Annotated in this window: 52 protein-coding genes and 1 tRNA gene (1 of these 53 only partly in view); 33 read left to right on the forward strand and 20 right to left on the reverse strand. The window is 61.2% G+C overall.

The genetic code is table 11. The features are described 5' to 3' along the window. Positions 1–145 precede the first annotated feature (145 nt). The 3 genes from AC1D13_RS05485 to argA form a co-directional block, all read right to left on the reverse strand. Entirely contained in the window at positions 146–778 is a 633-nt protein-coding gene (locus AC1D13_RS05485) for a LysE family translocator (RefSeq protein WP_477667326.1), read from the reverse strand. After that, on the reverse strand, positions 775–1,023 hold the full coding sequence (locus AC1D13_RS05490; RefSeq protein ID WP_457282737.1) for a DUF1272 domain-containing protein: 249 nt from the start codon (positions 1,021–1,023) through the stop codon (positions 775–777). The genes AC1D13_RS05485 and AC1D13_RS05490 overlap by 4 nt, the downstream gene beginning before the upstream one ends. A 71-nt stretch (positions 1,024–1,094) precedes the next feature. Beyond that, positions 1,095–2,444 carry an amino-acid N-acetyltransferase gene (gene argA, locus AC1D13_RS05495; protein WP_457282738.1) on the reverse strand — a complete coding sequence of 450 codons (1,350 nt, stop codon included), beginning with the start codon at positions 2,442–2,444 and terminating at the stop codon, positions 1,095–1,097. Positions 2,445–2,682: 238 nt separating this feature from the next. Between argA and AC1D13_RS05500 the strand changes: the two genes are divergently transcribed. Continuing rightward, a complete protein-coding gene (locus AC1D13_RS05500; RefSeq protein WP_477689118.1) occupies positions 2,683–3,903 on the forward strand; it encodes a sensor domain-containing diguanylate cyclase in 1,221 nt (406 codons plus the stop codon). 119 nt (positions 3,904–4,022) lie between these two features. Continuing rightward, entirely contained in the window at positions 4,023–8,003 is a 3,981-nt protein-coding gene (hrpA, locus tag AC1D13_RS05505) for an ATP-dependent RNA helicase HrpA (RefSeq protein WP_477689119.1), read from the forward strand. A 170-nt stretch (positions 8,004–8,173) separates the two neighbouring features. Here hrpA and AC1D13_RS05510 read toward each other — a convergent pair whose 3' ends face one another. The 6 genes from AC1D13_RS05510 to lptF form a co-directional block, all read right to left on the reverse strand. Continuing rightward, entirely contained in the window at positions 8,174–8,332 is a 159-nt protein-coding gene (locus AC1D13_RS05510) for a DUF3309 family protein (RefSeq protein WP_457282741.1), read from the reverse strand. Between the two features lie 125 nt (positions 8,333–8,457). Next, a complete protein-coding gene (locus tag AC1D13_RS05515; protein WP_457282742.1) occupies positions 8,458–9,633 on the reverse strand; it encodes a pyridoxal phosphate-dependent aminotransferase in 1,176 nt (391 codons plus the stop codon). 111 nt (positions 9,634–9,744) lie between these two features. Then, positions 9,745–10,689: a CysB family HTH-type transcriptional regulator gene (locus AC1D13_RS05520; protein ID WP_457282743.1), complete on the reverse strand. Its 945-nt coding sequence runs from the start codon at positions 10,687–10,689 to the stop codon at positions 9,745–9,747. 90 nt (positions 10,690–10,779) lie between these two features. Further along, on the reverse strand, positions 10,780–11,157 hold the full coding sequence (locus tag AC1D13_RS05525) for a sirohydrochlorin chelatase (RefSeq protein ID WP_457282744.1): 378 nt from the start codon (positions 11,155–11,157) through the stop codon (positions 10,780–10,782). Between the two features lie 15 nt (positions 11,158–11,172). Continuing rightward, positions 11,173–12,315, reverse strand: coding sequence for an LPS export ABC transporter permease LptG (lptG, locus tag AC1D13_RS05530; RefSeq protein WP_457282745.1), 1,143 nt, complete (start codon positions 12,313–12,315; stop codon positions 11,173–11,175). After that, complete coding sequence (lptF, locus tag AC1D13_RS05535; RefSeq protein WP_457282746.1) at positions 12,312–13,436, reverse strand: LPS export ABC transporter permease LptF; 1,125 nt, start codon at positions 13,434–13,436, stop codon at positions 12,312–12,314. Before lptF ends, lptG begins: the two co-directional genes overlap by 4 nt. Before the next feature lie 70 nt (positions 13,437–13,506). Here lptF and AC1D13_RS05540 point away from each other — a divergent pair, with 70 nt between their 5' ends. The 4 genes from AC1D13_RS05540 (at position 13,507) to AC1D13_RS05555 (ending at position 17,194) form a co-directional block, all read left to right on the forward strand. After that, on the forward strand, positions 13,507–15,066 hold the full coding sequence (locus tag AC1D13_RS05540) for a leucyl aminopeptidase (RefSeq protein WP_477667333.1): 1,560 nt from the start codon (positions 13,507–13,509) through the stop codon (positions 15,064–15,066). Beyond that, positions 15,063–15,500, forward strand: a complete 438-nt coding sequence (locus tag AC1D13_RS05545) for a DNA polymerase III subunit chi (RefSeq protein WP_457282748.1) — start codon at positions 15,063–15,065, stop codon at positions 15,498–15,500. The genes AC1D13_RS05540 and AC1D13_RS05545 overlap by 4 nt, the downstream gene beginning before the upstream one ends. Continuing rightward, a complete protein-coding gene (locus AC1D13_RS05550) occupies positions 15,497–15,841 on the forward strand; it encodes a hypothetical protein (protein ID WP_457282749.1) in 345 nt (114 codons plus the stop codon). The genes AC1D13_RS05545 and AC1D13_RS05550 overlap by 4 nt, the downstream gene beginning before the upstream one ends. A gap of 222 nt (positions 15,842–16,063) precedes the next feature. Then, a complete protein-coding gene (locus AC1D13_RS05555) occupies positions 16,064–17,194 on the forward strand; it encodes a branched-chain amino acid ABC transporter substrate-binding protein (protein ID WP_457282750.1) in 1,131 nt (376 codons plus the stop codon). A gap of 171 nt (positions 17,195–17,365) precedes the next feature. Here the strand turns inward: AC1D13_RS05555 and AC1D13_RS05560 are convergent. From AC1D13_RS05560 to AC1D13_RS05575, 4 genes are all read right to left on the reverse strand, one after another. Beyond that, positions 17,366–17,455 (reverse strand) — tRNA-Ser (locus AC1D13_RS05560). A 69-nt stretch (positions 17,456–17,524) separates the two neighbouring features. After that, entirely contained in the window at positions 17,525–17,899 is a 375-nt protein-coding gene (locus AC1D13_RS05565) for a DUF2237 family protein (RefSeq protein ID WP_457282751.1), read from the reverse strand. Positions 17,900–17,924: 25 nt separating this feature from the next. Then, positions 17,925–18,842 (reverse strand): SPFH domain-containing protein, encoded by a 918-nt coding sequence (locus tag AC1D13_RS05570; protein ID WP_348045061.1) that lies wholly within the window; start codon positions 18,840–18,842, stop codon positions 17,925–17,927. 10 nt (positions 18,843–18,852) lie between these two features. Further along, on the reverse strand, positions 18,853–19,278 hold the full coding sequence (locus tag AC1D13_RS05575; RefSeq protein WP_477667334.1) for an NfeD family protein: 426 nt from the start codon (positions 19,276–19,278) through the stop codon (positions 18,853–18,855). A gap of 199 nt (positions 19,279–19,477) precedes the next feature. On the opposite strand from AC1D13_RS05575, the gene AC1D13_RS05580 reads away from it, so the two are divergent. Together AC1D13_RS05580 and AC1D13_RS05585 are read left to right on the forward strand one after the other, a co-directional pair. Further along, positions 19,478–21,766: an Orn/Lys/Arg family decarboxylase gene (locus tag AC1D13_RS05580; protein ID WP_457282753.1), complete on the forward strand. Its 2,289-nt coding sequence runs from the start codon at positions 19,478–19,480 to the stop codon at positions 21,764–21,766. A 60-nt stretch (positions 21,767–21,826) separates the two neighbouring features. Next, positions 21,827–22,252, forward strand: a complete 426-nt coding sequence (locus tag AC1D13_RS05585; protein ID WP_457282754.1) for a DUF3592 domain-containing protein — start codon at positions 21,827–21,829, stop codon at positions 22,250–22,252. A gap of 148 nt (positions 22,253–22,400) precedes the next feature. On the opposite strand, the gene AC1D13_RS05590 is transcribed toward AC1D13_RS05585, so the two are convergent. Then, positions 22,401–23,330, reverse strand: coding sequence for a DNA ligase (locus tag AC1D13_RS05590; protein WP_477667336.1), 930 nt, complete (start codon positions 23,328–23,330; stop codon positions 22,401–22,403). Between the two features lie 150 nt (positions 23,331–23,480). Here AC1D13_RS05590 and AC1D13_RS05595 point away from each other — a divergent pair, with 150 nt between their 5' ends. Further along, entirely contained in the window at positions 23,481–23,840 is a 360-nt protein-coding gene (locus AC1D13_RS05595; RefSeq protein ID WP_477667337.1) for a GFA family protein, read from the forward strand. A gap of 173 nt (positions 23,841–24,013) precedes the next feature. Next, entirely contained in the window at positions 24,014–24,754 is a 741-nt protein-coding gene (locus tag AC1D13_RS05600) for a GNAT family N-acetyltransferase (RefSeq protein ID WP_477667338.1), read from the forward strand. A 344-nt stretch (positions 24,755–25,098) separates the two neighbouring features. Here AC1D13_RS05600 and fabI read toward each other — a convergent pair whose 3' ends face one another. After that, positions 25,099–25,908: an enoyl-ACP reductase FabI gene (gene fabI, locus AC1D13_RS05605; RefSeq protein ID WP_457282758.1), complete on the reverse strand. Its 810-nt coding sequence runs from the start codon at positions 25,906–25,908 to the stop codon at positions 25,099–25,101. A 107-nt stretch (positions 25,909–26,015) separates the two neighbouring features. Here fabI and AC1D13_RS05610 point away from each other — a divergent pair, with 107 nt between their 5' ends. The 12 genes from AC1D13_RS05610 (at position 26,016) to AC1D13_RS05665 (ending at position 42,938) form a co-directional block, all read left to right on the forward strand. Beyond that, positions 26,016–27,818 (forward strand): extracellular solute-binding protein, encoded by a 1,803-nt coding sequence (locus AC1D13_RS05610; protein ID WP_477667339.1) that lies wholly within the window; start codon positions 26,016–26,018, stop codon positions 27,816–27,818. Between the two features lie 140 nt (positions 27,819–27,958). Further along, positions 27,959–28,993, forward strand: coding sequence for a microcin C ABC transporter permease YejB (locus AC1D13_RS05615; protein WP_457282760.1), 1,035 nt, complete (start codon positions 27,959–27,961; stop codon positions 28,991–28,993). Next, positions 28,959–30,113 (forward strand): ABC transporter permease, encoded by a 1,155-nt coding sequence (locus AC1D13_RS05620; RefSeq protein WP_477667340.1) that lies wholly within the window; start codon positions 28,959–28,961, stop codon positions 30,111–30,113. The genes AC1D13_RS05615 and AC1D13_RS05620 overlap by 35 nt, the downstream gene beginning before the upstream one ends. Next, positions 30,113–31,756: an ABC transporter ATP-binding protein gene (locus AC1D13_RS05625; RefSeq protein ID WP_457282762.1), complete on the forward strand. Its 1,644-nt coding sequence runs from the start codon at positions 30,113–30,115 to the stop codon at positions 31,754–31,756. Before AC1D13_RS05620 ends, AC1D13_RS05625 begins: the two co-directional genes overlap by 1 nt. Before the next feature lie 458 nt (positions 31,757–32,214). Further along, a complete protein-coding gene (gene rimP / locus AC1D13_RS05630; RefSeq protein ID WP_457282763.1) occupies positions 32,215–32,817 on the forward strand; it encodes a ribosome maturation factor RimP in 603 nt (200 codons plus the stop codon). Positions 32,818–32,849: 32 nt separating this feature from the next. Beyond that, positions 32,850–34,376, forward strand: a complete 1,527-nt coding sequence (gene nusA / locus AC1D13_RS05635; RefSeq protein WP_457282764.1) for a transcription termination factor NusA — start codon at positions 32,850–32,852, stop codon at positions 34,374–34,376. Positions 34,377–34,403: 27 nt separating this feature from the next. After that, positions 34,404–37,301: a translation initiation factor IF-2 gene (gene infB, locus AC1D13_RS05640; RefSeq protein WP_477649399.1), complete on the forward strand. Its 2,898-nt coding sequence runs from the start codon at positions 34,404–34,406 to the stop codon at positions 37,299–37,301. A 60-nt stretch (positions 37,302–37,361) separates the two neighbouring features. Continuing rightward, on the forward strand, positions 37,362–37,730 hold the full coding sequence (rbfA, locus tag AC1D13_RS05645) for a 30S ribosome-binding factor RbfA (protein ID WP_457282766.1): 369 nt from the start codon (positions 37,362–37,364) through the stop codon (positions 37,728–37,730). Between the two features lie 90 nt (positions 37,731–37,820). Continuing rightward, a complete protein-coding gene (truB, locus tag AC1D13_RS05650) occupies positions 37,821–38,867 on the forward strand; it encodes a tRNA pseudouridine(55) synthase TruB (protein WP_457282767.1) in 1,047 nt (348 codons plus the stop codon). A 35-nt stretch (positions 38,868–38,902) separates the two neighbouring features. Continuing rightward, positions 38,903–40,729, forward strand: coding sequence for a translational GTPase TypA (gene typA, locus AC1D13_RS05655; protein ID WP_457282768.1), 1,827 nt, complete (start codon positions 38,903–38,905; stop codon positions 40,727–40,729). 221 nt (positions 40,730–40,950) lie between these two features. Then, complete coding sequence (locus AC1D13_RS05660; protein ID WP_477689120.1) at positions 40,951–41,826, forward strand: DMT family transporter; 876 nt, start codon at positions 40,951–40,953, stop codon at positions 41,824–41,826. Beyond that, complete coding sequence (locus AC1D13_RS05665; protein WP_477689121.1) at positions 41,823–42,938, forward strand: enoyl-CoA hydratase/isomerase family protein; 1,116 nt, start codon at positions 41,823–41,825, stop codon at positions 42,936–42,938. Before AC1D13_RS05660 ends, AC1D13_RS05665 begins: the two co-directional genes overlap by 4 nt. Before the next feature lie 9 nt (positions 42,939–42,947). On the opposite strand, the gene AC1D13_RS05670 is transcribed toward AC1D13_RS05665, so the two are convergent. Next, positions 42,948–43,322, reverse strand: a complete 375-nt coding sequence (locus AC1D13_RS05670; RefSeq protein ID WP_457282771.1) for a COG4315 family predicted lipoprotein — start codon at positions 43,320–43,322, stop codon at positions 42,948–42,950. 131 nt (positions 43,323–43,453) lie between these two features. Beyond that, positions 43,454–43,987, reverse strand: coding sequence for an SsrA-binding protein SmpB (smpB, locus tag AC1D13_RS05675; RefSeq protein ID WP_457282772.1), 534 nt, complete (start codon positions 43,985–43,987; stop codon positions 43,454–43,456). Positions 43,988–44,066: 79 nt separating this feature from the next. Between smpB and AC1D13_RS05680 the strand changes: the two genes are divergently transcribed. Further along, positions 44,067–44,513: a type II toxin-antitoxin system RatA family toxin gene (locus AC1D13_RS05680; protein WP_457282773.1), complete on the forward strand. Its 447-nt coding sequence runs from the start codon at positions 44,067–44,069 to the stop codon at positions 44,511–44,513. Continuing rightward, positions 44,500–44,859 carry an RnfH family protein gene (locus tag AC1D13_RS05685; protein WP_457282774.1) on the forward strand — a complete coding sequence of 120 codons (360 nt, stop codon included), beginning with the start codon at positions 44,500–44,502 and terminating at the stop codon, positions 44,857–44,859. Before AC1D13_RS05680 ends, AC1D13_RS05685 begins: the two co-directional genes overlap by 14 nt. A gap of 45 nt (positions 44,860–44,904) precedes the next feature. Here AC1D13_RS05685 and AC1D13_RS05690 read toward each other — a convergent pair whose 3' ends face one another. Then, complete coding sequence (locus AC1D13_RS05690) at positions 44,905–45,444, reverse strand: DUF4124 domain-containing protein (RefSeq protein ID WP_457282775.1); 540 nt, start codon at positions 45,442–45,444, stop codon at positions 44,905–44,907. A gap of 166 nt (positions 45,445–45,610) precedes the next feature. On the opposite strand from AC1D13_RS05690, the gene guaB reads away from it, so the two are divergent. The 6 genes from guaB to tadA all read left to right on the forward strand — a co-directional run bounded on the left by guaB (position 45,611) and on the right by tadA (position 51,835). After that, positions 45,611–47,080: an IMP dehydrogenase gene (guaB, locus tag AC1D13_RS05695; protein WP_477667345.1), complete on the forward strand. Its 1,470-nt coding sequence runs from the start codon at positions 45,611–45,613 to the stop codon at positions 47,078–47,080. Between the two features lie 121 nt (positions 47,081–47,201). Further along, entirely contained in the window at positions 47,202–48,821 is a 1,620-nt protein-coding gene (gene guaA, locus AC1D13_RS05700; protein ID WP_457282777.1) for a glutamine-hydrolyzing GMP synthase, read from the forward strand. Between the two features lie 13 nt (positions 48,822–48,834). Next, positions 48,835–49,419 carry a 2'-5' RNA ligase family protein gene (locus AC1D13_RS05705; protein WP_477667346.1) on the forward strand — a complete coding sequence of 195 codons (585 nt, stop codon included), beginning with the start codon at positions 48,835–48,837 and terminating at the stop codon, positions 49,417–49,419. Between the two features lie 80 nt (positions 49,420–49,499). Then, positions 49,500–50,138 carry an FMN-binding negative transcriptional regulator gene (locus tag AC1D13_RS05710; RefSeq protein WP_477667347.1) on the forward strand — a complete coding sequence of 213 codons (639 nt, stop codon included), beginning with the start codon at positions 49,500–49,502 and terminating at the stop codon, positions 50,136–50,138. 1 nt (position 50,139) lies between these two features. Then, positions 50,140–50,367 carry a hypothetical protein gene (locus tag AC1D13_RS05715; RefSeq protein WP_457282780.1) on the forward strand — a complete coding sequence of 76 codons (228 nt, stop codon included), beginning with the start codon at positions 50,140–50,142 and terminating at the stop codon, positions 50,365–50,367. Between the two features lie 64 nt (positions 50,368–50,431). After that, positions 50,432–51,835 carry a tRNA adenosine(34) deaminase TadA gene (gene tadA / locus AC1D13_RS05720; protein WP_477689122.1) on the forward strand — a complete coding sequence of 468 codons (1,404 nt, stop codon included), beginning with the start codon at positions 50,432–50,434 and terminating at the stop codon, positions 51,833–51,835. Here tadA and AC1D13_RS05725 read toward each other — a convergent pair. Then, on the reverse strand, positions 51,819–52,427 hold the full coding sequence (locus tag AC1D13_RS05725) for a trimeric intracellular cation channel family protein (protein ID WP_457282782.1): 609 nt from the start codon (positions 52,425–52,427) through the stop codon (positions 51,819–51,821). The two genes, tadA and AC1D13_RS05725, sit on opposite strands and share 17 nt — an antisense overlap. Positions 52,428–52,504: 77 nt before the next feature. On the opposite strand from AC1D13_RS05725, the gene AC1D13_RS05730 reads away from it, so the two are divergent. Beyond that, on the forward strand, positions 52,505–53,449 hold the full coding sequence (locus AC1D13_RS05730; protein WP_477689123.1) for an LD-carboxypeptidase: 945 nt from the start codon (positions 52,505–52,507) through the stop codon (positions 53,447–53,449). A 158-nt stretch (positions 53,450–53,607) separates the two neighbouring features. Here AC1D13_RS05730 and AC1D13_RS05735 read toward each other — a convergent pair whose 3' ends face one another. Further along, positions 53,608–53,913: a hypothetical protein gene (locus AC1D13_RS05735; protein WP_477660535.1), complete on the reverse strand. Its 306-nt coding sequence runs from the start codon at positions 53,911–53,913 to the stop codon at positions 53,608–53,610. Between the two features lie 318 nt (positions 53,914–54,231). On the opposite strand from AC1D13_RS05735, the gene AC1D13_RS05740 reads away from it, so the two are divergent. Together AC1D13_RS05740 and AC1D13_RS05745 are read left to right on the forward strand one after the other, a co-directional pair. Continuing rightward, positions 54,232–55,671 (forward strand): aldehyde dehydrogenase family protein, encoded by a 1,440-nt coding sequence (locus AC1D13_RS05740; RefSeq protein ID WP_457282785.1) that lies wholly within the window; start codon positions 54,232–54,234, stop codon positions 55,669–55,671. Between the two features lie 142 nt (positions 55,672–55,813). Next, positions 55,814–56,284 carry the 5' portion of an FHA domain-containing protein gene (locus tag AC1D13_RS05745; protein ID WP_457282786.1) on the forward strand. Its footprint extends 462 nt past the window's final position, so only the first 471 of its 933 coding nucleotides appear in the window; the start codon lies at positions 55,814–55,816; the stop codon falls past the right edge of the window.

Genomic DNA, 56,284 nt, shown 5'->3' on the forward strand with positions numbered 1-56,284 from the left:
ACGACGACCCTGCGAAGCGCCGACTATGGGCGGCGCTTCCAGAATCCTGGCCGGGGATAAGTGAAGTCTTTGCAAAGACTCCGGCAGTGTACAGGTCTTGCCTGAAAAGTCCGTGCGCCAGCGCACATAGCGGGGCCGTGCGACCCTAGCTGTTTGCCCGGCGGTAGAACGCCAGCGAGCCCGCCAGCGCCAGCAGCGCGCCGCCGCAAGCGCGGTCTATCCAGCGTGTGGCCGAGGCCTTGAGCAGGCGTATTGCGCGTGCGCCTATGAAGGCATAGCCGAACATGACGGAAAAATCGATGCCGGCGAATACCAGCGAAATGGCGAGGTATTGCGGTGCCTGGGCCGCAGCCGGGTCAATGAACTGCGGGAGCAGGGCTGAGCAAAAGAGGTAACCCTTGGGGTTGGTCACGGCCACCAGGAAGGACTTCATGAAAATTGCGCGGCTGCCGTGTTGCGTGCCGGCAGTGCCTTCGGCGGGGATTTCAAATCCGCCGCGTGAGCGCAGCAGGCGAATGCCCAACCAGGCCAGGTAGACCGCGCCTGCCCACTTGAGCACCGAGAACCAGAACTCGGAGGCCGCCAGCAGCGCACCCAGACCGAGAGCTACGGCGCCTACCAGCACAAAGTCGGACACCACGGCCCCCAGCATGCCGGGCACGGAGCGGCGCACGCCGTAGCGCGAACCATTGGCCAGCGCCAGCAGGACGGTGGGGCCGGGCGTGGCAATAGCCACCAGTGCCACGATGGAAAAAAGCAGCAGGGTGGCGGTGTTCATGGTGCGGCTCCGCAACCCTGAGGTTTAAAAACACGCTCTTTCGAAGGCGGGTACTTGGCCAGCATGTCGGCCGGGCGGCGCGGCCGCGTGGTGAATTCACCGCCGCAGTTGGGGCAGACCCCTTTGAGCTTGGTGGTGACGCAGTCAACACAGAACGTGCATTCAAAGGTGCAGATGCGGGCGTCGGGCGACTCGGCGGGCAGGTCGCGGTTGCAGCATTCGCAGTTGGGGCGGAGCTGGAGCATGCTGGGGTTTCCTGTGTAGATGGGACGGGAGTCACCGGATGCTAAAGAAAAACCGTTCAAGGGGAAAGCCCCTATGACAACTTCTTGACCAGCACCTGGCTCTTGCGGTCCCAGTTGTATTTGCGCTTGCGGCCTTCGGGCAACCAGTCCGGGTCTACCTGCACGAAGCCGCGCTTGATGAACCAGTGCATGGTGCGGGTGGTCAGCACAAAGATGCTTTGCAGGCCGGCGGCGCGGGCGCGTTGCTCTATACGCTTGAGGATTTTCTCGCCGTCACCCTGGCCCTGGCTTTGCGGCGACACGGTGAGCGCCGCCATTTCAGCCGTTTTGGCTTCGGGGTAGGGGTAAAGCGCCGCACAGGCAAAGATTACGCCGTCGTGTTCGATGATGCTGTAGTTGGCGGCGTCACGCTCGATTTCGGTGCGGCTGCGCTTGACGAGCGTGCCGTCATTTTCAAAAGGCTCGATCAGCTGCAGGATGCCGCCCACGTCGTCTTCCGTGGCTTCGCGAAGTTCTTCGAGTTTTTCGTCGATCACCATGGTGCCGATGCCGTCGTGCACATAGATTTCCAGGAGCAGCGCGCCGTCTACCGCGAAGGGCAGGATGTGGCTGCGTTCCACGCCGGCCTTGCAGGCCTTGACGCAGTGCTGCAGGTAAAACGCGGTGTCGGTGGGACGTTCGCCGTTGGGCAGGGTGGCCAGCAGTTTTTCGGCGGCGGCCAGCGGCAGCTCGGTGTCGATGGGGTTGTCTTCGCTTTCCGGCTGGTCGTGGTGGATGCGTATGCCGGGAATTTCGCTCAGGAAAATCAGCTTGTCGGCCTGCATGGCGATGGCCACCGAGGTGGCGACTTCTTCCATGGTCAGATTGAAGGCTTCGCCGGTGGGTGAGAAGCCGAAAGGCGAGAGCAGCACCATGGCGCCGAAATCCAGCACACGGCCGATGGCGGCGGTGTCCACCTTGCGCACCAGGCCCGAGTGTTTGAAGTCCACACCGTCGAGGATGCCGACCGGCCGCGCGGTGATGAAATTGCCCGAAATCACCCGTACCGTGGAGCCGGCCATGGGGGTGTTGGGCAGGCCCTGGCTGAAGGCCGCCTCAATCTCATAGCGCAGCTGGCCGGCGGCTTCCTGGGCACAGTCGAGCGCGACTTCGTCCGTGATACGCATGCCGTGCGAATATTTTGCGGCGTGCCCCTTGGCCTTGAGCTGCTCGTTGACCTGCGGGCGAAAGCCGTGCACCAGCACGATCTTCACGCCCATGCTCTGGATCAGTGCCAGGTCCTGGGCAATGTGCTGGAGCTTGCCCGCCGCAATCGCTTCGCCTGCAATGCCTACGACGAACGTTTTACCGCGGTGGGTGTGTATGTAGGGTGCGACTGAACGGAACCAGGGCACAAAGGTGAAATTGAAGACGGCAGACATGGGCGCGCTTTCGGGATCGGTTGTGGCGGGTCAAGGGCAGCCGGGGACGGCGCGGAAGGTGGCAAGCGGTCTCCCTGGGCGCTGTTTCCCCGGTAAACGGAAAAAGTTCAGTGAGTGTAAGGGAGACACAGCCGGCCTGAGGGATGCAAATGCCGGCTTTGGCGAGGGTGTGCTTTTTGCCGGCGTACTGCATTTGAGGGTTTGCTTAATGAGGGGCGGCGGGGTATGGTTCGGGTTCATGGACAAATACGCGATCGGGTTTTGGGGCTGCTATTTCGGGTCAGCCAGCCTGATGCTGGCCGGTTCAGCATTTGCCTATATCCGGTCCCTGCGGCGCATTGCCGTCAATGCGGCTGTCTCGGCAATCGCCTCGACGTTTTTTGTGGTGGCCTTCCTGGGCGGATTGCCGATCGAGAACGCCGATCTTCTGGACCGTTTCCTGGCCCATGTGGCCAGCGTGGTCTCTGCGCTACTGGCTTACCTGCTGTTTTCCATTCTTGGCATCCTGCGCAATCCGGACTCGGCCCGGCGCGCCTTGACCTGGTTGGCGAGCCTGGCTCTTCTGAGTATCGCGGCTGGCTGGGCATTGAGCCCGCGCCACGCCCTGGCGCTGAGCCTGGCGGTGGCGTGTTTTCTGGGGCTGGTGGCAATGGCGCTCAGTCTTCGCAGCGCCGTGCGGGGGGATCGCCTGGCCTGGGTGGCCGTCTCGGGCGTCTCCTTCATGCTGGTGGCCATTGCGGGGCTGAGCTGGGTGGCACTGGACCGTGCCCATGTGCCGTGGCAGGTGCACGCGGTGACCGCTGTCGCCGGCACGTGTTATCTGGCCACCATGGCGGCTGTGCTCTGGACCCGTTATTCCTACCTGATCGAGTTGAACCGGGCCATGGCACACGGCCCCAGCTACGACCCGGTCACACGCATGCGCTCGCACAGCGAAACCGGCAACATGCTGGAGGCGGCCTTCAGGCGTTACCGCGATGAACCCGTGCCGCTGGGCGTGATTGTGGTGTCGGTGGCCAATCTTTATGTGCTGGAAAAGCTCTATGGCCATGCGGCCGCCAACCACGCACTGTTTGTATGTGCCGGCCGGTTGCGCCGCACCGTACCCGCGCATGTGGAAATGGGGCGCCTGGAAGAGAACGGGTTTTTGCTGCTGATGCGCAATTGCCATGACAGCGGCCAGCTGATCCACCTGGCGCGCAGGGTCCAGGCCGCCCTGGCGCGGCCGGTGGTGCTTAACACCACACTGGAGGGTGATTTGGTAGGGAACCAGCAGACGCGCTGGGTTGCCGAGGTCGGCCTTGGCGTGCTGCGGGTCTCCAAATCCGATGCGCGCGCCTCTTCGGCAGTGAGCATAGGGCGAGGCATGTCGCGCACCGCGCTGAGCTACCCGAGCCGCATTGCGTGGTTTGACGAGACCAGTGGGGAAGCCGTCGACTTGCCTGTGCTGGCGGCCTGATCGCGGCGCCATAACCATAGCCGGTCCGCTGCGGGCTGGAACACCCGATAATTGAGCGCTCTGGCAGCGCTGCTGCCGCTTTTATCCTGCTCTGCTTGCCTTTTTCTTCGCCTCCATCCTTGTCTCCCCTCGCCATTACCTTTCCAGAGTCGCTGCCCGTTTCGGGCAAACGCGACGAAATCACCGCCGCCATGGCGGCCCACCAGGTCATCATTGTCTGTGGCGAAACTGGCTCGGGTAAAACCACCCAACTGCCCAAGATTGCGCTGGCCATGGGGCGCGGCAAGCTCAATTACCCGGCCGGACAGGGCCGCCTGATAGGCCATACCCAGCCGCGCCGTATTGCCGCGTCCAGCGTGGCCAAGCGCATCGCGGAGGAGTTGAAAACGCCGCTGGGCGACGTGGTGGGCTACAAGGTGCGCTTCCAGGACCGTCTGAGCCGCGACGCCTCCGTCAAGCTGATGACCGACGGTATTTTGCTGGCCGAGACGCAGACCGACCCGCTGCTCAAGGCCTACGACACCATCATCATCGACGAGGCCCATGAGCGCAGCCTGAACATCGACTTTCTGCTGGGCTACCTGCGCCAGCTGCTGCCGCGCCGGCCCGACCTCAAGGTGGTCATCACCTCGGCGACGATTGATGCGCAGCGGTTTGCGGATTACTTTGCTTCTGCCGCCCCGGCGCCGGGCCGCCCCAAGCCGGGCGACGCCCCCTCGGGGGGCAGCGACGACGCGCAGCGCGGAGCGTGGGGGTCAAAAATTCCGGCGCCGGTCATCATGGTGTCGGGCCGCATGTTTCCCGTCGAACAGCGCTACCGGCCGTTTGAGGAGTCACGCGAGCACGACCTGAACGATGCAATTGCTGACGCAGTCGACGAGCTCTGGCTGAGCCCGCACAGCGCAGGCGACATCCTGGTTTTCCTGCCCGGAGAGCGCGAGATCCGCGAGGCGGCTGACCACTTGCGCAAGCACCTGGCGCACCAGCCGCTGACGCGCAACGCCGAGGTGCTGCCGCTGTTCGCGCGCCTGAGCCAGGCCGAGCAGGACCGCATTTTTGACGGCCACAGTGGGCGGCGCATCGTGCTGGCCACCAACGTGGCCGAAACCTCGCTGACTGTTCCGGGCATTCGCTACGTGGTGGATGCGGGCACGGCGCGCGTCAAGCGCTACAGCTTTCGCAACAAGGTCGAGCAGCTCATGGTGGAGCCGGTGTCGCAGGCCGCGGCCAACCAGCGTGCAGGCCGCTGCGGCCGGGTGGCCGATGGCATTTGCATACGCCTTTACGACGAAAAGGACTTCCAGGGCCGCCAGCCTTTCACAGACCCTGAAATCCTGCGCAGTTCGCTGGCTTCGGTGATTTTGCGCATGAAGGCGCTGCACCTGGGCAATGTGGAAGAGTTTGCCTTTATCGAGCCGCCGCAGCGCCGCGCCATTGCCGACGGCTACCAGCTGCTGGCCGAGCTGGGCGCGGTGGACGAAGACAACGAGCTCACCGGCGTCGGCCGCACGCTGGCCAAACTGCCGCTGGACCCCCGCGTGGGCCGCATGATTCTGGAAGCCAAGGACCGCAACGCGCTCGACGAGGTACTGGTGATCGCCAGTGCGCTCAGTGTGCAGGATGTGCGCGACCGCCCCATGGACAAACAGGCCCAAGCCGACCAGCAGCATGCCAAGTTCGATGATGAGAAGAGCGAGTTCAGTGGTTACCTGAAGCTGTGGAAATGGCTGGGCGACGCGCGTGGCGGCCACGGCACCGACCATAAACTGTCAAACCGCCAGTATGAGAACCTGCTGCGCGAGAACTACGTCAATATCCGCCGCGTGCGTGAATGGCGCGACATCCATTCGCAGCTGCATACGGTTGTGGGCGAACAGAAATGGGTCCTGAACGACAAGCCTGCCAGCTATGAGCAGCTTCATTTATCGATGCTGTGCGGCCTGCTCGGCAACATCGGCTGCAAGAGCGACGAGGAAGACTGGTACCTGGGTGCACGCGGCATCAAGTTCTACCGCCACCCCGGCGCACGCCTGAGCAAAAAGCCGGGCCGCTGGATTGTGGTGGCCGAGCTGGTGGAAACCACACGCCTTTTTGGCCGTGGCATTGCCAACATTGACCCGGCCTGGATAGAACAGGTGGCTGGGCATCTTTTAGCCAAGCAGCTGCTGGACCCGCACTGGGAGAAAAAGGCTGCGCAGGTGACGGCGCTGGAGCGTGCCACGCTTTACGGCCTGGTGGTCTATAACGGGCGGCGCGTCAATTTCGGCCGTGTCGACCCGGTCACGGCGCGCGAGATATTCATCCGTGAAGCACTGGTGGCCGGGAACTGGGACACCAAGCTGCCTTTCCTCGCGGCGAACCTGAAGCTGATCCAGCAGGTGCAGGATCTGGAACACAAAGCCAGGCGCCAGGACGTGCTGGTGGACGAGGAACTGATCTACGCTTTTTATGACCAGCAACTCCCGGCTGACGTACACAGTGGTGCAAGTTGCGAACATTGGTACAAGGAGGAAGTCAAAAAGCAGCCGCAGCTCCTGCTCTTGACGCGTGAAGAACTGATGCGGCATGAGGCTGCCGGCATCACTACGCAGTCGTTTCCCAAGACACTGCGAATGGGTGGTGTGGATTGCTGGGTCACTTACCTGCACGAACCCGGCGACGCGCGCGATGGCGTGACGGTGGATGTGCCGCTGTTCGCTCTCAACCAGGTCAATGAAGAGCGCTGCGAGTGGCTGGTGCCGGGCATGCTCAAGGACAAGGTGCAGGCGCTGATCAAGACGCTGCACCAGCGCCCGCGCTCGCGGCTGGTGCCCTTGCCCGAGACGGCCACGCGTATGACGGAGCAACTGTTGCAACCCGAGGTGTTCGGCAGCGGCTCGCTGACCGATGCGGTGCTCAAGCTGGTGCGCGATGCGACCTCGCTGGACGTCAAGCGCAATGACATGAAGCTGGATATGCTGCCCCCGCACCTGTTCATGAACTTCCGCGTGGTCGACGAGCACGGGCGCCAGCTGGGCGCGGGCCGCAACCTGGGCGCGCTCAAGGGCGAACTGGGCTCGCAGGCACGGGGTGCCTTCCAGGCGCTGGCGGGACTCAAAAACCTGGCAAAAGCACCCGAGTCTGAGGCCGAAAAGACGGTATCCACCGAAAATTCAGTATCAAATCGGCCTCCGGCCCAATCAGGACGTGCGCAAGCAGCTCCTGAAAAGATAGCACCCAGAGCGCCGGAGCGCTACACCAGCTGGAGCTTTGGCGAGTTGCCGGAGCTGATGGAAATCCGCAAGGGTTCGCAGACGCTGATAGGGTTTCCGGCGCTCATTGATTTGGGCGATGCGGTGACGATCGAGGTGTTTGACGAACCCGACGTGGCGGCCGCGAAGCACCGCGCCGGCTTGCGCCGGCTGTTCTCCCTGCAAATCAAGGATGCGCTGAAGTACCTGGAAAAGAACCTGCCTGAACTTCAGAAAACGGCCACCAGCTACATGCTGGTGGGCCGTGCCGCCGACAACTCTGGCGGCGGTACGCTGGAGGAATTGCGCGAGCAGATCATCGAAGTGGCGCTGGACCGTGCCTTTTTGCTCGACCCGTTGCCGACGCACGAAGCCGAGTTCAAAAAACGCATCGACGATGGGCGAGGGCGCCTGACCTTGATTGCCAGCGAGGTGGCCCGGCTGGCTGCCGGCATCCTGACCGAGTTCGCTGTGGCCCAACGCAAGATCAAGGACACGAAAAATGCCGCCGAAGCCGCGGCAGATGCCGCCCAGCAACTGCAGCGCCTCGTACCCAAGCGCTTTCTGACGGCCACACCTTATGGGCAACTGCAGCATTTCGCACGCTACCTCAAGGCCATCACGTTGCGGCTGGAAAAATGGCGCGCCGACCCGGCACGTGATGCCGCACGGATGACCGAGTTGCGACCGCAGGAGCAGCGTTACTGGCGGCTGGTGGCTGAGCGAAAAGGCGCGGTGGATGCGCGCATGCAGGAATTCCGCTGGTTGCTGGAAGAGCTGCGTGTGAGCTTTTTTGCGCAGGAGCTGCGCACACCGCAGCCGGTCAGCATTAAGCGGTTAGAAAAGGTCTGGGCTCAGCTCAATAGCTGAGTCCAGACCTTTCGGCGAAGGCTAACAACTGCCGAAGGCTTGTTATGCCGCCGCTAAAAAGCGTGGCAGCAACTGAATAGTTGAAACAGGCTTGTGAGATGGGAGCGCAAAAAAATGGCCTTGCAATGCAAGGCCATTTTTCCTGGTGAATCACCAACGGAAGGTGCGGACTAGATGCGTCCCATCAGCAGCAGGATGACCAGGATCAACACCACCAGGCCGACACCCCCGCTGGGCCCGTAACCCCAGCTGCGGCTGTGGCCCCAGGTAGGCAAAGCGCCGACCAGGATAAGAATAAGAACGATCAGCAGGATAAGGGATAGGGACATTTGAAGCACTCCTTGTTATGTGAAGTGATTCTTTCCCGGTGCGGGGCGCAAACAAGCAGGATGAACGCCTGTCCAGCCGTCGGCAAATACTGACAGCCTTGGCTTACATGCGAGGCTTGCCGCGTTTACAACTTGGCCAGGCGCTGCAGCGCCGTGTTCAATGTTTCGTCTTTTTTGGCAAAACAGAACCGCACCACGCGCTGGTCAAAGCCGTTGCCGTAAAACGCCGACAGGGGAATCGCCGCCACGCCGATTTCAGTGGTCAGCCATTTGCAGAACCCGGCTTCGTCCAGGTCACTCACGTCGGAGATGTCCACGCACTGGAAGTAGCTGCCTTCGCTGGGCAACAGCTTGAAGCGGGTTTTGGCAAGGCCTTCGCGAAAGAGGTCGCGCTTGCGCTGGTAGAAGGCCGGCAGGTCCAGGTAAGGCTGCGCATCGGCCATGTACGCGGCAAGCCCGTATTGCACAGGGGTATTCACGGTGAAGACGTTGAACTGGTGCACCTTGCGGAACTCGGTGGTCAGTGCTGCGGGTGCGGCCACGTAGCCGACCTTCCAGCCGGTGACGTGGTAAGTCTTGCCAAAGCTGCTGACAATGAACGCACGCGCGGCAAGGCCGGGAAAACGTGCGGCGCTTTGATGGATGCGTCCCTGGGCCGCATCGAACACCATGTGCTCATAGACTTCGTCGCTGATCAGCAGGACGTCAGTGGGCGCCAGAATGTCCTGCAGCGTGAGCATGTCGGCCTCGGTCCATACCGTGGCGCTCGGGTTGTGGGGCGAGTTGACGATGATCGCCCGTGTCCTGGATGTGATCGCTGCGGAAATTTTGTCGAAGTCGGGCCGGAAGGTACCGGGCGTGAGGGGAACGCGCACCACGACGCCACCGGCCAGCTCGATGTTGGGCACGTAGCTGTCGTAGCAGGGCTCCAGCACGATGACCTCGTCGCCGGGGTGAACGACAGCCAGGATGGCCGTGATGATGGCCTGCGTGGCGCCCGCGGTAATGGTGATCTCGGTGTTGGCGTCGTAGCGGTGACCGTAAAGTTTGGCCACCTTGGCTGAGATGGCTTCGCGCAGCGCCGGAACGCCCGTCATGGGCGGGTACTGGTTCAGGCCTTTTGTCATCGCGTCCGTGACGGCGTTGACCAACTGTGGGTCACACTCAAAATCAGGAAATCCCTGGCCCAGGTTGACAGCGCCTTTTTCAGCAGCCAGTGTGGACATCACCGTGAAGATGGTGGTGCCGACAGCGGGCAGCTTGGTTTTGAGATCTGGAGTTCGTTCGAGGATCATGGTCATGATTGGGCTGGATGTGTTTCTTTTGCAAGCGGCCGCGGCGGAACCGGCTTTGCCGGGCCGCTTGCGGCGCCCCCTGAGGGGGAGGCGGGCGAAGCCCGCCACGGGGGGGAGTCAAACCTCATAGTCATTGACACGGCCAGCCATGGCCTTGGTGATCAGGGCGCGGTCCAGCTTGTCGCTGAGCAGTTCGGCGAATTTATAGACGAAATTGCGAAGGTAGGCGCTGCGCTTAAAGGCCACGCGGGCTACGTTGATACCGAACAGCGGGCCGGCCGCGATGGCAATCAGGTCGCTGTTGGTGCCGTCTTCCTTGATGGCCATTTCTGCGACGATGCCCACGCCCAGTCCCAGGCGCACATAGGTCTTGATGACGTCGGAGTCAATCGCCTCGAGCGCAATGCGCGGCTGCAGGCGCTTGGCGGCAAACGCCAGGTCGATCTTGGTACGGCCGGTGAAAGACGGGTGGTAAGTGATCAGGGGTTCTTGCGCCAGGTCTTCCAGCGTGATGTTGTCTTTTTTGGCCAACGGATGGTCAACAGGAATGACCAGCATGTGCTGCCATTCGTAGCAGGGCAGGGTCACCAGGTCTTCGTACTGCGTCAATGATTCGGTCGCGATGCCGATTTCGGCCACCTCATCAAGCACCATGCGCGCCACCTGGTCGGGAGAGCCCTGGTGCAGGCTGACATTGACTTTGGGAAAGGCTTCACGCAGCTTGGCAACGGGCTGCGGAAGCACATAACGGGCTTGCGTATGGGTGGTGGCAATGGAGAGGGTGCCGCTGTCCTGGGCAGAAAACTGCTCGCCAATGCGGCGCAGGTTGCCGACTTCGCGCATGATGAGTTCAATGCTTTTGAGGACGTGTTCCCCGGGTTCCGTCACGCGCTTGAGGCGTTTGCCGTGCCGTGCAAAGATTTCGACGCCGAGTTCCTCTTCAAGCTCGATGATGGCCTTGGATACGCCGGGCTGCGAGGTGTGCAGGGCCTTGGCGGTCTCTGTCAGGTTCAGGTTGCGCCGGATGGCCTCCTGGACGAAGCGGAATTGGTGAAGGTTCATATCGAATTCAGGCTAATTATTGGTTTTATTATGCCTGTTTTACGCTAAAGAGGAGCCCAACCGCCGTACCGATGCGCCATGCCTCCACGGTTATGACAAGGCAATGCTGGCCATAAGTGCGGTCAATTCGCGGTATTCCCCGGCTGCAGGCAGAAGCTCGACTTCTACGCCTGGATGTGCCAACCTGACGCGTTCGACCAGCAGCGGCAAGTCTTCCCGGGCGTGCTTGCCTATACCAAAGAAAAGCGGAAACACCCTTATATGGCGGGCGCCAGAAGCTATTAAATTTGTAGCGGCTTCAGGCAATGAAGGTGGGCAGAGCTCCAGGTAGGCGCAACTGACAGGGGTGCCGGGCTCGCGGAGACGGACTTGAGCGGCAACCGCCTCAATGGGGTCGCGCCACTGCGGGTCGCGCGAGCCATGGGCAAGCAGGATGATGCCGCGCGGCGTATGGGCCAGGGACGTCATGAACGGTAGCGTCCGTTAACGCCTGAGCACCAGCCAGCCAAACGCGCCCAGCGAGACGGCCATATAAAGCAGGCCTGGCGTGGCAGCCGCAAGCCAGGGCTGCCAGTTTCGCAGGTTGCCGATATAGCCGAACACGTTGTTGAGCAGGAAGAAGCTGATGCCGATCATCACACCGGCGAACACGTAGCCGGCGATGCCGCCGGAGCGAAAGTGAAGGTAGGCAAAAGGCAGCGCCAGAATCACCATCACCAGGCAGCTGAGCGGGTAAAAGACTTTTTTCCAGAACTCTATTTCATAGCGTTGCGCGGTCTGCCCATTGGCGTCCAGGTGACGGACGTAATTGAACAGGTCAATGGTGCCCATGCGCTCAGGCTTGAGCAGCGCCACCGAAACCATTTCAGCGCTGATTTCGGTAGGCCAGCGAAAGCTCTTTAGCACTGTGCGGTTGACCTTGGCGCTGCCTCCGGGTTTGGCGGCGCTGCTGGCGCCGGCTGGAACATCAAACTCTGCGCGCGTGGCCTGGTTCAATTCCCAGGCATCGCCGGCGGTGAACGCTGCCAGCGGCGCCTGTGTGGTGGAGACGATCAATCCCTTGTTGTTGAACTCGAAAATCTGCACACCCTGCATTTCGTTGTCGGGAGTAAGCGCCCTCACATTGACCACAAAGGTGTTGTAGGCCTGCTTTTCCTTCAGCCAGGCACCGGTTTGGCCGATGGTGATCTTGTTCTGGTAGCGCGCCTTGAGCAGCTGTGCGGCCCGTTCGCTGGCAGGCGCCACATAATCGCCCACGGCGAAACTGAACACCACGAACAGCGCCCCCAGGACCAGCAGCAACTTCAGCGCGCGCCAGGGGCCGAGTCCGCTGGTGCGCAGGATGGTGTATTCGGAGCTCTGTGCCAGCCGGGCCATCACAAAGATGGTGCCGATCAGGACGGAGATCGGCAGCAGCTCGTACAAATGATTGGGAATCAGCAGGCCTACATACAACAATGCGTGCCTGATCTGGTAGATATCGGCTGCGTTGATGCCGCTGCTCTTGCCGAGGTATTGCAGTTCATCGACCAGGTCAAAAAAGAAGAACAGGGCCAGGAAGCCCAGTGCCACCAGGGCGATGGCAGCCAGCACTTCACCGTAGATCAGGCGGCGTATGGTTTTCATGCGTGGCTTTCACTGTCACGTACGGCCAGCGGTGTACGGTTGATGCGCCGGGCGGGCCGCAGCGTCCAGTTGAACTGCCGCTTGGATAGCCAGGCCAGGGCCAGCAGCAGGACGCCGCCATGCAGCGCCAGCAGGAAGTTGCTGAAACTGATGAGGCCCACAAAAATCCAGCTTTGTCCGAGGTTGACCAGGTTGTTGTAGACCACAAACGTCAGCAGCACAAAGATCATGTTGCCGCTGCGGCCACCGCGCGGATTCACGCTGGCCAGGGCCACCGCCAGCACGACAAAATTGATGGATGCCAGCGCCAGCCCCAGCCGCCACGCCAGCTCGCTGAGGTTGCCGCGGGTCGGCGCCTTGATCAGGGAGCGGGTGGACAGCAGTTTGGCTTCCGGTGCGTTTTCGGTCAGCGGATTGTTATCGCCGGTTTTGGTGCCGTACTCTTCGAAGTCGCTGATTTTGAGCGCCGATTGCCCGATCACGTTTTCCAGGCGCTGGCCGTTTTCGAGCATGAGGAACTGCGCGTCACCTCTGGCCTCGATGCGGCCCGAGCGGGCCGTGGTGATGGAACTCTTGCCCTTTTCGGTCGCAGCGATGAAGACGTTGTTGCTGGAGCGCTCGCCCGCCAGGTCGCGGTCGATGAAGAAAACCCGGTTGCCGCTGGAGGATTCCTGGAACTGGCCAGGGGCAATGCGGTCAAGGTCGCCGCGCTGCTCATAGCGGCTTTGCATGTCTTTGGTTTGCTGGTTGGTCCAGGGCCAAACAAAAAGAGCCATCAGCGTGATGACCAGCAGGACAGGCCATGCAAAACGGAAAAGCGGCCGCAGAAAACCCGACAGGCCCTGACCGCTGGTGAACCACACCACCATTTCGCTGTCGCGGTACATGCGCGACAAGGTACTGACCATCGCAATAAACAGCGACAGCGTGAGGATGGTCGGCAGGCGTCCCAGCGCCGAGTAGGCCATGAACAGCATGACGTCCTGCGGATTGATGAAACCGCGCGATGCCTGGCCCAGGGTGCGGATCAGAACAATGGTCATCACGATGGTGACCAGGACCACCAGCGTGGCCCCAAAACTGCGTGCCAGCTCTTTGCGAATCGTGGATTGGAATAACATTGACTGAATATCTGCCTTGGCTTCGTTTTATTTTTTGTTTTACTTTGGTTTATTTACCAGACCCTGAATTATGGACTTTGAACTCAAAACACTGACACCCACCCGTATTTGCAGTGAAAAAACCGACGCGCTGCTGGTTCTCGTACCCCAGGATCCGGGCTCCGGCAATGACCCTCTTTCTGTGCTCGCATCGCTGGCGATCAAGTCGGGGGACTTTGAGGCCAAGCCGGGCAAGCTCCTGAGCACGTACCGCGCCCCCGGCATCACTGCCAGGCGGGTCGTATTGGCGGGCGTCGGGGATGCCAGCGCCAAAAACGTTCGTACCGCCGTCAGTGCCGGCCTGGGCGCCCTGAAGGCTGCGAACGTGCAGCACCTGACCATTTGCTTCGGTGCCGTGGGCGGTCTTCGAGCTGAAGCCGTGCGCGCGGCCGTGGTCGCTTGCGGTGATGCCACTTATACCTACGCTACCACCAAGTCCAAAGCCGCCAAGAACACAAAAGCCGGCCCCGGCAGGTTGCAACGGGTGGTGGTTGCCGTGAATGACGCCGCAAGTGCCCAAATCGCGCGACCCGGCATTGACAAAGGCGCAGCGCTGATCAAGGGCATTGAATTTGCCAAGGAGTGGGCGAACCGTCCGGCCAACCACGCGACACCGACGCTTCTGGCCGGCGCTGCCAGGGAACTGGGCAAGCTGCGCGGCATCAAGGTGGAGGTGTTGGGCCCCAAAGAGGTCGCCAAACTCGGTATGGGCTCCTTCATGGCCGTGGCGCAGGGTTCGGCCGAGCCGTTACGTTTTATCGTTCTGCGCTATGAGGGGGCGGCCAGGGCCGAGGCGCCCGTCGTACTCGTTGGCAAAGGCATCACCTTTGACACGGGCGGCATCTCCATCAAGCCCGCGGCCGAAATGGACGAGATGAAGTTCGACATGTGCGGTGCCGCCGGCGTTCTGGGCACCTTCCGGGCGCTGGCAGAGCTGCGGCCGGCGCTCAATGTGGTAGGCCTGATTCCCGCTTGCGAAAACATGCCGGGCAGCCGCGCCATCAAGCCCGGCGATGTGGTGACCAGCATGAGCGGGCAGACCATTGAGATCCTGAACACCGACGCCGAAGGGCGGCTGGTGCTCTGCGACGCATTGACCTACGCTGAGCGCTTCAAGCCCCGGGCGGTGGTGGACATCGCGACGCTGACCGGCGCCTGCGTGATTGCCCTGGGCGGCGTGCGCAGCGGGCTTTTCTCCAGCGACGACACCTTGGCCGAGGCGTTGTCGACGGCAGGCGAATCGTCCCTGGACCTGTGCTGGAGGATGCCACTGGATGACGATTATGCCGAAGGACTCAAGACCAATTTTGCAGATGTCGCCAACGTGGCGGGGCGTGCCGCGGGTGCGGTGACCGCGGCCAAGTTCCTGCAGCGGTTTACAGCCAGTTTTCCATGGGCGCACCTGGACATTGCCGGTACGGCCTGGAAAGGCGGAGCCGCCAAAGGTGCGACCGGCAGGCCGGTGCCGCTACTGCTGGACTACCTGCTGGACCAGGTGGTGCCTGCCAGGGCAGGGACTTCGGCCCAAGCATCGGGCAAAAAAGCCAAAACAGTTTCCAGGCGCAAATCCGCATCCAAAACCCGGGCATGACCGAAATCGCCTTTCACTTCAATGTGCCGGACAAGCTGGCCTACAGCTGCCGGTTACTTCGCAAGGCCTACCTGAGCGGCGCCAGCGTTGTGGTGACGGGGGATGCGGCGGTGCTGGCGGAACTGGACCAGTTGATCTGGAGTTTTTCGCCTGCGGAATTTGTGCCGCATTGCCGTGCGGGCGCCCCCCAAAGTACATTGGCGGCAACGCCGGTGGTGCTGGCCGAGTCGCTCAAGGACTGCCCGCATTACGGCGTACTGGTCAATCTGGGGCATGGCATTCCCGCCGAATTTGAACGCTTCGAACGTTTTATCGAAGTTGTGGCGCAGGCCGACGATGACCGTCTTGCAGCGCGAAGCCGGTGGAAGCACTACACCGACAGGGGCTATGCCATGAAACGCCATGACCTTGCGACGGCCGGGGAGGGCGCATGAACCGCCCGCCCGCACCGCCGCGGTTTGTGCCGACGCTGACGGAAGTCGTGCGGCCCATGCCTGCACCGATGCCGGCTGCGCCGCCTGAACCAGCCAGGACTGGTTTGCCGGTGCCGCCGTCTACCGCTTCTGCAGAGCTTCAGGAGCAGATGGTGCAACGCGTGCTGCAGCGGGTGAACCTGGTTCTTGAGCGGCGTTTGCGGGAGGTCGTAGGGCAACTTATCCTGGAGCACACGCAAACCCTGGTTCCACGTCTGCGCGAAGAAATTGAGGACGTTGTCCGTCAATCTGTGAGCCAGGCTTTGAAGCACGAAGCGGCACCGCCAAACACGGACGCATAGGATGCGCGAGCGGCTGTCTGCACAGATGCTTTTTCGCTGTGCCCAACCCTTGAAACACAAGTTCACATAAGGCAATCTGCTCCCCGGGTAAACCCCCTTATCGGAATTTAACCTAGGGACGTTGCTATGGTGCGGGCCCGGAAATTGCGTTATGTTCGGCCCCGTTGAGTAAAAAAATTGTTCTCAACCTTTAACGGTAATTTCCTAATCGGAGTGTTTTTTATGCAAATGAAATTAAAACTGACAGTAGTGGCTGCTCTCGCTGCAGTAGCGGGTTTTGCCTCTGCCCAAGACGCAGTGATCAAGATCGGTCACGTGGCGCCGCTGTCCGGCTCGCAAGCCCATTACGGCAAAGACAATGAAAACGGCGTGCGCATGGCCATCGAAGACCTGAACGCGCAAAACGTGGTCATCGGCGGCAAAAAGGTCAAGTTTGAAATTGTTGCTGAAGATGACGCCGCTGATCCAAAACAGGGCACCGCCGCTGCACAAAAGCTGTGCGACTCCAAAGTCGCCGGCGTGGTCGGCCACCTGAATTCCGGAACCACCATTCCCGCTTCCAAGGTCTACAACGATTGCGGCATTCCCCACGTCACGGGCGCTGCAACCAACCCCAACCTGACCAAGCCAGGCTACAAAACCACCTACCGCATCATTGCCAATGACAACGCCCTTGGCGCTGGCCTGGCTTTTTATGCTGCCGACACGCTGAAGCTGAAGAAAGTCGCCATCATTGACGACCGTACGGCTTACGGCCAGGGCGTTGCTGAAGTGTTCAAGAAAACGGCCCTGGCAAAAGGCATGACCGTGGTTGACGAGCAGTTCACCACCGACAAGGCTACCGACTTCATGGCCATCCTGACCGCCATCAAGGCCAAAGCACCTGACGCGATCTTCTTCGGCGGCATGGACCCACAAGGCGGCCCAATGCTGCGCCAGATGGAACAACTCGGCATGGGCAACGTCAAGTACTTCGGCGGCGACGGCATCTGCACCGCAGAACTTGCCAAGCTGACTGCAGGCGCCAAGACCATCGGCAACGTGGTTTGCGCTGAAGGCGGCGCATCGCTGGCCAAAATGCCAGGCGGCGAAGCCTGGATGAAGCGCTACGAAGCCAAGTATCCGAAGCAGTTCCAGGTTTACAGCCCGTACACCTATGACGCGACCTTCGTTCTGGTTGATGCCATGAAGCGCGCCGGATCCTGGGATCCAAAGGTTTACACCCCTGAGCTGATTAAAACCAATTTCAAGGGCGTGACCACCACGATCGCTTTTGAACCCAATGGCGAACTGAAGAACCCCGCTATCACCCTGTACGTCTACAAAGACGGCAAGAAGTCTGCTCTGAACTAATCGTTCACCGCAAACAAAAAAGCCACCGCAAGGTGGCTTTTTTTTGCCCGGCAAAAACCCGGGAAGACCGGAAATGAGGCGCCGAAAGTGGAGCGGGCACAAAAAAGCCCAGCAAGCTGGGCTTTTAGGAGTTTTTGCCACCGTGTGGAAACTCACGGCGACGAGACTGTTTGGCGGAAGAGGCGGGATTCGAACCCGCGGTAGGTTTAACCCTACGCACGCTTTCCAGGCGTGTGACTTAAACCGCTCATCCACCCTTCCGCGAAGCCTTCGATTATAGCAGTGCTGCGAACAGACGGAGGCAGGAATTGCACCCGAAGCGCAACAGGCTCAGTGGAGTGCGTCCTGGAACCGGTGCTTTTCCAGCTGGGCCAGGGAGACGAATTCCAGCGCCTTGCTGTGCGTCGACTCCAGCACGACAGGCGGTGCAAAGCCGGCCTCCAGCGCTTCGCGCCACCGGTTGGCACACAGGCACCAGCGGTCATTCGGCTGAAGGCCCGCAAAGCGGTACACAGGCTGCGGCGTGGAAAGATCGTTGCCGCGGCTGGCGGAAAAAGCCAGAAATTCACGCGTGACGCGAACGCATACCAGGTGGGACCCCGCATCCGACGCATCCGTGTTGCAGCAACCGTCCCGAAAATAGCCGGTCAGCGGGTCATAGGAGCAGGGCACCAAATCCGTGCCCAGTACGTTTTTTGCGCTCATGGTCTTGCCTGCGAAAAGCCCGTCGTTATACCTTGTTGGCCTGCACCATTTTCATGGCCGAGCTGATGAGCGCACCGACTTCAGTCATGTTGCTGGGCACGACCAATGTCGTTTTGGCGTCCTTCGCCACCTTCGAGTAGGCCTCTACCGCCTGCTGCGCAACCTTGAGCTGCACGGCTTGTTCACCGCCAGGTTGGCGGATGGCAGCGGCCACCAGCTCAATGGCTTTGGCGTTGGCGTCGGCCACAGCCATGATGGCGGCGGCTTCGCCCTGGGCGTTGTTGATGGCGGCCAGCTTTTCCCCTTCGGAGCGGGCAATGAATGCCTCGCGCTCACCGGTGGCAATATTGATCTGCTCCTGGCGGCGGCCTTCAGAGGCGGCGATCAGCGCGCGTTTTTCCCGCTCGGCAGTGATTTGCGACTGCATGGCGTGCAGGATTTCCTTGGGCGGCGTCAAATCCTTGATTTCATAGCGCAGCACCTTTACGCCCCAGTTCAGGGCGGCTTCGTCAATGGCGGCAACGACCTGCGCATTGATGATGTCGCGCTCTTCAAAGGTTTTGTCGAGCTCCAGTTTGCCGATCACCGAGCGGAGCGAGGTTTGGGCCAGTTGTGTGACGGCCACGATGTAGTTGGATGAGCCGTAGCTGGCCCGCATCGGGTCCGTGACCTGGAAATACAGGATGCCGTCGACCTGCAGCTGCGTGTTGTCGCGGGTAATACAAACCTGGCTGGGGACGTCGAGCGGGATTTCTTTCAGGCTGTGCTTGTAGGCGACGCGGTCGACAAAGGGAATCAGCCAGTTCAGGCCGGGGGTCAATGTGCCCGCGTATTTTCCGAGGCGCTCCTTCACCCAGGCGTTTTGCTGGGGTACGACCTTGATGGCGCGGATGACGAAGATCATCGCGACGATAAAAATGACCAGTGCTACATAAGACGACATGCTGACTCCCTCAGGTTTTTTCTACGATTAATTTGCTGCCAATGACTTCCCGGATGCGGTGGGTTCCAGCAGAAGGTGTTCCGCCTTCCGCCTGAACCACAGCCCATTGCGCGCCGCGGTAGCGGACCTGCGCCGTGCCGTCCGCCTGCCAGGCGTCCACCTGCACGGTTTCGCCGACATCCATGTTGACGTCCGGGTTGGTGCCTGCCGGCAGCTCCCTGGGCCCGCGGCTGCGAACAAGGTGGCAAATGCTCACGGTGGCCGAGCCCACGACGGCCGCTGCAATAAGCTGCATGGACGTCGAGGCGCCCAAATGCGCGGCAATGGCCGCCGCTGCAATGCCCAAAGCCACCATCAGCAGGTAAAACGTTCCCGTGGCCAGCTCCACCGCCACTGCGGCCCCCGCCAGCAGCCACCAAATAGTCGATTCACTCATGCATCCTCCTTTTGTCGGTCATCCGCTACATTTTGGGGCAATTAGACCCCAAGACAAGCGTAGCGCAACAATATGTCCTTACACTTCGCTGCTTGGAAAAAGCTTCCTCTCACCGCCCGGGCTCAACCTGTCTATGCCCTCTGAGCGTTTCCCATGCCCTCCGACAGGTTCAGGGCGACCATGAACTCCAGCCCAAGCCATGAAATTCCGTTTTCCCATTGTCATCATTGACGAAGACTTCCGCTCCGAAAACACTTCCGGACTGGGTATTCGAGCGCTGGCCCAGGCCATTGAAACCGAGGGCTTCGAGGTCCTGGGGGTGACCAGTTACGGTGACCTCTCGCAGTTCGCCCAGCAGCAAAGCCGGGCTAGCGCCTTCATTTTGTCGATTGATGACGAAGAGTTTTCGCCGGGCCCCGACCTCGACCCGGCCGTGCTCAACCTGCGCACCTTTATCGAGGAAGTACGCCGCAAGAACCTGGATGTGCCGATTTACGTCTATGGCGAGACCAAGACCTCGCGCCACATCCCCAACGACATCCTGCGTGAACTGCACGGCTTCATCCACATGTTTGAGGACACGCCCGAGTTCGTGGCGCGCCACATCCTGCGGGAGGCCAAGAGCTACCTGGAAGGCGTGCAGCCGCCGTTTTTCAAGGCACTGCTCGACTATGCCGAAGACGGTTCCTATTCCTGGCACTGCCCGGGCCACTCGGGCGGCGTTGCTTTCCTGAAAAGCCCGGTCGGCCAGATGTTCCACCAGTTTTTTGGCGAGAACATGCTGCGCGCCGACGTCTGCAACGCGGTGGAAGAGCTAGGCCAGTTGCTGGACCACGACGGCGCGATCGGCGCCAGCGAGCGCAATGCCGCGCGCATCTTCAATGCCGACCACTGTTTCTTCGTGACCAACGGCACCTCGACCAGCAACAAGATGGTGTGGCACCACACAGTGGCGCCCGGTGACGTGGTGGTCGTTGACCGCAATTGCCACAAGTCCATCCTGCATTCCATCATCATGACGGGTGCGATTCCGGTGTTCCTGAAGCCGACGCGCAATCATTTCGGCATCATCGGGCCGATTCCGCAGAGCGAGTTTGAACCGGAAGCCATCCGCGCCAAGATCGACGCCAATCCGTTGCTCAAGGGTGTGGACAGCAGCAAGGTCAAGCCGCGTGTGCTGACGCTGACGCAGTCCACCTACGACGGCGTGCTCTACAACACCGAAACCATCAAGGGCATGCTGGACGGCTACATCGACAACCTGCACTTTGACGAGGCCTGGCTGCCGCACGCCGCCTTCCACCCCTTCTACGGCAGCTACCACGCCATGGGCAAGAGCCGAGTGCGGCCAAAAAATGCGGTGGTGTACGCCACGCAGTCCATCCACAAGCTGCTGGCCGGCATCAGCCAGGCCAGCCACGTGCTGGTGCAGGATTCGCAGAACACCAAACTCGACAGGCACCTCTTCAACGAGGCCTACCTGATGCATACGTCAACCTCGCCGCAATACAGCATCATCGCCAGCTGCGACGTGGCCGCTGCCATGATGGAGCCTCCCGGCGGCACGGCACTGGTTGAGGAAAGCATTGCCGAGGCGCTGGACTTCCGCCGCGCCATGCGCAAGATCGACGAGGAATACGGCACCGACTGGTGGTTCAAGGTCTGGGGGCCGGACAAGCTCGTCGAAGAGGGCATTGGCGAATCGCAGGACTGGATCATCAAGGGTGAATCCCGCAGTGCCAAGACGGCCAAAAACGGCGCCAACAACTGGCACGGCTTTGGCCAGATGGCCACCGGTTTCAACATGCTGGATCCGATCAAGTCCACCATCGTCACGCCCGGCCTTGACCTGAACGGCAAGTTTGCCAAAACCGGCATCCCGGCCAGCATCGTGACCAAATTTCTGGCCGAGCACGGCGTGATCGTCGAGAAGACCGGCCTCTACAGCTTCTTCATCATGTTCACCATCGGCATCACCAAGGGCCGCTGGAACACGCTGCTGACGGCGCTGCAGCAGTTCAAGGACGACTACGACAAGAACCAGCCGATGTGGCGGATCCTTCCGGAGTTCTGCCAGAAGTACCCCAAATACGAGCGCATGGGCCTGGCCGACCTGTGCCAGCATATCCATACGCTGTATGCCAAGTACGACATCGCTCGCCTGACCACAGAGGTCTATCTGAGCGACCTGGCCCCCGCCATGAAACCCAGCGACGCCTACGCCCACATTGCCCATCGCACGACGGAACGGGTTGAAATCGACCACCTGGAAGGCCGCATCACCGTGGGCCTGGTCACGCCGTACCCGCCGGGCATTCCGCTCCTGATACCGGGCGAGGTGTTCAACCGGAAAATCGTGGACTACCTGAAGTTCTCGCGCGAGTTCAACGCCCAGTGCCCAGGCTTTGAAACAGACATCCACGGCCTTGTGGAACAGGTGGATGCCAAGGGCAAGACGCGCTACTACGCGGATTGCGTCAAACGCTAGGCAGGAATAAACGGGTACTTTCGTTTGCTATAGTCCCTCCCATATTTATTGGGAGGCGGCATGTTCAAGACGATTCTCTTCGGAGTGCTCGGCGTCATCGTCGGCGCAGTGTTCCTGCGCGTGCAGGCCAGCGGAGACAGCGAGTTGCGGCTCCTTATGGCCAGCGGCAAGACGGCGGTGGTCGAGCCGATCAAGGAGTACAAGAGTTTTTCCCGCAGCGGCCAAACCATCTACACGGCAGAGCTCAAATTCCGCACCGAAGCCGGGCAACCCATGGTGATCAAGCGCTCGTTCCCTGAGGCCGTGCTGAAGGATTTCGCGGCGGGCAAGCCGGTGAGCATCTACTACATGCCAAATAACCCGAGCCAGGTGGGGTTTGCGCAGGAAGCCGGCGGATCATCCTTCCTCAAGTGGGTGGGCTGGTTCTTCGTCATCGCCAGCCTGGGCTACACAGGCCTCGGCCTGCTGGCGAGCCAGAAAAAATAAGGCCGCCTCCCCGGAGCGTTTGCTATATTTTTTGTAGCTGGGGGCGCATGACTAGGGGGCGCCACAGGCCATTTTTCCCACCAGGTGCGTTGGGCGCAAGGCCGACTCACGTTGGTTGCCGGCGGCGCGCCGGCTTGCAGGCCCACCTTTAAAGCCGCTGGTCTTCCCGTACCCGCATGAAGCTGGCAAACCGGGGCAGGCCACTGTCATTGAGTCCGCGAAAGCGGTAGGTGACGGTGCTGCCGACGGGCGGTGGATTCTGGCGCTGCTCATCGTTGAGCCCGGTGCCCAGCTTGAAGCGCCGCCCTGGTTTGCCGTCGGCACCGGGCATTTCCACCAGCAGCGCGCCCAGCATGCCGGCGTACTTTCCCTTGCCGGGAACATGCGCCACCACGCGGGCTTCGGTGTCTTCGTGGGTCTTGACCTTGAGCAGGTCGTCGTTGCGTGCGCTTTTGTAGAAAGACGCGCCGCGGTGCAGCATCAGGCCTTCGCCGCCGCGCTTCACGGTGGTGGCCAGTAACGCCTGCAAGGCGGCGTGGCTTGCCACCTTCGATTGCGCCACGGCCTGCACCCAGGGCTGGTCGATGCGGCTCACCACGCCATTGAGGGCCGGGATCCGCTCGCTGAACGGGCCGCCTTGCGCGGGCAAATCAAACACCATGAAGCGCATGGCCCGCCAGGCAGCGTCGTCCGGGGTTTGCTGGCGCACGGTAGACACCGCCCTGGCAAACTGGCCACGGCCCGCCCACAGCTCGCCGTCCAGGGGTGTTTTGGGCCAGCCTGCGGTAAACCAGGCCGGCGCGGCGATGCGTTCACCCCCGCGCGTGAGCAGCTGTTCTCCGTCCCAGTAGCCGCGCACGCCGTCGAATTTTTCGCTGACCCAATAATCCTGAAGGGAGACGCCGGGTTGGTACACCTTGGCGAGCATCAGCGGCGGCGCTTGCGCAGCTGCGGATGCCGAAAGCACCGGAAGCGCTGGTGCCAGCAAGCCGGCGAGTGCCAGCAGCCAGTGAAGCGTTTTGAGGCGAAAAAAGACCGTGTTGGCCCGCTCGCCGGAGCGGGTGATGTGTTGCCGCATGGGCCTCCCTGTTTTTTCTTGACTTATAACTGTATGAATGTACAGTTTATAGTTCAAATTTGCGCGGTGCAAGCGTTCTGTGGGCGCCTGTGTTGCCCGCGCAACCCCGTCAACCATGAAGGCTGCAATGGCCATGAGAGGAATCAACTTATGACAGAAAAAAAGACTTCCAGAGGGAGTTGCCATTGTGGAAAAGTCGCGTTTGAGGTCGACGGCCAGCCGAGCAGCGCCCTGGCCTGCAACTGCTCCATCTGCCAGCGCAAAGGGGCGCTGCTGTGGTTTGTGCCGCATGACCAGCTCCGTTTGCTGACCCCCGACGAAAATGCCAGCAACTATCAGTTCAACAAGCATGTGATCAGCCACCGTTTTTGTCCCACCTGTGGCATTCATCCCTATGGCGAAGGAACGGACCCGGCCGGTAATCGCATTGCAGCTATCAACGTCCGCTGCCTCGAGGGAATCGATCTGGACACCATCAAGGTGACGAATTTCGATGGGCGCTCTTCCTAGTTCTTCCTAGTTCTTCCTAGCTCTTCCTGGAACCCCCGGATCCTGTATTCCCGGACCCTGGCGGACGCAATAATCTGCCACTTCGCCCGTACCCCTGGGGCCGGTATTCCCGGCCTGTATTCATTGCTGTTTGATTCCCTTGGGCCAGCCAGCCCGGCATTTTTACTGACACCATGACTTCCAGCGACATTGAAAATATCGAGCGCGCCACCGTGGCGGCTGTCTCGCCCGAGGAGCAGCTTGAAATTGAGGGCTGGCTTCTGCCCTTCGACAGCGGAACGGTCAGCCGGGCCAAAAGTGCCGTGCCCCTGCTGCATCAGCCGCCCGCCGACGGCGTGATCGATCGCATTGAAGGGCTGTACCGTGCGCGCGGCAAGCGGGCGGTCTTCCGGCTGGCCAATGAGGCCTGCTTTGATGCCTTGCGCCGCGAACTGGGCGCGCGTGGCTACACGGCAGGCAAACCGGTGCTGGTGGAAGTGGCGCAGGTCAAGTCCATGCGCGCTGTGTCGGCGCAGGCGCTGGCTGAAACAGCCAACACGCCGGACGAGGCCTGGGCCGCGTTGTTCCTGGCCGAGGGTTTTGATCCTGTGGACGGTGCCAGCCGCGTCAGGTCGCTCGGCCGCGGACGCGATTCAGTGTTTGCCAGCGTGCGCGAAGGCGGCAAGGCCATTGCGGCTGGCGCGGCGGCGTTCAGCCACGGGTGGTCCAGTGTCCACGGCATGCGAACCGACCCGGCACATCGCGGCAAGGGGTTGGCAGGCCGGGTACTGGCCGCGATGGCCGAAGCGGCCATGCAGCGGGGCATTGAGCGTGTATTCCTGCAGGTGGAAGAAGGCAATGCCGCGGCGCGGGCGCTTTACCGGCGGGCGGGCTTTGAAACGGTCTGGCGCTATGACTACTGGACCCAGGGCTGAACCTTGATCCAGACGCGGTGCGGAATTGGGTGTGTGCGGGATACTGGATGCGGCAAGGCGCTATGATTTTTATAGCTGCTCGCGCTGGCGGCTATTAGGCTAGAGCCTGCTTTATTGTTATTTTCAGGCCTGATTTGATCGAATTTGGCTGTCTTGCTGCCCCGTCTTGCCTCAAAAAAACGGCTTTGCAGCACCTGGAAGCCGTCTTTCGTGCACATATTTGGCCTCCAGACCAATAGGGTCATGCGCGAGCAGCTATCTATTTCATAGCGCGCCATGCGAGACAAGAGTGCAACTTGCCGCATGTGCGCGCCGCCCGGCAAGCCAGCCGGGCGCGAAAGCCTTCAGGCTTCGGCTGCCGGCTCGGCAATACCGCCGACCACGTGGCTGAAGCCGCCGTCCACATAGGTGATCTCGGCGCTCACGCCTGCGGCCAGGTCGCTCAACAAAAAGGCGGCGACGTTGCCGACGTCTTCAATCGTCACATTGCGGCGGATTGGCGAGGCTTCGGCAACCACGCTCAAAATCTTGCCGAAGCCCTTGATGCCGCTGGCAGCCAGGGTTTTGATCGGGCCGGCGCTGATGCCGTTGACGCGCATGCCCTTGGGGCCCAGCGATTCGGCCAGGTAGCGCACCGAGGCTTCCAGGCTGGCTTTGGCCAGGCCCATGGTGTTGTAGTTGGGCACGGTGCGCACGGCGCCCAGGTAGGTCAGCGTGAGCAGTGCGGACTTTTTGTTGAGGTAGGGCAGGGCCGCCTTGGCCATCGCCGGGAAGCTGTAGGCGCTGATGTCGTGGGCGATCTTGAAGCCCTCGCGCGACAGGCCTTCCAGGAAGTCGCCGGCGATCGCCTCGCGCGGCGCAAAGCCGATGCTGTGCACAAAGCCGTCAAACGTCGGCCAGGTTTTGGAGAGGTCGGCAAACATCTTGTCGATCTGTGCGTCGTCGCCCACGTCGCAGTCAAAAATCAGCTTGGAGTCAAAGTCGGCAGCAAACTCGGTGATGCGGTCCTTGAAGCGCTCGCCGACATAGCCGAAAGCCAGCTCGGCGCCCTGGGCATGGCAGGCCTTGGCGATGCCGTAGGCGATGGACCGGTTCGAGAGGACCCCCGTGATCAACAGTTTTTTGCCAGTGAGGAATCCGGTGTTGGTGGCCATGCAGGTGCTCCAGAGTAGGTAGTTCGCGGGGGAAGGGGGGGCAAGGGACAAGGGCGCAACGTCTGCGCGCCGGAATCTTGCCAGCTTAAGTAGTGCAGAATTGTCGCATGCGAAGTTTGCTGGTTTGGGTCCTGCTGGGTCTTTCATCACCGTCATGGGCCGCGCACGGCTATGCGCTCTGGGGAGATCTCAAGTACCCCGCGGGGTTTTCCCACTTCGACTATGTCAACCCGGCAGCACCCAAAGGCGGGGACCTGCGCCTGGTCAGCAACCTGCGTTACTCAACCTTCGACAAATACAACCCCTTCACGATCAAAGGCTCGGCGCCGGCCTATTTGTCGAGCTTCATGTTCGACACGCTGCTGACGGGGGCGATGGACGAAACCGCCTCAGGCTACGGGCTGCTGGCCGAAGACGTCGAGGTGTCGGCTGACGGGCTCACGGCCACCTTCCGCCTGCGCAAGGAAGCGCGCTTTCACAACGGCGACCCGGTGCTGGCGGCCGACGTCAAATACAGTTTTGACACCCTGATGGGCCCGCATACCTCGCCGTCCTACAAGACCGTGTTCGAAGACGTCGCAGCCTGCGAGGTGGTGGACGAGCGGACGGTGCGCTTTCGTTTCAGGAAGCCGAACCGCGAACTGCCGTTGAAAGTGGGCGGCATGGCGGTGTTCAGCCGCAAGTGGGGCATGGACGCCACCGGTAAGGCCAAGCCCTTCAATGAGGTCGTGACCGACATCCCCATTGGCAGCGGGCCTTACCGCATCGGCCCGGTGATCTTCGGCAAAGACATCAGCTATGTACGCGACAAGACCTACTGGGGTGAGAAGCTCAATGTGCGGGTAGGCACCGAGAATTTCGACACCGTCACCGTCAAGATTTACAAGGACAACACTGCCAGGCTTGAGGCGCTCAAGGCCGGCGAGTTCGACATCATGCGGTTCTTCTCGGCCGGCGACTGGGCGCGGCGCCTGACGGGCAAACGTTTTGACAACGGTGAACTCGTCAAGGGGGAATTCAAGCACAGCCTGCCCACGGGTTTCCAGAGCTATGTGCTCAATACCCGGCGTGAAAAGCTCAAGGACCCGCGCGTGCGGGAAGCTCTGGGACTGGCGATCGACTACGAGTGGATGAACCGCCAGTTGTTTTACAACGCCTACCAGCGCGTGACCGGCTTGTTCGGAAACACCGATTGCCAGGCCACCGGACTGCCGAAGCCCGAAGAGCTGGCTTTGATGGAACCCTGGCGCAAGGACATCCCCACAGCGGCATTCGGCACCATGTACGTGCCGGCGCGTACTGACGGCGACTCCTCGCTGCGCGCCAATTTGCGCCGTGCCCAGGTGCTCCTGAAGGAAGCCGGCTGGGAGGTTCGGGACGGCAAGCTGCGCAACGCCAAAGGCGAGGCTATGGTGCTGGAATACCTGGATAGCAACGAGGGCGGTGTGCGCACGATTTCGCCCTGGATACGCGCCCTCGAAAAGCTCGGCATCCAGCTCAACTTCCGGCAGGTCGACTTCGCGCTCTACCAGCAGCGCCTCGATAAATTCGAGTTCGACATCATCTCCATCGCCTACGGTGGCACCAACAACCCGGGTCAGGAGTTCGCCGACATGTTCGGTAGCAAGGCCGCCGCCACTGAGGAGTCGGGTAACTTCAGCGGAGCCGCCAATCCCGCGATTGATGCCATGATCACCAAAATGACCAGCGCCAAAACCAAGGCCGAGTTGTTGCCCGCCTGCCGTGCATTGGAACGCATCGTGGCGCACAGCCACTACCTGCTGCCGGAATGGACGGCCGGCACCCATCGCGTGGTCTATAACGCACGCCGCCTTGCCATGCCGGGCCAGATGCCACCCTATGCGCCAGGCGAGACCTGGATCATCGATACCTGGTGGGCCAAGCAATGAATACCCCCGTCGAGCAAATTGAACACCCCCGTCGGACGCTCGCTTCGCGTAGCGCCTTCCCCCCTTGTAGGGGGCGGCGCTTGCGGCCTGGCGAAGCCAGTTCCGCTGCGCCTGCTGGATTTGAGAGGGGCTGATCGACCATGTTTGCCTACATTCTCAAACGCTGTCTTTTGATGATCCCGACTTTGTTCGGGGTGTTGCTGATCACCTTTGTGGTGACGCAGTTCGTGCCGGGCGGGCCGGTGGAGCAATACATGGCCGAGGCCAAGGCCGGCCCCAGCGGTGGAGGCGGCGCCGAGGGTGGCGGCCTGAGCTACCGGGGTGGGCAGGGCGTCGACCCGAAACGCGTCGAGCAGATCAAGGCGCTCTATGGTTTCGACAAGCCGGCGCCCGAGCGCTTTTACCTGATGCTCAAGCAGTTTTTGAGCTTTGACCTTGGCAGAAGCTTCTTCCACAACAAGGAGGTCTGGCAACTGGTCAAGGAAAAGCTCCCGGTTTCCATCAGCCTGGGTTTGTGGACCTTTTTCATCAGCTACCTGGTGGCTGTGCCACTGGGCGTCGCCAAGGCGGTGCGTGCCGGCTCGCGTTTCGATTTCGTCACAACATTGCTGGTGCTGACCGGCTATGCCATTCCCGGCTTTGTGCTGGGTGTCGCGCTGCTGGTGATCTTCGGCGGCCAGTTGCAGTGGTTTCCGTTGCGCGGCCTGACCTCGCCCAATTGGGAGACTTTGAGCTGGGGTGCGCGCATCACCGATTACCTCTGGCATATCACCTTGCCGGTCACGGCCATGGTGCTGGGCAGCTTCGCAGTTACGGCCATGCTGACCAAGAACTCCTTCCTGGAGGAAATCCGCAAGCAATACGTGCTGACGGCCCGCGCCAAGGGCCTGGGTGAGCGCCAGGTGCTGTGGAAGCATATTTTCCGCAATGCGCTGATCCCCCTCATCACCGGCTTCCCGGCGGCCTTTATCAGCTCGTTCTACACCGGTGCGCTGCTGATCGAAACCCTGTTCTCGCTGGATGGCATGGGGCTGCTCAGCTATGAAAGCATCATCCGGCGCGACTACCCGGTGGTGTTGGGCACGCTCTACTTATTTACCTTGATCGGCTTGTTCACCAAGCTGATTTCCGATTTGTCTTATGTCTGGGTGGATCCGCGTGTACGGTTCGATTAACCCCCCTGAAGCCACCTCCGGCGGCCTTCCCCCCGAGGGGACGCCTCCTGCGGACGGGCAAAGCCCGGTCCGCGGCGACGCTGTACAAGAAAAGTACGTTTCCAACTCGCCCGCGCGGCGTGCGTGGAGGCGGTTCCGGCGCAACAAGCTGGGGTTTTACAGCCTGGTGGTGTTTTGCACGCTGGTGGTGCTGAGCCTGTTTGCCGAGCTGGTGTCGAACGACCGGCCGCTGCTGGTGCGTTATGAAGGCGGTTATTACTTCCCCATGGTGAAGGACTACAGCGAAAAAACCTTTGGCGGTGATTTCGACACGACCACGGATTACCTCGATCCTTATATTCAGGAACGGCTGGCGCGTGGCAGCAACTTCGCGCTGTACACGCTCAACCCCTATGGGCCCAACACACTCAATTATTTTGCGAAAGAGCCCAACCCCTCGAAGCCGACGCGCGCCAACCTGCTGGGCACCGACGACCGGGGCCGCGACCTGCTCGCCCAGCTGATTTACGGCTTTCGGGTCAGCGTATTGTTTGCGCTGGCGCTGACGGTCACCGGTGTGCTGCTCGGCATGCTGACGGGGGCGCTACAGGGCTATTTCGGTGGCAAGACCGATTTGTTGTTCCAGCGTTTCATCGAAATCTGGGGCTCCGTGCCGGAGCTCTATCTGCTGATCATCTTCAGCGCCGTTTTCGCGCCCAGTGTGGCGCTGTTGCTGATCCTGCTCAGCCTGTTCGGATGGATGGGGTTGTCAGACTATGTGCGCGCCGAGTTCCTGCGCAACCGGCAGATGGACTACGTGCGCGCCGCGCGTGCGCTGGGCGTCGGTAACCTGAGCATCATCTGGCGCCACATCCTGCCCAACAGCCTGACGCCTGTGGTGACTTTCCTGCCGTTTCGCATGAGCGGCGCGATTCTGGCGCTGACTTCGCTGGACTTCCTGGGGCTGGGGGTGCCGCCGGGCACGCCTTCGCTCGGTGAATTGCTGTCGCAAGGCAAGAACAGCATCGATGCGTGGTGGATATCGCTGTCTACCTTCGCGGTGCTGGTGATCACGCTGCTGCTCCTCACTTTCATGGGCGACGCCTTGCGCGATGCCCTGGATCCCAGGAAGGCCGACTGATGACACCACCGCTCCTTGATGTCAAAAACCTGCAGATTTCATTCGCAGGAAAATCCGTTGTCCACGGCATCGATTTTTCCATCGCACCTGGCGAAAAGCTTGCGCTGGTGGGCGAATCGGGTTCGGGCAAGACGGTGACGGCGCTGAGCCTGCTACGGCTGGCGCAAAACGCCGTGGTCGGTGGCAAGGCTGTTTTTACCGGCATCGATGCGGCAGATCGGGCTGCCAGCGGTGCGCCGCCCAGGGCGCCCGTGGATTTGCTGTCCTTGCCGGAACAGTCCTTGCGGGGGATTCGCGGCCGTGACATCGCCATGATCTTTCAGGAGCCCATGACAGCACTGAACCCCCTGTTCAGCGTTGGCAACCAGATTGCCGAAGTTCTTCAGCTAAAACAGGGTTTGACCCCCGCAGAATGTGCGCAAGAAGCTATCAAATTGCTAGCAGATACGGGCATCACCGAGCCTGAGAGACGCGCAAACTCTTTCCCGCACCAGCTTTCGGGCGGCCAGCGGCAGCGGGCCATGATTGCCATGGCGCTGGCTTGCCAGCCCAGATTGCTGCTGGCCGACGAACCCACCACGGCGCTGGACGTCACCCTGCGCGGCCAGATCCTGGACCTGCTCGGCGAGCTGCAGCAGCGCAACGGCATGGCGGTGCTGATGATCACCCACGACCTGAACCTCGTGCGCAAGTTTGCCGACCGCGTGGCGGTGATGGAAAACGGCCACATCGTGGAGCAGGGCGCCGTGGCGGAGGTTTTCGCCCGGCCCCAGCACCCCTACACGCGCAAACTGATCGACAGCAAGCCCCAGCGGGACGGGCTGGCGGCCGGCACCGGCGCGCAAGCGGGCGCGGCGCCGGCCATGCGCGCGGAAAGCCTGCGTGTGGGGTATCCGGTCTCCATTCCAGGCATACGCGGATGGTTTAAAAAAGCCGAATTTGTGGCGGTCAAAGACGCCAGCTTTCATATCCCCCCGGGCAAAACGCTGGGCGTGATCGGTGAGTCGGGATCCGGAAAATCCACCCTGGCGCTGGCCAGCCTGGGCTTGCTGCCTTTTTCAGGGCAGCTGCAGGCGGCGGGCCAGGCCTGGAGCCGGGATGCGGCACGCAACAAAGCCATCCGCCGCGCCGTTCAGGTGGTGTTTCAGGACCCGTTTTCTTCCCTGTCACCCCGCATGACCGTTGAAGCCATTGTGGAGGAGGGCCTGACGGTGCATGAGCCCAAGCTGGCTCCGGCCGGGCGGCGCGAACGGGCGCTGCAGGCCTTGGCCGATGTCGGTATGACCGAGGCCCAGTTTCCGGGTTTGCTACAACGCTATCCACACGAATTTTCAGGCGGGCAGCGCCAGCGGCTGGCCATTGCGCGCGCGCTGATCGTCAACCCCAGCCTGCTGGTACTGGATGAGCCCACCAGCGCGCTGGACGTGACCATCCAGAAACAGGTGCTGGGACTGCTGCAAAGATTGCAGCGCGAGCGTGGCCTGAGTTATTTGCTGATCACGCATGACGTCGACGTGATCCGCGCCATGGCCCACGAGGTCATGGTGATGAAGGACGGCGACGTGCTGGAGTCAGGCTCACTGAGCGAAGTGCTGGATACGCCGCGGCATCCATATACACGGGTTCTGGTCACTGCGGCTTGAACGTTGTGCATCTCCACGGCCCGGTAGAGATCACAAAAAATCTTCATAAATTACTTTAACTAAATTAAAAACTCATATGATTTAATTGATTTTATTGGATTCATAAATCTTTTTCAAGGAAGCGTGAGGAGGAGGTGTCATTTGGACTTTCACGCAGCGATGCATCCGTTTTCACTCTGCTTCTTTCTAGTGGTGACGCCGGAATGGTTAACCGAAAGGAATGTGCCCTAGCCCGCCCATCAGGCCTGTTCCAATGAGCAGGGCGGGGGCGTAACCAGAAGGATTTACATCGGCGATGCAGGCGTTCTCTAGTGCGTCAGGCACGGAAATTGTTTGCATCGAAGAGCGCAGCACGTTACAATAAGAGCTTCACGACCAAATGGGCGGGTTTTCACCGCCCATTTTTTTTGGGCGTTTGTTTTTGAACATACGGATTTAGAGCGGGTTTAAGAGACTGAATGGCATTGCAAGAGACGATTGAGCAAACTGTGACAGGGCTGGGCTACGAGCTGGTCGAGATCGAACGCACCGGCGGTGGTTTGCTGCGCGTCACGATCGACATGCCCTACGTCAAGGGTGCCGAACAGTTCATCAATGCCGAGGACTGCGAAAAAGTCACCCGCCAGCTCCAGTTTGTCCTGGAAGTCGAAGGCGCCGAATATGCGCGGCTGGAAGTCAGTTCCCCCGGCATCGACAGGCCCTTGCGCAACGAAAAAGATTTTGAGCGTTTTGCCGGTGAGTTGATCGACATCACCCTCAAGGCTCCCATTGGCGTGGCTGCCAGCGCCGGTTCTACCGTCGCGGCCAGCCGCAAGAAGTTTCGCGGCACGCTCGAGCGTGTCGTGGCCGCGGACGGCGTGGCAGGCTGGCAGATCGTGTGGAGCGACGAGCCGGCCGTCAAACCCGGCCAGAAGGTCAGTAAGAAGAAGGTTCCCGCACCGCTGCAGGCGTTGGGTTTTACCCTCGATGAGATTCAACAGGCGCGCCTCGCGCCCGTGGTTGATTTCAAGGGGCGTAAACCCAAAATAACGCCTGGTGCCGAGCCCTCCGCAGAGAATTAATTTCAAGAAATGAAGAAAGGCAGGCTTGTGAAATGAATCGCGAACTGTTGATGTTGGTTGATGCCATCTCGCGTGAAAAGAATGTGGAACGTGACGTCGTTTTTGGCGCCGTCGAGCTCGCGCTCGCCTCGGCCACCAAGAAGGTCTACGAAGGCGAAGTGGACATCCGCGTAGCCGTCGACCGTGACAGCGGCAATTACGAAACCTTCCGCCGCTGGCTGGTGGTGCCTGACGAAGCCGGCTTGCAGAACCCTGAAGCCGAAGAGCTGGTCAGCGACGCACGCGACGAAATCGCCGACATCGAAGAAGGCGACTACATCGAAAAGCCGGTGGAAAGCCTGCCGATCGGCCGTATTGGCGCGCAAGCGGCCAAGCAGGTCATTCTGCAGAAAATCCGCGACGCCGAGCGCGAAATGCTTCTCAACGACTTCATGTCGCGCGGCGACAAGATTTTTGTCGGCACCGTCAAACGCATGGACAAGGGCGACATCATCGTCGAATCCGGCCGTGTGGAAGGCCGCCTGCGCCGTTCCGACATGATCCCGAAGGAAAATCTGCGCTCCGGCGACCGCGTTCGCGCCATGATCATGGAAGTGGACACGACCTTGCGCGGCGCGCCCATCATCCTCTCGCGCACCGCGCCCGAGTACATGATCGAGCTGTTCCGCCAGGAAGTCCCTGAAATCGAACAAGGCCTGCTGGAGATCAAATCCTGCGCCCGTGACCCCGGTTCCCGCGCCAAGATCGCCGTGCTGTCGCATGACAAGCGTGTCGACCCGATCGGCACCTGCGTCGGCGTTCGCGGCACCCGCGTCAACGGCGTGACCAACGAACTCGCCGGCGAGCGCGTGGACATCGTGCTGTGGAGCGAAGACCCGGCCCAGTTCGTGATTGGTGCATTGGCCCCGGCCAACGTGTCGTCCATCGTGGTCGACGAAGAGCGTCACGCCATGGATGTCGTCGTCGACGAAGAAAACCTGGCGATTTCGATCGGCCGCGGCGGCCAGAACGTGCGCCTTGCCGCCGAGCTGACCGGCTGGAAGATCAACATCATGACGGCCGATGAGTCTGCGCAAAAGCAGGCCACCGAGACCGATTCCAGCCGCAAGCTGTTCATGGAAAAGCTCGACGTGGACGAGGAAATCGCCGACATCCTGATCTCCGAAGGCTTCACCAGTCTCGAAGAAGTGGCCTATGTGCCGCTGCAGGAAATGCTGGAGATCGAGTCCTTCGACGAAGACACCGTCAATGAGCTGCGCACGCGCGCCAAAGATGCGCTCTTGACGATGGAAATCGCCAAGGAAGAAAATGCCGAAGGCGTGTCGCAGAACCTGCGCGACGTCGAAGGCCTCACGCCAGAGCTGATCGCCAAACTGACAGAAGCGGGTATCCATACCCGCGACGACCTGGCCGATCTGGCCGTGGACGAACTTACCGATATCACCGGCCAGTCTTCGGACGAAGCCAAAGCCCTGATCATGACCGCACGCGCCCATTGGTTTACCGATGAACCCGCTGCCGCTGACACCCCTGCACCTGCAGCGGCCCAAGAGCAATGATCATGGAGGCCAGCAGGAAAAAAACATATGTCCAGTACCACTACCGTCGCTGAATTCGCAGCTGAACTCAATAAATCTCCCGCCACCCTGATCGAGCAATTGACCAGCGCGGGTGTCGCCAAGGCGCAAGCCAGCGACCCCTTGTCCGAAGCGGACAAGCAGAAGCTTCTCGGCTATCTGCAGGCCAGCCATGGCACCGTCACGGCCGAGCGCAAGAAGATCACCCTGGTGAAAAAATCCACCAGCGAGATCAAGCAGGCCGATGCCACCGGCAAGGCACGCACCATCCAGGTGGAAGTGCGTAAAAAGCGTACCTTTATCAAGCGTGACGACGGCTCCGACCAGCCTGCGGAAGAAGTGCAGCCTGAAGTGGCCGCTCCGCCGGCACCTCCCGTCATTGACGATGCCGAGCTGATTCGCCGCGAAGAAGAAGCCAGCCGCCACGCAGAACTGCTGCGCCGCCAGGAGCAGGAGCTTGCTGAAAAACGCCGTCTTCGCGAAGAGCAGGACGCCAAGGATGCTGCGCGCGAGCAGGAGCGCCTGGCCGCCGAGCAAACCGCCCAGGCGGCCGCCGCGGCTGCCGAGGCTGTGGTCAAAAAGGCCAAGCCGGCCGGAAAAGCCAAGGACGCTGCACCGGTAACGGCCGAAGCCACCAAGGCCGCTGAAACCGCTGCGGCCGTACAGGCCACGAAGGCTGCCGATGCCGCGGCTGCCGCTGCAACTGCCAAGGCCAAAGCCACCGCCGAATTCCAGGCCGACGCGGCGAAGGCGCAAGAGCTCCAGGACCGCCGCCGCAAGGCTGAAGCAGAAGCTGCCGGCATTCGCGCCATGATGTCCGCGCCCAAGCGCGTTCTGGTGCCCCACGTCGATCCCAAAGCCGCCATCAAGGGCACGCTGCACAAGCCGGCCGGCGCGCCGGGTGCCGCGGCCAAACCGGGTGCGCCGGCCGCTGCGGGTGCCCCTGGTGCCGCTGGCAAGAAGGAAGTCAAGTCGGAGAACCTGTCTTCGACATGGAAGGACGACGCCGCCAAGAAGAAGGGCATTCCAAGCCGTGGCGCACCCGTTGTGCCCGGCCGTGGCAATTTCCGTGGCGGCCCGCGTGGCCGCCGCAATGACCGTGAAGCACGTCCGGAATCCACCTTCGTGGCGCCGACCGAATTCAAGGTCATTGAAGTGCACGTGCCTGAGACGATCACCGTGGCCGAACTCGCGCACAAGATGAGCGTGAAGTCATCGGAAGTGATCAAGCACCTGATGAAGCTTGGCCAGATGGTCACCATCAACCAGCCGCTGGACCAGGACACCGCCATGATTGTGGTGGAAGAAATGGGCCACAAGGCCGTGACGGCTTCGCTGGACGACCCGGAAGCCTTTGCCGACGAAGACGTGCAAGGCCAGCAGGCCGAGTTGTTGCCGCGTGCGCCGGTTGTGACGGTCATGGGTCACGTCGACCATGGCAAGACCTCACTGCTCGATTACATCCGCCGCGCCAAAGTGGCCTCCGGCGAAGCGGGCGGCATCACCCAGCACATTGGTGCCTATCACGTGGAAACCCCGCGCGGCATGGTGTCCTTCCTGGATACCCCGGGCCACGAGGCGTTTACCGCCATGCGTGCCCGCGGCGCCCAGGCGACCGACATCGTGATTCTGGTGGTGGCGGCCGACGACGGCGTGATGCCGCAGACCAAGGAAGCCATCAAGCATGCCAAGGCGGCCGGTGTTCCCATCGTGGTGGCGATCAACAAGATCGACAAGCCTGGTATCAACATGGAGCGCGTCAAGGGCGAGCTGGTCACCGAAGAAGTGATTCCCGAAGAGTTCGGCGGCGACGTTCCGTTTGTCGGCGTCTCTGCCCATACCGGCGCCGGTGTCGATGCCTTGCTCGAACAGGTGCTGCTGCAGGCAGAAGTGCTTGAACTCAAGGCGCCGGTGGATGCACTGGCCAAGGGCCTGGTGATCGAAGCCCGCCTCGACAAGGGCCGTGGCCCCGTGGCGACCGTGCTGATTCAGGCGGGAACGCTGAAAGCCGGCGACGTGGTGCTGGCCGGTTCGACCTATGGCCGCGTGCGCGCCATGCTGGACGAAAACGGCAAGCCGATCAAAACGGCAGGCCCGTCGATTCCCGTGGAAATTCAGGGTCTGACGGAAGTGCCGCAAGCCGGTGATGAATTCATGGTCATGCTCGACGAGCGCCGTGCCCGTGAGATCTCCACCTACCGTGCCGGCAAGTTCCGCAATACCAAGCTGGCCAAGCAACAGGCCGCCAAGCTGGAGAACATGTTCTCCGATATCGGCGCCGGCGAAGTCAAGATGTTGCCCATCATCATCAAGGCCGATGTGCAAGGCTCGCAGGAAGCGCTGGCCCAGTCGCTGCTGAAGCTTTCGACCGAAGAGGTCAAGGTCCAGCTCGTGTACTCCGGTGTCGGCGGCATTTCCGAGTCCGACGTCAACCTGGCGATCGCCTCCAAGGCCGTGGTGATCGGGTTCAACACCCGCGCCGATGCCCAGGCCCGCAAGCAGGCCGAAAACAACGGCGTGGACATTCGCTACTACAACATCATTTATGACGCTGTGGACGAACTTCGCGCCGCGATGTCGGGCATGCTGACACCGGACAAGAAGGAAGAAGTCATCGGCAATGCCGAGATTCGCCAGGTGTTCAAGGTCAGCAAGATCGGCTCGATCGCCGGCTGTATGGTCACCGCCGGGGTGGTTCGCCGCACCGCGCGCCTGCGCCTTCTGCGCGAGAACGTGGTCGTCTTCACGGGCGAACTCGACTCGCTCAAGCGCTTCAAGGACGACGCCAAGGAAGTCAAGGAAGGCTTCGAGTGCGGTTTGAACATCAAGAACTACAACGATATCCAGGTTGGCGACATTCTGGAATTCTTTGAAATCAGGGAAGTGGCGCGGACACTGGAAGTCTGATCCCGGCTGGCCGGCAGCCCCTGGCTGCCAGCCTTTCCGCAGACCTCACCATTTTTTGACATGCGTAAAAAATCATCCACCCCGAATCGCGGTTTTCGCGTCGCCGATCAGATCCAGCGCGATCTGACGGAGCTGATCGCGCGCGAACTTAAAGACCCGCGGGTCGGGATGGTGACCGTGCAGGCCGTCGAGGTGACGGCCGACTATGCGCATGCGAAAGTGTTTTTCAGTGTGCTTGTCGGTGACCCGAAAGAGTGCGAAGAAGCGCTCAACCAGGCCGCCGGTTTCCTTCGCAATGGCCTCTTCAAGCGGTTGATGACGCACACCGTGCCGACGCTGCATTTCCACTTCGACCGCACGACCGAACGTGCGGCCGACATGAACGCCTTGATTGCCAAGGCGGTTTCCTCCCGCGCGCAAGACGACTGAGTTCGCGCCGTTCCCCTTGATGACAGGTTCAGGGACAACGGTGCCAACGACGCGCCCGGGCCAGCCCGTGCGTTGAGCCTGTCGGAATTTATGACGCAAACCTCTTCTCATCGCCAGAAAATCCAGCGACGTCCCGTGCACGGCGTGCTGCTGCTCGACAAGCCGCTGGGCCTGTCGAGCAATCAGGCCTTGCAGAAGGCCAAATGGCTGCTGCGCGCCGACAAGGCCGGTCACACAGGCACGCTCGATCCGCTGGCCACCGGCGTGTTGCCGTTGTGTTTTGGCGCGGCCACCAAGTTCAGCCAGATCCAGCTCGACGCCGACAAGACGTACGAAGCGGTGCTGCTGCTGGGCCAGAAAACCACCACGGCCGACGCCGAAGGCGACGTGATTGAGACCCGGCCCGTGCCCGAAATCACGCCGGCCTTGCTGGAGTCACTGACGGAACGTTTCACTGGCCCGCAAGCACAGGTTCCGCCCATGTACTCGGCGCTCAAGAAAGACGGCAAAGCGCTGTATGAGTACGCCCGCAAGGGGCAAGAGGTGGAGCGGGAAGCGCGCCACATCACGATTTTCAAGCTGAATATGGCTGCAACCCAGGACAGTCGTGCGCAAGCAGCTATCAAAATCATAGTAACCTGCAGCAAGGGAACGTACATCCGCACGCTCGGTGAAGACATTGGCGAAGCCATTGGCTGCGGCGCGCATCTCGGATCGCTCAGGCGGCTGGAGACCGGCGGCTACACGGCGCAGCAGTGCGTGACTTTGCCTGCCCTGGAAGCCATGACCGAGCCCGAGCGCGAAGCCTGCCTGCTGCCGGCGCAGTCGCTGGTGTCGGCGTACCCGTCTGTCACATTGGACGCCGACAATGCAGGGCGGTTTTTAAGTGGTTTGCGCCGCCGGGGCGAACCCGGGCAGTGGGGCGCCGATGCGCCGCTGGTGCAGGTCTATGGCACCGAGCCGCCGGCGTTCCTGGGCTCGGCCCATGTCACGGCCGACGAATTGATTCCGCAGCGTTTGCTGAGCCCGATTGAAATACAGGACATTTTGCAAGCCGCCAGAACGCCGGCTGAACGCTCCACACCCGATTTCGCTGCCACGCCCACAGGCGTTGCGGCTTCTTCTTTCCAACATTAACCCCGTACCGTTTCGAGTCTTCCTGAAAGCCAACCATGAGCCATAACCAAATCCGCAATATCGCCATCATCGCCCACGTTGACCATGGCAAAACCACCATGGTTGACCAGCTGCTGCGTCAGTCCGGCACCTTCGCCGAGCACGAAAAAGTGGTCGACACCGTGATGGACAACAACGCCATCGAAAAAGAACGCGGCATCACCATCCTGGCCAAGAACTGCGCCGTGACCTGGGAAGGCACGCACATCAACATCGTCGACACCCCGGGCCACGCCGACTTCGGCGGTGAAGTGGAGCGCGCGCTGTCCATGGTCGACGGCGTGGTGCTGCTGATCGATGCGCAGGAAGGCCCCATGCCCCAGACGCGCTTCGTGACCAAGAAGGCACTTGCCCTGGGCCTCAAGCCCATCGTGGTGGTCAACAAGGTCGACAAGCCGGGCGCCAACCCCGACAAGGTCATCAACGCCGCTTTCGACCTGTTCGACAAGCTGGGCGCCACCGACGAGCAGCTCGATTTCCCCGTGGTGTACGCCTCCGGCATCAACGGCTGGTCGTCACTCGAAGAAGGCCCGCCGAACGAGCAGTGGGGCCCCGACATGTCGGCGCTCTTCAATACCATCCTCAAGCATGTGCCTGCGCAAAAGGGCGACCCCGCTGCGCCGCTGCAATTGCAGATTTCCGCTCTCGATTTCTCGACCTTCGTCGGCCGCATCGGCGTCGGCCGTATCAGCCAGGGCACGATCAGGCCCATGATGGATGTGGTGGTCATGGAAGGCCCGGACGGCAAGGCCGTCAAAGGCCGCGTCAACCAGGTGCTGACATTCCAGGGCCTGGAACGCGTGCAGGCCACGGAAGCCGGCCCCGGCGAGATCGTGTTGATCAATGGCCTGACCGACATCGGTATCGGCGTGACGATCACCGACCCGACCAACCCCGCGCCGCTGCCCATGCTCAAGGTCGATGAACCGACTCTGACCATGAATTTCTGCGTCAACACCAGCCCTCTGGCCGGCCGCGAAGGCAAGTACGTCACCAGCCGCCAGATCTGGGACCGCCTGCAAAAAGAACTGCAGCACAACGTGGCCCTGCGCGTCAGCGAGACCGACGAAGAAGGCATCTTTGAAGTCATGGGCCGCGGCGAGTTGCACCTGACCATCCTGCTGGAAAACATGCGCCGCGAAGGCTTCGAAATGGCGGTGTCCAAGCCGCGCGTCGTGATGAAGGACGTCAACGGTGAAAAGCACGAGCCTATTGAGCTGGTCACGGCCGACATCGAAGATCAGCACCAGGGTGGCGTGATGCAGGCACTGGGCGAGCGCAAGGGCGAACTGGTGAACATGGAGCCGGACGGCCGAGGCCGTGTGCGCCTTGAGTACCGCATCCCGGCGCGTGGCCTGATCGGCTTTACCAACGAGTTCCTGAACCTGACGCGTGGTTCCGGCCTGATCTCCAACATCTTCGACAGCTACGAAGCGCACAAGGGCGAAATCGGCGGCCGTAAAAACGGTGTGCTGATCTCGATGGACGACGGTGAGATCTTCACCTACGCCCTGGGCAAGCTGGACGACCGCGGCCGCATGTTTGTGCGTGCCAATGACCCGGTGTATGAAGGCATGATCGTCGGCATCCACAGCCGCGACAACGACCTGGTGGTGAACGCCACGCGTACCAAGCAGCTGACCAACTTCCGCGTCAGTGGCAAGGAAGACGCGATCAAGATCACGCCGCCGATCGAACTCACGCTCGAATACGGCGTTGAGTTCATCGAGGACGACGAGCTGGTTGAAATCACGCCCAAGTCGGTTCGCCTGCGCAAGCGCCACCTCAAAGAGAGCGATCGCAAGCGCGCAGGCAGGTCTTAATGAGCCCCCACGCTTTTCACTTCGTGTAATGCGCTGCCCCCCGAGGGGGCCGCTGCGCCTGCGGTCCGGCAAAGCCGGTCCCGCGGCCCCTGCTGGAATGGGACAGGGACCCACCGGGTTGCGGGGTGAATCGCTGGAAACCAGGCCGCTGTGTGTGCAAACTCCAGCGGCCTTTTTAACTTTTTTGTGTACGCATAGCCGCCTGAATTGATAACAAGCCTATGAAACTCACGCATTCCAAAGCTGTTTTTTTGATGATCTTCGTGACCATGATGTGGTCGATTGCGGGTGTGGTCACGCGTCACCTCGAATCGGCCCGCAGTTTTGAAGTCACGTTCTGGCGCAGCTTTTTCACCGTGGTCTCTTTGCTGGTGATCTTGCCGCTGTGGCAGGGCGGGGCGGTGTTCACCAAAATCCGCAACGGCGGCTCGGCACTCTGGATTTCCGGCTTTTGCTGGAGCGTGATGTTCACGGCTTTCATGGTGGCGCTGACGCTCACCACGGTGGCCAATGTGCTGGTGACGATGGCGGTCAGCCCCTTCATCACGGCTTTGCTGGCGCGCGCGTTTATCGGTCACCGCATTCCCGGCCGCACCTGGCTGGCCATTGCCATGGCGGGCGCCGGTATTGCGTGGATGTACGGCGGGCAGATGGACCTTTCCAGTCACCTGGGCGGCACGCTGGTAGCCCTGATGGTGCCGCTGGCGAGCGCCAGCAACTGGACGGTGGTGCAGCACAGCCGTGCCCACGGCAAGAACATCGACCTGGTGCCTGCCGTGCTGGTGGGGGCGGTGATCTCATCGTTGGCCACCTTGCCCTTGTCGTTCCCGTTTTCCGCCACGCCACATGACGTCGGCCTGCTGGCCTTGCTGGGCCTGGTTCAGTTGGCCATCCCGTGCGTGCTGTCGGTGATGTGCGCCGGCGTTCTCAAGGCGCCGGAAGTCGCCCTGCTGGCGCTGCTGGAAGTGATTTTTGGTATTTTGCTGGCCTGGTTCGGCGCGGGTGAGGTGCCCGGCGCGAGCGTGCTGACAGGCGGCGCGCTGGTTATAGGTGCGCTGGTGGTCAATGAACTGGTCGGATGGAGGCAGCGGGCATGAATACTGTCAGTGGAAACGATGTGCTGGTCGAGCGTCGCGGCAGCGCCGGGCTCATCACCCTGAACCGTCCCAAGGCGCTCAATGCGTTGTCGCTGGCCATGATCCGCGACCTGTCCGCCGCCTTGCTGGACTGGCGCGACGACCCTGAGGTTCATGTGGTGGCGATACGCGGCACCAACAAAAAGGGCCAGCCCGGCACGCCCGAGAGCCTCTTCGGCGGTTTTTGCGCGGGCGGCGACATCCGCTTTTTCCATCAGGCGGTGTTCGCGGGCGATTCCGCGCTGGAGGACTTCTTCACCGAGGAATACGCGCTCAACCACTTGATCCACAACTATCCCAAGCCCTACATCGCCTTTATGGACGGCGTGGTCATGGGCGGCGGTATGGGAATCAGCCAGGGCGCCAAGGTGCGCGTCGTCACCGAGCACACCAAAATGGCCATGCCGGAAACAAACATCGGCCTGTTTCCGGACGTCGGCGGTGGCTACTTCCTGAGCCGCTGCCCGGGCCACGCCGGCGAGTACCTGGCACTCACGGGTGACGTGATCGGTGCAGATGAAGCCATCGGCTACGGTCTGGCGGACGTCAAGCTGGAAGCCGCCCGCCTGCCGGCACTTTGGGAAGCCCTGGGCGGCCGGGCTTTCGCATCAGCCGCTGGGGCTAAGCAGTGGATTGCTACTGAATTGATAGCTGGTAGCGCCCGTCCTGTTTCGGTTAGCGGCCATCTTGATGCCTATTTTTCACTGGCACGGGTCAAACACATCGTGGATGCGCTGGAAGCTTCAACCGACCCTTGGGCGCTGAAGACCGCCGCCACGCTGCGCAAACGTTCACCGCTGATGCTGCATGTGACACTGGAGCAAATCCGCCGCGCCCGCACCATGACATTGGCCGACGACCTGCGCATGGAGCGCGACATGGTGTACCAATGCTTTCACCTGCGTCCCGGCGCAGCCAGCGAAACGGTAGAAGGCATACGCGCGCTGGCCGTTGACAAGGACTACAAGCCGCAGTGGATGCCCGCGCGCATCGAAGACGTGAAGCCGGAAATGACCCAGGCTTTTTTCGCCAGCCCCTGGACGGCGGACGAACACCCGCTGCGCGGGCTCTGAGTCGTTTGCTCAGGGACGGGCGACGCGCCAGGCATTCATGACGTTGTCGCCGGTCTTGTCCCCGGGCTTGGCGTCCTTGACCCAGTAGTACAGCGGCTTGCCCTTTATCGCCCACTGCCGGCTGCCATCATCACGGGTGATGATGGTGTAGTCGCCCAGCGGCTGGGCTGTCGCAGTGGGCACCAGGGGCGGCCAGTTGGCCGCGCATTGGCTATTACAGACCGACTTGCCGCTACCGGCGGTGTCGCGGTCGAAGGTGTAAAGCGTCATGCCGTTGGGCCCGACCAGCACGCCATCGGCGACGGTGGCGGGATGTTTTGATGTCGTGGAGGCGCAGCCGCCCAGCAGGGCGGCGGTCAACAAGGCGGTCGTCAGGAATTTCATGGAAAAGCTCCGGTGAATAACAGCGGATGGCTGCACAAGCATAAACACCGGCAGACCCGGGCTTACTCGAAACATACTTCCACGATTCCCGGAGAAGGGCAAGCGGCGGACGCCGCGTTTTGGAGCAAGCCCTAGCGGTTGCGGGACTTCATCGCGCGCTCGACCTCGCGCTTGCCTTCACGGTCCTTGATGGTGTCGCGCTTGTCGTGCTCACCCTTGCCCTTGGCCAGGCCGATCTCGCATTTCACCTTGCCGGCTTTCCAGTGCATGTTCAGCGGCACCAGCGTGAAACCTTTTTGCTCGACCTTTCCGATCAGGCGGCGGATCTCTTCCTTGTGCATCAACAGCTTCTTGGTGCGCACCGAGTCGGGACGCACATGAGTGGACGCCGTGCCCAGCGGGTTGATCTGGCAGCCGATGATGAAGAGTTCGCCGTTGCGAATAACGACATAGCCGTCGGTAAGCTGGACCTTGCCTTCGCGCAGGGACTTCACTTCCCAGCCTTCAAGCACCATGCCCGCCTCAAAGCGCTCTTCAATCTGGTAATTGAAAAGCGCCTTTTTATTGTCGGCAATGCGCACGGCGGCCGCCGCTGCCTTGGGTGAGAGATTGGCAGAGGGCGTTGCGGCCGTTTTTTTGGAGGAGGATGCTTCTTTGGTGGCCATGGATAAAAGGTAAGGGCGAAATCTGAAAAGTACAGTGCCCGCGAAGTGGCTAATACAATTGCGCCCAGCCCTCGATTGTATGAAAACCGTTCACAAGTCCGTTTTAATCTGGTACAGCGCCGCCGAAATGTTTGGGCTGGTCACTGATGTCGCCAGGTATCCCGAGTTTCTCCCATGGTGTGACCAGGCCGCTGTGCTGGAGGAAGACGCGCGCGGCATGACAGCGAAGGTCGGCATCTCGCTGGCCGGGCTGACGCAAAGCTTCACCACCCGCAACACACACGAAAAAAACCGGAAGGTCAGCCTGAAACTGGTCGACGGCCCGTTTTCAAAGCTCGACGGCCACTGGGATTTCACGCCTGTCGGCAAGGCCGATGAAAGAGCCTGCAAGGTGGATTTCACGCTGCGTTATGACTTTGACAATGCCGCGCTGGCGGCGCTGGTCGGTCCCGTCTTCGAAAAAATAGCGGGAAGCCTGGTGGATGCCTTTGTCAAAAGGGCTGAAGACGTTTATGGCGAAGCCTGAGGGCGGCGCGCCGCTCAAAGTCACCTTGGTCTATTCAGCGGCGCCGCGGCAGGTTCGCGAGTGGGTGCTGGAGCTGGCGGCGGGCACAACGGTGGCGCAGGCGCTTGCTGCGGCCGGGCTTTTTGATGAATTCCCGGAGTTGCGGCAGGGCGGCCACCCGGTCGTCGGTATCTGGGGCCGTAAAACCACCCTGGGGCATGCGCTGCATGACCATGACAGGGTTGAGGTCTACCGCGGTCTTCGGGTGGATCCAAAGGTTGCGCGCCGCGAACGTTTCAGCCGRCAGGGCGCCAAAAGCGCCGGGCTGTTCGCTAAAAAAAGAGCGGGGGCGAAAGCCGGATATTAGCCGTGGCCGCCAGCGATGTTTGGCGAACATCGCAGAAGCTGCTTGTTATTTGCAGCTGCTATCAATGGCTTCCTGGACGCGCTTGACTTCGGCTGCGCGCTTCGTATCGTCCATAGCTTCCCGTTCACCTTTGCCATTGACGGCAGTGATGCGTACGCCCGATTGCAATGTCGCCATGTTGCGCTTTGCATTGTCACAATTTTCGGCCTTGGCTTTGGCTATTTTCTCTTCCTCGGCCTTCTTCTTGGCGGCTTCTTCTGTCTCAGCCTGCTTCTTCTTGGCCTCAAGGTCCTTGTCCTTGCCGGACAACAGCTTGGGCGCACTGGCTTTACCGGCGGGCGCAGACGCTGCCGGGGCAGCCGGATCGGCTGCACTTGGGGCGGGATCAGGGGCCGCTGCCGTTCGCGCCATGCCACCCGGTCGCTTCAGGATGTTTTTTTCCAGGATTTCGGCGGGCGGCGAACGGTCGCTGTAGACCTTGCGGCCATCTTTGTCGATCCACTGCCATTGGGCGAACGCTGTCAGCGAAAATGACCCGCAGGCGAGCGCCAGCAGGAGGGGGCGAAAAACGGATTTGAAGTGCATTTCACCAGTGTAGCGCCGTGCCGTCCGGTTTTCTTGCGGCTGAAGGGTAAAGCGGCTTTTTTACAACCACTTGGCACACAGGGGCGAAGGCCGTGAAGGGATGCTAGGGGTAAGTACCGACGGCGTGTGACGACAAGGGTACAATCGTGTTTTTGGAGCCATCCCTATGCGCCTACTCGGCAAAGCGCTCACCTTCGACGACGTATTGTTGGTGCCAGCGTTCTCCCAGGTCCTGCCCAAGGACACTTCACTTTCCACCCAGTTCTCCCGAAATATCCGCCTGAATCTGCCGCTTGTGTCGGCAGCGATGGATACGGTCACCGAAGCCCGGCTTGCCATTGCCATTGCGCAGGAAGGCGGCATAGGTATTGTTCACAAAAACCTGACGCCCCAGCAGCAGGCCGCCGAGGTTGCAAAGGTCAAGCGCTACGAGAGCGGTGTGCTGCGCGATCCGGTGGTCATCACCCCCACGCATACTGTGCGCCAGGTCATGGCACTCAGCGAGCAACTCGGCATTTCCGGCTTTCCCGTGATTGATGGGGGCAAGGTCGTCGGCATCGTCACGGGGCGCGACATGCGCTTCGAATCCCGCATGGATGTGCCGGTCAGCACCATCATGACACCGCGCGAGCGCCTGATCACCATTTCTGAAACCGCTTCATTGGCCGACGCCAAGGCCTTGTTGAACAAACACCGCCTCGAGCGTGTGCTGCTGATCAACGACGATTTCGAGCTCAAGGGCCTGATCACCGTCAAGGACATCACCAAACAGACAACCTTTCCGAATGCCGCGCGTGACTTGCACGGCAAGCTGCGCGTGGGTGCCGCTGTCGGGGTGGGTGAGGGTACCGAAGAACGCGTCGAGGCGCTGGTCAAAGCCGGCGTCGACGCCATTGTGGTGGACACCGCCCACGGCCACAGCAAAGGCGTGCTCGACCGGGTCCGCTGGGTCAAGCAGAACTACCCCAAAGTTGATGTGATTGGCGGCAACATCGCCACCGGCGCTGCGGCGCTGGCACTGGTGGAAGCCGGCGCCGACGGCGTCAAGGTCGGCATCGGCCCCGGCAGCATCTGCACCACCCGCATCGTTGCGGGTGTGGGCGTGCCGCAGATCATGGCCATCGACAACGTCGCCACGGCTTTGCGCGGCACCGGCGTTCCGTTGATCGGAGACGGCGGCATCCGCTACAGCGGCGATATCGCCAAGGCCATCGCGGCGGGCGCCAACACGGTGATGATGGGTGGCATGTTCGCCGGCACCGAAGAAGCGCCGGGTGAAGTGATCCTGTTCCAGGGCCGCAGCTACAAGAGCTACCGCGGCATGGGCAGCATTGGCGCCATGCAGCAAGGCAGCGCAGACCGTTATTTCCAGGAGTCCAGCACCGGCAACCCGAACGCCGACAAGCTGGTCCCCGAAGGCATTGAAGGCCGCGTGCCCTACAAGGGCTCCATGGTCGCCATCGTGTTCCAGATGGCCGGCGGTCTGCGGGCCAGCATGGGCTACTGCGGTTGCCCCACCATCGAGGACATGCGAGACAAGGCCGAGTTCGTGGAGATCACCTCCGCCGGCATCCGCGAAAGCCATGTCCACGACGTGCAGATTACCAAGGAAGCGCCGAACTACCGGGCTGATTAGGGCCCCCACGCTTGTCACTTCGTGTACTGCGCTGCCCCCCAAGGGGGCTAATTTTCCTAGGGGCGGCCCGTCGGAAAATTGATTCTTCTTTTAAGGCCGTTGGCAGCGACTGATTAATTCAATGCAGCACCAGAAAATACTCATTCTTGATTTCGGCTCCCAGGTCACCCAGCTGATCGCCCGCCGCGTGCGCGACGCCCATGTATTTTGCGAAGTTCATCCCTGTGACGTCAGCGACGACTGGGTCCGCGAATACGCCAAAGACGGCACGCTCAAGGGCATCATCCTGTCCGGCAGCCACGCCAGCATCTACGAAGAAACCACCGACAAGGCGCCGCAAGCGGTGTTTGAATTGGGCTTGCCGGTGCTGGGCATCTGCTACGGCATGCAGGCCATGGCGCACCAGCTGGGCGGCAAGGTCGAAGGCGGCCACAAACGCGAGTTTGGCTCCGCCGACGTGCGGGCCCGCGGCCACACCGCCCTGCTCAAGGATATCGCCGACTACACCACGCCCGAAGGCCAGGGCATGCTCGACGTCTGGATGAGCCACGGCGACAAGGTCACCGAAATGCCGCCGGGCTTCAAGCTCATGGCCTCGACCGATTCCTGCCCCATCGCCGGCATGGCCGATGAAGACCGCCGTTTTTACGCGGTGCAATTTCACCCCGAAGTCACGCACACCAAGCAGGGCAACGCCATCCTCAAACGCTTCGTGCTGGGCATTTGCGGCACCCGCCAGGACTGGGTCATGGGCGATTACATCAGCGAGGCGGTCGAGAAAATCCGCGCGCAAGTGGGTGACGAGGAAGTCATCCTGGGCCTTTCCGGTGGTGTTGACTCCTCAGTGGCTGCGGCGCTGATCCACCGCGCTATCGGCGACCAACTGACCTGCGTGTTCGTCGATCACGGCCTGCTTCGCCTGAACGAGGGCGACATGGTCATGGAGATGTTTGTCGGCAAGCTGCACGCCAACGTGATCCGTGTCGATGCAAGCGACCAGTTCCTCGGCCACCTGGCAGGCGTCAGCGAACCCGAAGCCAAGCGCAAGATTATCGGCCGCGAGTTCGTTGAGGTGTTCAAGGCCGAAGCGGCCCGGCTCAAGGCCGGCACCGGCGGCCACAAGGGCGCCAAATGGCTGGCCCAGGGCACGATTTACCCCGACGTGATCGAATCCGGCGGCGCCAAAAGCAAAAAAGCCGTCACCATCAAGAGCCATCACAACGTCGGCGGTCTGCCTGAGCAATTGGGTCTCAAGCTTCTCGAGCCTTTGCGCGAGTTGTTCAAGGATGAAGTCCGCGAACTGGGCGTCGCTCTCGGGTTGCCGCACGACATGGTGTACCGCCATCCATTTCCCGGCCCCGGCCTGGGCGTGCGCATCCTGGGCGAAGTCAAGAAGGAGTATGCAGACCTCTTGCGCCGTGCCGATGCGATCTTCATCGAAGAGCTGCGCAACTTCAAGGATGCCGCGACGGGTAAAACCTGGTACGACCTCACCAGCCAGGCTTTCACTGTGTTTTTGCCGGTGAAAAGCGTGGGCGTGATGGGCGACGGCCGGACTTACGACTACGTGGTGGCCCTGCGCGCGGTGCAAACCAGCGACTTCATGACGGCCGACTGGGCCGAGCTGCCTTACGCGCTGCTCAAAAAGGTCTCGGGCCGCATCATTAATGAAGTGCGCGGCATCAACCGCGTGACCTACGACGTGAGCAGCAAGCCGCCGGCTACGATTGAGTGGGAATGAGGAGCTGAGACCCATGTCCGGGCAATCCGCATTACCCGGCTTTGATGACACGCCGGCGCCGACGGACCGGCTGTTTTTCGCGCTCTTTCCTGATGCTGAGACCGCCGAGCGTATTGCGCAGTGTGCCCGGCAATTGCAGACAGAACACGGCCTGCATGGTGCACCGCTGAAAACCGGGCGCTTTCACATCACGCTCCACCATCTGGGCGATTACGCGGGCCTGCCCCAAGGCGTTGTCGATATGGCGGGCCAAGCTGCCGCTGCGGTCAAATCGCAGCCGTTCTCTGTCACCTTTGACCGGGCCGCAAGTTTCTCCAGTTCTCCGCGCAACCGGCCTTTTGTCCTGCGCGGTGACGCTGGCCTTGCCGACCTGATGGCGTTCCAGCGGGCGCTGGGCATTGAGATGACCAAGGCCGGGCTGGGGCGCTGGGCGAAACCGGCCTACACGCCCCATGTCACTTTGCTCTATGACGACCGCGCGGTGGCCGAACAAGTGGTCGAGCCCATCATCTGGACGGCCGGCGAGTTTATCCTTGTGCGCAGCCTGATCGGCCAGACGCTGCACGTTCCACTGGCCCGCTGGCCATTGCGCCCCTGAGCCCGCGGTAACAGATTCCGGGGAAATTTCCGGCTGATCAAGCCGCCGCCAAATCCGTTTTTTGGCCTATGCTTCAGCCCATGTACATGCCGCCCCAATTCAAAGGCGACCGCGCAAAGGCTGCGGCGCTGATCCAGGAACACCCCTTTGCCAGCTTGATCAGTGTCGATGACGCTGGTCTTCCGTATGTCACGCATTTGCCCTTGCATCTGGAAGATCGCGGCGATCAGCTGGTGCTGCTGGGTCATGTGGCCAAGCCCAATGCGCACTGGCGCTACCTGCAGGCACGACCGCAGGCCGTGGCCACCTTTCTCGGGCCTCATGCCTACCTGTCGCCCAAGGTCTACCCGGATCTGGCGCGGGTGCCGACCTGGAACTACCTGGCCGTGCATTGCACCGTGCAGGCCACGCTGATCGAAGATCCCCTGGCAAAAGACCGCCTGCTTAAAAAGCTGATTGGCGACCATGAGCCACCTTACGCCGAGCAATGGCGTGGCCTGGGCGAAGAGTTTGCCCACAAAATGCTGGCCGGCATTGTGGCCTTTGAATTGCAGGTGACCGATCTGCAATGCAAGGTCAAGATCAACCAGCACAGGCCCGAGTCCCACGCAGCGATGAAGGCCATTTACGCGGCCGGCAATGAAAACGAGCGCGGCCTGGCCAACTGGATGGCCCGCCTGGGCATGGCCGGCACAAGCAACACGTCAACGGAGGCCTGAAATGCGCGCCATGTTCAGCATCGTGAGCTTGTTGGTCGTGTTGGCCATCGTGGGGTTCCTGGTCAAGAAGCAGCTGGGCAGCCAACTGGCCGGCCCACCGGCGGCCGGCGTGCCTGCAGTCTCTGGCGGCGCCACGCCGCAAGAACAAAGCCGGCAAGTGCAGCAGCAGGTCAAACAGTCCGTGGAAAGCCTGATGCAGCAGCCCCGGCCGTCGCAGGACGACAAGTAATTCAATAAGAAACAGGCTATGGCCCTTGCAGGACGAGCGCAAGCAGCTATGAAAATAATAGCAAATGAATGACATCATCTTCATGCAGCAGGCGCTTGCGCAGGCCCGTCAGGCAGCCGGGTCGGGTGAAGTGCCTGTGGGCGCAGTGGTGGTGCGGCGTGGCGAGATCATTGCCACGGGCCGTAACGCCCCGGTGGACGGGCACGACCCGACAGCACATGCCGAGATCGTGGCGTTGCGTGCGGCGGCCCAGGCGCTGGGTAACTATCGGCTGGACGATTGCGAACTGTTTGTGACGCTGGAACCTTGCGCCATGTGCAGCGGCGCCATGCTGCATGCCCGGCTCAAACGCGTGGTGTTCGGCGCGACCGATCCCAAGACCGGCGCCGCCGGCTCGGTCATCGACCTGTTTTCCGAGTCCCGGCTGAACCACCAGACCCACCTGCAGGGCGGGGTGCTGGCTGCGGAATGCAGCGCACTGCTGCAGGAGTTTTTTCGCCGGCGCAGGGATGAGCAGCGCGAGGCATCACGGCTGGCCCATCCGCTGCGTGACGATGCATTGCGCACGCCCGACGTCGCGTTTGAGGCCCTGCCGGGCTACCCCTGGCAGCCCCGTTATGTGAGCGACCTGCCGGCGCTGCAGGGGCTGCGCATGCATTACCTCGACGAAGGCGACAGTGGGAACAAGGGCGAAGGAGGCGGCCTGACCTTTCTGTGCCTGCACGGCAACCCGGCCTGGAGCTATCTTTATCGCAAGATGATCCCGCCGCTGCTGCAAGCCGGGCACCGCGTTGTTGCCCCGGACATGGTCGGGTTTGGCAAAAGTGACAAGCCCAAGAAGGACAGCTTTCATAGCTTCAGCGCCCATCGCCAGATACTGCTCGAGTTGGTGGAAAAACTGGATCTGCAGAACGTAGTGCTGGTGGTGCAGGATTGGGGCGGCTTGCTGGGCCTGACGCTGCCGATGGCCGCGCAGCATCGCTACAAAGGCCTGCTGGTCATGAACACCATGCTGGGCACCGGGGATGCTCCATTGCCTGCAGGCTTTGTGGCCTGGCGCGAGATGTGCGCCAGGAACCCCGAGTTTGATGTGGCGCGCCTTTTTGCGCGCGGCAACCTGCAGATGAGCCCCGCAGAGTGCGCGGCCTACAACGCGCCGTTCCCGGACAAAGGGCATCGCGCCGCGCTGCGCGCGTTCCCGCCCATGGTGCCGGATGCACCTGATGCTGACGGCGCGGCCATTTCACGCCAGGCGCGCGCCTTCTGGCACAACGACTGGACCGGCCGGACATGGATGGTGGTGGGTGCGCAAGACCCGGTGCTGGGCCCGCCCGTTATGAAAGAACTGCAAGCCCTGATCCGCGGTTGCGGCGAGCCCGTGATGCTGCCGCGGGCCGGCCACTTTGTGCAAGAGCACGGTGAGCCGATTGCGCAGCAAGCCGCGCGTTTTTTCAGCCCGCCAGCTTGAAGACCGGCAAGTGCCAGCCCAGGAAGATAGCGCTCAGCCGCAGCGCTGCCACGGCCACCAGCCCGATACTGAACGCCCAGGAGGGTTTCAGGCCCAGCGTCTTCAGAGCCAGGTACAGCACAATTCCGGCAATCGCCGCGCTGGCATAAATGTCCTGGCGCAGCAGCAGGGGGATCTGGTTGCTGCAGATGTCGCGCATCACGCCGCCGGCCACACCGGTCATGGTGCCCATCAACACCACGATGATGGGCGACAGCCGCGCTGCCTCGGCCAGCTGCGCACCTGAAAGGGCAAACAGGGCCAGGCCGAAGGCATCGGCCACCAGCAGGGCCTGCGCAGGAATCGGCAGGAGCTGCACATAAAGCACTGTGCCCAGTGCCGCCGCGCAGATCACCAGCAGGTAGGTGGGGTCGGCCATCCAGAACACCGGGTGCCGGTTCATTAGCAAGTCCCGCAGGGTGCCTCCGCCGATGGCCGTCAGCGAGGCCAGGACCAGCACGCCCAGCAAATCAAGCTGCAGGCGTCCTGCCGCCAGTGCGCCACTCACTGAAAACACGGCAACGCCGAAGAGGTCAAGCAGGTAAAGGAACATGGTTGACCCGTTTATACCTGCTGCTATCCGCGGCAGGGAAGGGGCGAAGTCCTTCGCGGGATGGGATACTTGCATCCGTGAAAAAACATATCTACATCTATTCCCCTTCCAGCGCGGTGCGCGACAAAGCAGGTTTCAAGCGTGGCGTGAAGCGCCTCGAGTCCCAGGGGCATGAAGTTGAAATCGATACCGACGCACTGGCGCAGCATCAGCGTTTTGCCGGCGACGACGAAACCCGGCTTGCCTCTATTCACCGTGCGGCAGCCAGTGGGGCCGACATCGCCCTGATCTCCCGCGGCGGCTACGGCCTCACCCGCATCCTGCCGAAGATCAACTACAAGGCGGTCGCCAAAGCTGCTGCCGGAGGCACGCGTTTTGTGGGCCTGAGCGACTTCACGGCCTTTCAGATGGCCTTGCTGGCCAAAACCGGCGCGATGACCTGGGCAGGTCCTTCGTTAGATGACTTTGGCGCGGAAGCACCTGACGACATCATGGAAGCCTGCTTTGACGACCTGATCACGGGGCAGGGCGAAGGCACCGGCTGGCAGTTGCCCAAGTCTGCTATGAATTTAATAGCTTCTTCCGCTCGTGGTGCAAAGGCTGGAGCCGGATTCACCATTAAAGACGCAGTATTCTGGGGTGGTAACCTCGCCATCCTGTCTGCGCTGGTGGGAACGCCTTATCTGCCGGCCGTCAAAGGCGGCATCCTGTTTGTTGAGGATGTCGGCGAACACCCTTATCGGGTGGAGCGCATGCTCACGCAGCTGTTGCAAGCCGGCATTCTGGCGCAGCAGAAGGCGATCGTTTTTGGCCAGTTCACCAACTACAAGCTGGCGCCGAATGACAAGGGCTTCAAGCTGGATACCGCCATCGCCTGGCTTCAAGGGCAGGTGAAGGCACACGTGTTGACCGGCCTGCCGTTCGGCCACGTGCCGACCAAGGTGCTGCTGCCGGTGGGCTGCAAAACCACCTTGGTGGTAGAAGACCGGGATGCCTTCCTGCTCTGGGGCCACCAGCACTAACCGGCGTTAAAACGCTGGCCCTGGCTGAGCTTGACTGCCGGCGGCGATGTTCAGGGCAAAAAAAAACCAGCACGAAGCTGGTTTAAAAATAGCCTTGGAGGCCAGGAAGAAAACGGAAAAAACAGGCGGAAAAAGCGAAAAAACTGAAAGCTGGAAGGTCAGGTTGTCAGGGGGCTGGACCGGGAACTGAGGCCGCGCGGCAGCATGCCCTTGAATTTGTCGCTGATACGGCTGACTTTTTCGCGGGCAACTGTTTCGCCATGCATGGCAGCAAGCACCGCCATGATGTCGCCGCGGGTGTACCACAGGCCTTGAACGTCTTGGGCGTAGCGCACGCGGCGCGTGATCTTGGGGTAGTGCTTTTCACCAAACTCGCCAAGCTCATCCAGGATGAATTGGCGGATTTCTTCGGTGCGGTCTTCCAGAACGGAAGCAGTGACTTCACCAGTGCCCAGCAAAGCCATGAAACTGCTTTTCAGATTCGGTTTTAACCAGCGCATGTGTCTCACAACTTTCTACCGGGCATCCGTAGGGTATTTGTTCACGTTCCCGAGGAACGGTTTGTTCTGTTAGATTAAGACTGCGGCGGTTCATTTGCAAGACGTTTTGTGTGAAATGGTTAACGCAAAACAACAAATGAATCAAGGAGTTAGTAACTAGATGTCAAGTCGATTCTGGTATTGAACAGTGTTTAAATCTTTAGACTTACATTAAGTTTCAGCTGTAGACAAAAGTCACCCTTCCACCATTCGCTCAACTTTTCAGCCCCAGCCAGACCCAACATGAACACCACAATGACCGCCTATCCCGCGCATTACATCAACGGACAATGGGTCAAAGCCCAGTCTTCGGAGACCCTTCCTGTCCATGATTCCAGTACCGAAGAGGTGATGGCAACCGTGCCGTCCGGTACGGTCGGGGAAGCAGAAGCTGCGGTATTGGCGGCCCGGGCTGCGTTTGACGGATGGTCTACGTTGCCCGTCGAGACGCGCGCTGCTTACCTGGATAAGGTGGCCGCCGGCATCAAGGCCCGCATCGAAGACCTGGCCGTGGCCATTGCGCGCGAGGTGGGCATGCCCCTGAAGATGGCCCGGGCCGTCCAGGTAGGAGGGCCCGCATGGCACTGGGGAAACTTTGCCAAGGTGGCCCGCCAGTTCGAATGGGAAAAGCAGGTCGGCAACTCGCTCGTGGTACGCGAGCCGATCGGTGTCGTGGGGTGCATCACGCCCTGGAATTTCCCGCTCAGCCAGATCACACTCAAGATCGCCCCCGCCATGGCGGCAGGTTGCACCGTGGTGCTCAAGCCCAGCGAAATCGCCCCGGTCAACGCCATGATCCTGGCTGAAATCATTCATGAGGCCGGCCTGCCGCCCGGTGTGTTCAACCTGGTCAACGGTGTAGGCCCCGTGGTGGGCGAGGTGCTGGCAACGCATCCCGAAGTCGACATGCTGAGCTTTACCGGCTCTACCCGGGCAGGCAAACGTGTGAGCGAACTGGCCAGCCAGTCGGTCAAGCGGGTAGCGCTCGAGCTCGGCGGGAAGTCGGCCAGTGTCATCCTGGAAGATGCAAATTTCGAAGCTGCGGTCAAAGGCACTGTATCGGCCTGCATGCTCAACAGCGGCCAGACCTGTTCGGCCCACACCCGCATGCTGGTGCCGGCCGGGCGCTACGAGGAAGCCAAGGCGCTCGCACAGGCAGCTGTCGCGAAATTCAGTATCGGCCCCAGCCTGGTGGAAACCAGCAAACTCGGACCGCTGGTCAGTGCAGCCCAGCGTGACCGCGTCCTCGGTTTTATCCGAACCGGCATTGAAGAAGGTGCGGATGTGATTGCCGGCGGTGCTGAGGCGCCTGATTTTGCGCAGGGCTATTTTGTCCAACCCACCATCCTGGGTATCAAGGCGACAGACACACTGGCACAGGAAGAAATTTTCGGCCCGGTCCTGGTCGTTATTTCCTACAACGATGAGGACGAGGCGGTGTCGATTGCCAATAGCACCATTTACGGTCTTGGCGGTGCGGTGTGGGGCGGCACCGACGAACGGGCCATGAAAGTGGCGCGCCGCTTGCGCACGGGACAGGTGGATATCAATGGCGGACCTTTCAACGGTCAGGCGCCGTTTGGTGGCTACAAACAATCGGGTAATGGCCGCGAAAACGGCGTTTATGGTTTTGAAGAATTTCTGGAATTCAAGGCCATTCAGCTAAAAGCCGCCGTGGCTTGAGCCGCCTGGTTCAACGCTGCCGATGGATGGAAGATTAAAACATTTAGTTACAGTTGCGGGTCTTGGCACGCAATTTCTTCTTGTCGTAATCATGCTTATGTTTTAATTGCGCAAGATAGCTACAAGCAGTTACATAGACCCTATGGCAGAAGTCACCGTCGTTTTTGCCGATCTCACCGGAAGCACCGGGGTTTTTGAATCGCTGGGCAATGCCAAGGCAACTCAGGCCATCACACGTTTGACGCAGTGGATAGGCAAGGTCAGCGTGGCCTATCGCGGCCACGTTGTGAAATACCTGGGCGACGGTGTGCTGGTGGTGTTTCCAGACAACGCAGACGCCGTTGACGCCGTAACCGAGCTGCAGCGGGTTCACCGCGACCGTATCCGGAACTGGCCCGAGCACCTCAAGATGCGGCTGCAGCTGGGTGTGGCACGGGGTGAAATTGTCGAGCAGGACGGCGATTGCTTCGGCGACGCCGTCAATGTGGCCTCCCGGTTGAGCGATCTGTCCGGCCCGGACCAGATACTCGCGACCGAAGCCGTCATCGAAAAGCTGCCAGCCGACACACTCGTACGCTCCCGAAATCTTGGCGCCATGGACATTCGTGGCCGC

The organism is Polaromonas sp. P1_E12 (genome assembly GCF_056405975.1).

What these genes read in the sequence shown, in the direction of transcription:
- guaB (WP_477667345.1), top strand. Translation starts at nt 45,611, where the DNA reads ATGCGCCTACTCGGCAAAGCGCTCACCTTCGACGACGTATTGTTGGTG.
- AC1D13_RS05625 (WP_457282762.1), top strand. Translation starts at nt 30,113, where the DNA reads ATGACACCACCGCTCCTTGATGTCAAAAACCTGCAGATTTCATTCGCA.
- AC1D13_RS05525 (WP_457282744.1), bottom strand. Translation starts at nt 11,157, where the DNA reads ATGACGTCCCTGGCCCATACGCCGCGCGGCATCATCCTGCTTGCCCAT.
- AC1D13_RS05515 (WP_457282742.1), bottom strand. Translation starts at nt 9,633, where the DNA reads ATGACCATGATCCTCGAACGAACTCCAGATCTCAAAACCAAGCTGCCC.
- AC1D13_RS05540 (WP_477667333.1), top strand. Translation starts at nt 13,507, where the DNA reads ATGGACTTTGAACTCAAAACACTGACACCCACCCGTATTTGCAGTGAA.
- AC1D13_RS05570 (WP_348045061.1), bottom strand. Translation starts at nt 18,842, where the DNA reads ATGTCGTCTTATGTAGCACTGGTCATTTTTATCGTCGCGATGATCTTC.
- AC1D13_RS05555 (WP_457282750.1), top strand. Translation starts at nt 16,064, where the DNA reads ATGCAAATGAAATTAAAACTGACAGTAGTGGCTGCTCTCGCTGCAGTA.
- AC1D13_RS05715 (WP_457282780.1), top strand. Translation starts at nt 50,140, where the DNA reads ATGCGCGCCATGTTCAGCATCGTGAGCTTGTTGGTCGTGTTGGCCATC.
- AC1D13_RS05660 (WP_477689120.1), top strand. Translation starts at nt 40,951, where the DNA reads ATGAAACTCACGCATTCCAAAGCTGTTTTTTTGATGATCTTCGTGACC.
- AC1D13_RS05500 (WP_477689118.1), top strand. Translation starts at nt 2,683, where the DNA reads ATGGACAAATACGCGATCGGGTTTTGGGGCTGCTATTTCGGGTCAGCC.
- AC1D13_RS05740 (WP_457282785.1), top strand. Translation starts at nt 54,232, where the DNA reads ATGAACACCACAATGACCGCCTATCCCGCGCATTACATCAACGGACAA.
- AC1D13_RS05595 (WP_477667337.1), top strand. Translation starts at nt 23,481, where the DNA reads ATGACAGAAAAAAAGACTTCCAGAGGGAGTTGCCATTGTGGAAAAGTC.
- lptG (WP_457282745.1), bottom strand. Translation starts at nt 12,315, where the DNA reads ATGAAAACCATACGCCGCCTGATCTACGGTGAAGTGCTGGCTGCCATC.
- AC1D13_RS05610 (WP_477667339.1), top strand. Translation starts at nt 26,016, where the DNA reads ATGCGAAGTTTGCTGGTTTGGGTCCTGCTGGGTCTTTCATCACCGTCA.
- AC1D13_RS05600 (WP_477667338.1), top strand. Translation starts at nt 24,014, where the DNA reads ATGACTTCCAGCGACATTGAAAATATCGAGCGCGCCACCGTGGCGGCT.
- fabI (WP_457282758.1), bottom strand. Translation starts at nt 25,908, where the DNA reads ATGGCCACCAACACCGGATTCCTCACTGGCAAAAAACTGTTGATCACG.
- AC1D13_RS05510 (WP_457282741.1), bottom strand. Translation starts at nt 8,332, where the DNA reads ATGTCCCTATCCCTTATCCTGCTGATCGTTCTTATTCTTATCCTGGTC.
- rbfA (WP_457282766.1), top strand. Translation starts at nt 37,362, where the DNA reads ATGCGTAAAAAATCATCCACCCCGAATCGCGGTTTTCGCGTCGCCGAT.
- AC1D13_RS05615 (WP_457282760.1), top strand. Translation starts at nt 27,959, where the DNA reads ATGTTTGCCTACATTCTCAAACGCTGTCTTTTGATGATCCCGACTTTG.
- AC1D13_RS05590 (WP_477667336.1), bottom strand. Translation starts at nt 23,330, where the DNA reads ATGCGGCAACACATCACCCGCTCCGGCGAGCGGGCCAACACGGTCTTT.
- rimP (WP_457282763.1), top strand. Translation starts at nt 32,215, where the DNA reads ATGGCATTGCAAGAGACGATTGAGCAAACTGTGACAGGGCTGGGCTAC.
- AC1D13_RS05680 (WP_457282773.1), top strand. Translation starts at nt 44,067, where the DNA reads ATGAAAACCGTTCACAAGTCCGTTTTAATCTGGTACAGCGCCGCCGAA.
- guaA (WP_457282777.1), top strand. Translation starts at nt 47,202, where the DNA reads ATGCAGCACCAGAAAATACTCATTCTTGATTTCGGCTCCCAGGTCACC.
- AC1D13_RS05735 (WP_477660535.1), bottom strand. Translation starts at nt 53,913, where the DNA reads ATGGCTTTGCTGGGCACTGGTGAAGTCACTGCTTCCGTTCTGGAAGAC.
- AC1D13_RS05575 (WP_477667334.1), bottom strand. Translation starts at nt 19,278, where the DNA reads ATGAGTGAATCGACTATTTGGTGGCTGCTGGCGGGGGCCGCAGTGGCG.
- AC1D13_RS05710 (WP_477667347.1), top strand. Translation starts at nt 49,500, where the DNA reads ATGTACATGCCGCCCCAATTCAAAGGCGACCGCGCAAAGGCTGCGGCG.
- tadA (WP_477689122.1), top strand. Translation starts at nt 50,432, where the DNA reads ATGAATGACATCATCTTCATGCAGCAGGCGCTTGCGCAGGCCCGTCAG.
- smpB (WP_457282772.1), bottom strand. Translation starts at nt 43,987, where the DNA reads ATGGCCACCAAAGAAGCATCCTCCTCCAAAAAAACGGCCGCAACGCCC.
- AC1D13_RS05565 (WP_457282751.1), bottom strand. Translation starts at nt 17,899, where the DNA reads ATGAGCGCAAAAAACGTACTGGGCACGGATTTGGTGCCCTGCTCCTAT.
- lptF (WP_457282746.1), bottom strand. Translation starts at nt 13,436, where the DNA reads ATGTTATTCCAATCCACGATTCGCAAAGAGCTGGCACGCAGTTTTGGG.
- AC1D13_RS05620 (WP_477667340.1), top strand. Translation starts at nt 28,959, where the DNA reads ATGTCTGGGTGGATCCGCGTGTACGGTTCGATTAACCCCCCTGAAGCC.
- AC1D13_RS05690 (WP_457282775.1), bottom strand. Translation starts at nt 45,444, where the DNA reads ATGCACTTCAAATCCGTTTTTCGCCCCCTCCTGCTGGCGCTCGCCTGC.
- AC1D13_RS05725 (WP_457282782.1), bottom strand. Translation starts at nt 52,427, where the DNA reads ATGTTCCTTTACCTGCTTGACCTCTTCGGCGTTGCCGTGTTTTCAGTG.
- AC1D13_RS05490 (WP_457282737.1), bottom strand. Translation starts at nt 1,023, where the DNA reads ATGCTCCAGCTCCGCCCCAACTGCGAATGCTGCAACCGCGACCTGCCC.
- AC1D13_RS05665 (WP_477689121.1), top strand. Translation starts at nt 41,823, where the DNA reads ATGAATACTGTCAGTGGAAACGATGTGCTGGTCGAGCGTCGCGGCAGC.
- AC1D13_RS05580 (WP_457282753.1), top strand. Translation starts at nt 19,478, where the DNA reads ATGAAATTCCGTTTTCCCATTGTCATCATTGACGAAGACTTCCGCTCC.
- argA (WP_457282738.1), bottom strand. Translation starts at nt 2,444, where the DNA reads ATGTCTGCCGTCTTCAATTTCACCTTTGTGCCCTGGTTCCGTTCAGTC.
- nusA (WP_457282764.1), top strand. Translation starts at nt 32,850, where the DNA reads ATGAATCGCGAACTGTTGATGTTGGTTGATGCCATCTCGCGTGAAAAG.
- AC1D13_RS05485 (WP_477667326.1), bottom strand. Translation starts at nt 778, where the DNA reads ATGAACACCGCCACCCTGCTGCTTTTTTCCATCGTGGCACTGGTGGCT.
- AC1D13_RS05520 (WP_457282743.1), bottom strand. Translation starts at nt 10,689, where the DNA reads ATGAACCTTCACCAATTCCGCTTCGTCCAGGAGGCCATCCGGCGCAAC.
- infB (WP_477649399.1), top strand. Translation starts at nt 34,404, where the DNA reads ATGTCCAGTACCACTACCGTCGCTGAATTCGCAGCTGAACTCAATAAA.
- truB (WP_457282767.1), top strand. Translation starts at nt 37,821, where the DNA reads ATGACGCAAACCTCTTCTCATCGCCAGAAAATCCAGCGACGTCCCGTG.
- AC1D13_RS05585 (WP_457282754.1), top strand. Translation starts at nt 21,827, where the DNA reads ATGTTCAAGACGATTCTCTTCGGAGTGCTCGGCGTCATCGTCGGCGCA.
- AC1D13_RS05705 (WP_477667346.1), top strand. Translation starts at nt 48,835, where the DNA reads ATGTCCGGGCAATCCGCATTACCCGGCTTTGATGACACGCCGGCGCCG.
- AC1D13_RS05545 (WP_457282748.1), top strand. Translation starts at nt 15,063, where the DNA reads ATGACCGAAATCGCCTTTCACTTCAATGTGCCGGACAAGCTGGCCTAC.
- typA (WP_457282768.1), top strand. Translation starts at nt 38,903, where the DNA reads ATGAGCCATAACCAAATCCGCAATATCGCCATCATCGCCCACGTTGAC.
- AC1D13_RS05550 (WP_457282749.1), top strand. Translation starts at nt 15,497, where the DNA reads ATGAACCGCCCGCCCGCACCGCCGCGGTTTGTGCCGACGCTGACGGAA.
- AC1D13_RS05670 (WP_457282771.1), bottom strand. Translation starts at nt 43,322, where the DNA reads ATGAAATTCCTGACGACCGCCTTGTTGACCGCCGCCCTGCTGGGCGGC.